Annotated in this window: 29 protein-coding genes, 5 tRNA genes and 1 riboswitch; of the genes, 19 read left to right on the top strand and 15 right to left on the bottom strand. The window is 74.1% G+C overall.

Features of this window, described 5'->3' with window-relative positions:
* Positions 1 to 104: 104 nt before the first annotated feature.
* Positions 105 to 1,688: an AAA family ATPase gene (locus AB0J21_RS33060; protein ID WP_363149860.1), complete on the top strand. Its 1,584-nt coding sequence runs from the start codon at positions 105 to 107 to the stop codon at positions 1,686 to 1,688.
* A 103-nt stretch (positions 1,689 to 1,791) separates the two neighbouring features.
* Here the strand turns inward: AB0J21_RS33060 and AB0J21_RS33055 are convergent.
* The 3 genes from AB0J21_RS33055 to AB0J21_RS33045 form a co-directional block, all read right to left on the bottom strand.
* Positions 1,792 to 1,865: transfer RNA gene (locus AB0J21_RS33055), tRNA-Phe, on the bottom strand.
* A gap of 27 nt (positions 1,866 to 1,892) precedes the next feature.
* Positions 1,893 to 1,967 (bottom strand) — tRNA-Asp (locus tag AB0J21_RS33050).
* Between the two features lie 38 nt (positions 1,968 to 2,005).
* Positions 2,006 to 2,078, bottom strand: a tRNA-Glu gene (locus tag AB0J21_RS33045).
* A gap of 433 nt (positions 2,079 to 2,511) precedes the next feature.
* Here AB0J21_RS33045 and AB0J21_RS33040 point away from each other — a divergent pair.
* Positions 2,512 to 3,978 carry a metallophosphoesterase gene (locus AB0J21_RS33040; protein WP_363149859.1) on the top strand — a complete coding sequence of 489 codons (1,467 nt, stop codon included), beginning with the start codon at positions 2,512 to 2,514 and terminating at the stop codon, positions 3,976 to 3,978.
* A gap of 6 nt (positions 3,979 to 3,984) precedes the next feature.
* Here the strand turns inward: AB0J21_RS33040 and AB0J21_RS33035 are convergent, their stop codons facing one another.
* Positions 3,985 to 4,335 carry a metallopeptidase family protein gene (locus AB0J21_RS33035; protein WP_363149858.1) on the bottom strand — a complete coding sequence of 117 codons (351 nt, stop codon included), beginning with the start codon at positions 4,333 to 4,335 and terminating at the stop codon, positions 3,985 to 3,987.
* A gap of 114 nt (positions 4,336 to 4,449) precedes the next feature.
* Between AB0J21_RS33035 and AB0J21_RS33030 the strand changes: the two genes are divergently transcribed.
* From AB0J21_RS33030 to AB0J21_RS33015, 4 genes are all read left to right on the top strand, one after another.
* On the top strand, positions 4,450 to 5,115 hold the full coding sequence (locus tag AB0J21_RS33030; RefSeq protein ID WP_363149857.1) for a hypothetical protein: 666 nt from the start codon (positions 4,450 to 4,452) through the stop codon (positions 5,113 to 5,115).
* A 380-nt stretch (positions 5,116 to 5,495) separates the two neighbouring features.
* A complete protein-coding gene (locus AB0J21_RS33025) occupies positions 5,496 to 7,802 on the top strand; it encodes a DEAD/DEAH box helicase (RefSeq protein ID WP_363149856.1) in 2,307 nt (768 codons plus the stop codon).
* Positions 7,803 to 7,940: 138 nt separating this feature from the next.
* Positions 7,941 to 9,494, top strand: a complete 1,554-nt coding sequence (locus AB0J21_RS33020) for an amino acid permease (RefSeq protein WP_363149855.1) — start codon at positions 7,941 to 7,943, stop codon at positions 9,492 to 9,494.
* 150 nt (positions 9,495 to 9,644) lie between these two features.
* Positions 9,645 to 9,717, top strand: a tRNA-Lys gene (locus AB0J21_RS33015).
* A 184-nt stretch (positions 9,718 to 9,901) separates the two neighbouring features.
* Here AB0J21_RS33015 and AB0J21_RS33010 read toward each other — a convergent pair.
* The 4 genes from AB0J21_RS33010 to AB0J21_RS32995 all read right to left on the bottom strand — a co-directional run bounded on the left by AB0J21_RS33010 (position 9,902) and on the right by AB0J21_RS32995 (position 12,351).
* Positions 9,902 to 10,567, bottom strand: coding sequence for a class I SAM-dependent methyltransferase (locus AB0J21_RS33010; protein ID WP_363149854.1), 666 nt, complete (start codon positions 10,565 to 10,567; stop codon positions 9,902 to 9,904).
* A gap of 109 nt (positions 10,568 to 10,676) precedes the next feature.
* Positions 10,677 to 10,889, bottom strand: a complete 213-nt coding sequence (locus tag AB0J21_RS33005) for a hypothetical protein (protein WP_363149853.1) — start codon at positions 10,887 to 10,889, stop codon at positions 10,677 to 10,679.
* Positions 10,890 to 11,293: 404 nt separating this feature from the next.
* Positions 11,294 to 11,476, bottom strand: a complete 183-nt coding sequence (locus tag AB0J21_RS33000) for a hypothetical protein (RefSeq protein WP_363149852.1) — start codon at positions 11,474 to 11,476, stop codon at positions 11,294 to 11,296.
* Positions 11,477 to 11,619: 143 nt separating this feature from the next.
* Complete coding sequence (locus tag AB0J21_RS32995) at positions 11,620 to 12,351, bottom strand: GntR family transcriptional regulator (protein ID WP_363149851.1); 732 nt, start codon at positions 12,349 to 12,351, stop codon at positions 11,620 to 11,622.
* A 114-nt stretch (positions 12,352 to 12,465) separates the two neighbouring features.
* Between AB0J21_RS32995 and AB0J21_RS32990 the strand changes: the two genes are divergently transcribed.
* From AB0J21_RS32990 to AB0J21_RS32955, 8 genes are all read left to right on the top strand, one after another.
* Positions 12,466 to 12,684 carry a hypothetical protein gene (locus AB0J21_RS32990; RefSeq protein ID WP_363149850.1) on the top strand — a complete coding sequence of 73 codons (219 nt, stop codon included), beginning with the start codon at positions 12,466 to 12,468 and terminating at the stop codon, positions 12,682 to 12,684.
* A 225-nt stretch (positions 12,685 to 12,909) separates the two neighbouring features.
* Positions 12,910 to 13,308, top strand: a complete 399-nt coding sequence (locus AB0J21_RS32985; protein ID WP_363149849.1) for a helix-turn-helix transcriptional regulator — start codon at positions 12,910 to 12,912, stop codon at positions 13,306 to 13,308.
* Positions 13,309 to 13,413: 105 nt separating this feature from the next.
* Positions 13,414 to 14,262: a molybdate ABC transporter substrate-binding protein gene (gene modA / locus AB0J21_RS32980; protein WP_363149848.1), complete on the top strand. Its 849-nt coding sequence runs from the start codon at positions 13,414 to 13,416 to the stop codon at positions 14,260 to 14,262.
* Between the two features lie 149 nt (positions 14,263 to 14,411).
* Positions 14,412 to 16,361 (top strand): ABC transporter permease, encoded by a 1,950-nt coding sequence (locus tag AB0J21_RS32975; RefSeq protein WP_363149847.1) that lies wholly within the window; start codon positions 14,412 to 14,414, stop codon positions 16,359 to 16,361.
* A 95-nt stretch (positions 16,362 to 16,456) separates the two neighbouring features.
* A tRNA-Met gene (locus AB0J21_RS32970) sits at positions 16,457 to 16,530 on the top strand.
* A 420-nt stretch (positions 16,531 to 16,950) separates the two neighbouring features.
* Positions 16,951 to 18,153 carry a PP2C family protein-serine/threonine phosphatase gene (locus AB0J21_RS32965; RefSeq protein WP_363149865.1) on the top strand — a complete coding sequence of 401 codons (1,203 nt, stop codon included), beginning with the start codon at positions 16,951 to 16,953 and terminating at the stop codon, positions 18,151 to 18,153.
* Between the two features lie 214 nt (positions 18,154 to 18,367).
* Positions 18,368 to 18,507: riboswitch (cyclic di-AMP (ydaO/yuaA leader) on the top strand.
* A 12-nt stretch (positions 18,508 to 18,519) separates the two neighbouring features.
* Positions 18,520 to 19,662: a M23 family metallopeptidase gene (locus tag AB0J21_RS32960; protein ID WP_363149846.1), complete on the top strand. Its 1,143-nt coding sequence runs from the start codon at positions 18,520 to 18,522 to the stop codon at positions 19,660 to 19,662.
* Positions 19,663 to 19,841: 179 nt separating this feature from the next.
* A complete protein-coding gene (locus AB0J21_RS32955) occupies positions 19,842 to 20,786 on the top strand; it encodes an aldo/keto reductase (protein ID WP_363149845.1) in 945 nt (314 codons plus the stop codon).
* 40 nt (positions 20,787 to 20,826) lie between these two features.
* Here the strand turns inward: AB0J21_RS32955 and AB0J21_RS32950 are convergent, their stop codons facing one another.
* From AB0J21_RS32950 to AB0J21_RS32935, 4 genes are all read right to left on the bottom strand, one after another.
* Positions 20,827 to 22,146, bottom strand: coding sequence for a PrsW family intramembrane metalloprotease (locus AB0J21_RS32950; RefSeq protein WP_363149864.1), 1,320 nt, complete (start codon positions 22,144 to 22,146; stop codon positions 20,827 to 20,829).
* Between the two features lie 189 nt (positions 22,147 to 22,335).
* Positions 22,336 to 23,121: a tRNA (guanosine(46)-N7)-methyltransferase TrmB gene (trmB, locus tag AB0J21_RS32945; RefSeq protein ID WP_363149863.1), complete on the bottom strand. Its 786-nt coding sequence runs from the start codon at positions 23,119 to 23,121 to the stop codon at positions 22,336 to 22,338.
* A gap of 252 nt (positions 23,122 to 23,373) precedes the next feature.
* Positions 23,374 to 24,639, bottom strand: a complete 1,266-nt coding sequence (gene lhgO, locus AB0J21_RS32940) for an L-2-hydroxyglutarate oxidase (RefSeq protein ID WP_363149844.1) — start codon at positions 24,637 to 24,639, stop codon at positions 23,374 to 23,376.
* A 131-nt stretch (positions 24,640 to 24,770) separates the two neighbouring features.
* On the bottom strand, positions 24,771 to 26,201 hold the full coding sequence (locus tag AB0J21_RS32935) for a sporulation protein (protein ID WP_363149843.1): 1,431 nt from the start codon (positions 26,199 to 26,201) through the stop codon (positions 24,771 to 24,773).
* Positions 26,202 to 28,178: 1,977 nt separating this feature from the next.
* Between AB0J21_RS32935 and AB0J21_RS32930 the strand changes: the two genes are divergently transcribed.
* Together AB0J21_RS32930 and AB0J21_RS32925 are read left to right on the top strand one after the other, a co-directional pair.
* Complete coding sequence (locus AB0J21_RS32930) at positions 28,179 to 30,314, top strand: asparagine synthase-related protein (RefSeq protein ID WP_363149842.1); 2,136 nt, start codon at positions 28,179 to 28,181, stop codon at positions 30,312 to 30,314.
* A gap of 594 nt (positions 30,315 to 30,908) precedes the next feature.
* A complete protein-coding gene (locus AB0J21_RS32925) occupies positions 30,909 to 34,700 on the top strand; it encodes a BTAD domain-containing putative transcriptional regulator (protein ID WP_363149841.1) in 3,792 nt (1,263 codons plus the stop codon).
* Between the two features lie 128 nt (positions 34,701 to 34,828).
* Here AB0J21_RS32925 and AB0J21_RS32920 read toward each other — a convergent pair whose 3' ends face one another.
* Together AB0J21_RS32920 and AB0J21_RS32915 are read right to left on the bottom strand one after the other, a co-directional pair.
* Positions 34,829 to 36,625 carry a sigma-70 family RNA polymerase sigma factor gene (locus tag AB0J21_RS32920; protein WP_363149862.1) on the bottom strand — a complete coding sequence of 599 codons (1,797 nt, stop codon included), beginning with the start codon at positions 36,623 to 36,625 and terminating at the stop codon, positions 34,829 to 34,831.
* Between the two features lie 730 nt (positions 36,626 to 37,355).
* A complete protein-coding gene (locus AB0J21_RS32915) occupies positions 37,356 to 38,423 on the bottom strand; it encodes a helix-turn-helix domain-containing protein (RefSeq protein WP_363149840.1) in 1,068 nt (355 codons plus the stop codon).
* 350 nt (positions 38,424 to 38,773) lie between these two features.
* Here AB0J21_RS32915 and AB0J21_RS32910 point away from each other — a divergent pair, with 350 nt between their 5' ends.
* Complete coding sequence (locus AB0J21_RS32910; RefSeq protein WP_363149839.1) at positions 38,774 to 40,129, top strand: NAD(P)/FAD-dependent oxidoreductase; 1,356 nt, start codon at positions 38,774 to 38,776, stop codon at positions 40,127 to 40,129.
* A gap of 496 nt (positions 40,130 to 40,625) precedes the next feature.
* Positions 40,626 to 42,335, top strand: a complete 1,710-nt coding sequence (locus tag AB0J21_RS32905; RefSeq protein WP_363149838.1) for a SpoIIE family protein phosphatase — start codon at positions 40,626 to 40,628, stop codon at positions 42,333 to 42,335.
* A 73-nt stretch (positions 42,336 to 42,408) separates the two neighbouring features.
* Here AB0J21_RS32905 and AB0J21_RS32900 read toward each other — a convergent pair whose 3' ends face one another.
* A complete protein-coding gene (locus AB0J21_RS32900; RefSeq protein WP_363149861.1) occupies positions 42,409 to 43,737 on the bottom strand; it encodes an MFS transporter in 1,329 nt (442 codons plus the stop codon).
* 115 nt (positions 43,738 to 43,852) lie between these two features.
* Between AB0J21_RS32900 and AB0J21_RS32895 the strand changes: the two genes are divergently transcribed.
* The gene (locus AB0J21_RS32895) at positions 43,853 to 44,401 is read left to right on the top strand and encodes a MarR family transcriptional regulator (RefSeq protein WP_363149837.1); all 549 of its coding nucleotides are present in this window, start codon (positions 43,853 to 43,855) and stop codon (positions 44,399 to 44,401) included.
* The last annotated feature ends 109 nt before the right edge of the window (positions 44,402 to 44,510 follow it).

Genomic DNA, 44,510 nt, shown 5'->3' with positions numbered 1-44,510 from the left:
AGTACGTCCAGTACTAGGGCTTCCGGCCGGCGCACCGAGAGCACGCACCGGACGCCGCTCCTTCACGGGCAAACATTGCCTGCCACGGCACTAGCGTGCGCGGTATGCGCTACTTCAACACGGCCGGGCCGTGCACCCCCGATCGGCACTACATGCTGCCGGCGCAGGGGCGGTTGCCGCAGGCCCGGGAGTTCGTGGAGGAGGGCCAGTACTTCGTGGTGCACGCGCCGCGGCAGACCGGGAAGACGACGGCGCTGGCGGCGATGGCCCGGGAGCTGACGGCCTCGGGTGAGTATGCGGCGCTGCGCTTCTCGTGCGAGAGCGCGGAGGTGGCCGCGGAGGATTACGGCCAGGCCGAGCTGCTGGTCCTGGAAGCGATCCGGCGTTCCGCGGAGTCCGCCGGGCTTCCTGCGGAGCTCGCGCCCCCCGCCTCCTGGCCCGATGCGGTGCCCGGGGCCCGGCTCACGCGGGGGCTGACGCAGTGGGCGCGGAGCTGTCCGCGGCCGCTGGTGCTGTTCTTCGACGAGATCGACGCGCTGCAGGGGCAGAGCCTGCGCAGCGTGCTGCGCCAGCTGCGGGACGGCTTCACCGATGAGCGCGACCAGTTCCCGCACGCGGTGGTGCTGTGCGGGCTGCGGGATGTGCGGGATTGCAAGGCGGCCTCGGGCGGGAATCCGGGACGCCTGGGCACGTCGAGCCCGTTCAACATCAAAGTCGCGTCGCTGCGCCTTGATGACTTCACCGAGGCGGAGGTGGCCGAGCTGTACGGGCAGCACACCGCCGAGACAGGCCAGGAGTTCAAGGCTCAGGCCCTGACCCGGGCCTTCTCCTCCACGCAGGGGCAGCCATGGTTGGTCAACGCGCTGGCGTACGAGATCACCAGGCGGATGCGAGTCCCTGCGGACACGCCGATCACGGCCGAGCATGTGGAAGACGCGAGGGAGCGGCTGATCCTGGCGCGTGCGACGCATTTGGATTCGCTCGCCGCGCGGCTGGGTGAGGACCGGGTGCGGCGGGTGATCCAGCCGCTGATCGCGGGCGAGCTGCTCCTGCCGGCGGACACCTACGACGACGATCTGGCCTATGTCCGCGACCTGGGTCTTGTCGCTCCGGATTCGCCGGTGCGGGTGGCCAACCCGATCTACAAAGAGGTCATCGTCCGGGTCCTGGGGAACAGCACCGAGAGCCAGGTCGTCGCCACCCCGAGCAGTTTCCGGCTGCCGGACGGCCGGATCGACACGGACAGGCTGCTGCGTTGCTTCGCCGAGTTCTGGCGGGAGAACGGCGAGATCCTGGCCTCCGGTTCGACCTATCCAGAAGCGGCGGCCCAGTTGGTGATGATGGCGTATCTGCACCGGATCGTGAACGGGGCGGGTTTTATCGACCGCGAGTACGGGGTCGGTCGCCGCCGGGTGGATCTGCTGATCCGCCAGCCGTACACCGCCGCTGACGGCTCGCGGGCGGTGCAGCGTGAGGCGCTGGAGCTGAAGGTGTGGCGCCAGGGCCGCCGCGATCCGCTGGTCGAGGGGCTGGCGCAGTTGGACGACTATCTGGACCGCATGGAGCTGTCCACGGGCACCCTCGTCGTCTTCGACACCCGCTCCCAGGCCACTCCGGTCCACGAGCGCACAGGCTTCTCCCAGCAGAGGACACCCTCCGGGCGCACTGTCACGCTGCTGCGGGCCTGACGGCAGGCAGTAAGCCCGGAGCCGCATTTCTCCAGGCCGGGAGGGACATCTCGGGCACAGCAAAAGCGCCCCGGACGGCGCGTCCGGGGCGCTTTCAGCGCGGTGGCTGGGGCCGGGATCGAACCGGCGACCTATCGCTTTTCAGGCGATCGCTCGTACCAACTGAGCTACCCAGCCACGCAGTTCACCGAAATGAACTGCAAGCGGTCCTGACGGGATTTGAACCCGCGGCCTCCACCTTGACAGGGTGGCGAGCACTCCAAACTGCTCCACAGGACCAAGCGCTGTACAGAAGCAACCTTGCGCAGGGTGAAACGTGCCCCCAACGGGATTCGAACCCGTGCTACCGCCTTGAAAGGGCGGCGTCCTGGGCCACTAGACGATGAGGGCTAATTGGCCCGCCTGGGCGCTTTGCAGCGCGTCGGGGACGTGAGAAGCATATGGGATGGGGCGGGGATCGCCAAAACGGTTTCCCTCCCGGGGTGGGGCGAGGCGGGGTGGGGCCTGCGGCCGCCACCTTTGTCCTCAAGCGCCGGACGGGCTGGGTTTGGTTGCGGTCCGGAGAGGTGGGGGTGGGGCCTGCGGCCCGCACCTTGTCCTCAAGCGCCGGACGGGCTGGGATTTGGTTGCGGTGCGGAGTGGGCGGGGTGGGGTCTGTGGCCCGCACCTTGTCCTCAAGCGTCGGACGGGCTGGGAATTGGTAGCGGTCTGGGGTGGAGGGGGCGCGGTCCGGTAGGAGTGCCGGGGAGAGTGGCTGCCGTTCCGGGGGGATTCGGGGGCGGGCTCGGGTCTGGGGGCGGGGTGGGGTGGGCAGGGTCTTTCGGTGGCTGGAGTTCCGATAGGGCCGCCCGGTGGGGTGGCGCGGCGGTGGGGGAGGGCGGCCGGGCTGGTGGCCGTCGTGTTGTGCGGGGCCTGGCTCGGGCTGCTCGTCGTGGGGGGTGTGCGGGCGCCGGTCGGGCCGATGGACACGCGGATGACGTTGCGGCCCTCGCTCACCGGGGGCACGAAGGTCGACGTCTCGCCGCTCGGCGCGCTGGAGCTGCGCAGTCACACCGCGCCGGTCCGGCTCGACGTCGACGTGGACCGCCTCGACCCGGTCCGCGCCCGGGCCCTCGTCGAACACCCCGAACGGCTCTCCGGGCTCCAGGGCGAGGTCGCCGAGGACGTGACGCGCGCCGCGCTGGACCTCGCGCTGCGCTCGGGGGCCGCCGTCGTCCTCGGGGCGTGCGTGCTGGGCCTGGCCGTGTACCGGCGGCCCCGGCCCGCGCTCGCCGCCGGCGGGCTCGCGCTGAGCCTGCTGCTCGCGGCGGGCGGCACCGCGTGGGCGACCTGGAACCCGAAGTCCGTGCTGGAGCCGAAGTTCTCCGGGCTGCTCAGCAGCGCCCCCTCGGTCGTCGGCAACGCCCGCAGCATCGTGAGCGAGTTCGACGTCTACCAGAAGGAACTGGCCCGGCTCGTGGCCAACGTCACCAAGCTGTACGACGCGACCTCGACCCTGCCCGCGTACCAGCCCGACCCCTCCACGATGCGGGTCCTGCACGTCTCGGACATCCATCTGAACCCGGCCTCGTGGCACATCGTCGCCTCGCTCGTGGAGCAGTACGACATCGACGTCATCATCGACTCGGGCGACACGATGGACCACGGCAGCGCCGCGGAGAACGGTTTCCTCGACCCCGTCGAGGACCTCGGGGCCCCGTACGTGTGGGTGCGCGGCAACCACGACTCGGCGACGACGCAGCGCTACCTCGCGAAGCTCGGGAACACGCACGTCCTGGACGACGGACGCGCCGTGACGGTCGCCGGACTGCGGATCGCGGGCATCGGCGACCCGCAGTTCACGCCCGACCGGTCCGCCCCGGCCGGCGGCAAGGAGGCCGAGCAGGCCGCCGGGGACCGCCTCGCCTCCGCGCTGCGGCACCAGCGCGCGGCCGGCACGCCGGTGGACGTGGCCGTCGCGCACGACCCGAACGCGGCGCGCCGGACCGACGGGGCGGTGCCGCTCGTGCTCGCCGGGCACCTGCACCACCGCGAGAGCGAGGTCATGGAGCAGGGCACCCGGCTGCGGATCGAGGGCTCGACCGGCGGCAGCGGGCTGCGCGCCGTCGAGGACGGCGAACCCGACCCCGTACAGGCCTCGGTGCTCTACCTGGACCGCGACACCCGCCACCTCCAGGCCTGGGACGAGATCACCCTCGGCGGCCTCGGACTGTCCACCGCCGAGGTCACCCGCCACCTGCCGCAGGAGAACCAGCCGGGCGCCGGACCGAGCCCCAGCGGGACGCCGTAGGGCTCCTCAGGCCCAGCCCAGTTCGTGCAGTCGCGCGTCGTCGATGCCGAAGTGGTGGGCGATCTCGTGGACGACGGTGACCGCGACCTCGTGGACGACGTCCTGGGGGGTCTCGCAGTACCGCAGCGTCGGGCCCATGTAGATCGAGATGCGGTCCGGCAGCACGCCCGCGTACCACTCGCCGCGCTCGGTGAGCGGGGTGCCCTCGTACAGCCCCAGCAGTTCGGGGTCGGCGGGGTCGGGTTCCTCCTCCACGAACACCGCCACGTTGTCCATGACCCGCGTCAGTTCGGGCGGAACGGAGTCGAGGGCCTGACTCACCAGTTCTTCGAAGGCGTCGCGCGTCATCTCCAGCACACCGCCATTGTCCGGGAAACCCGCCGTCCCGGCTCCGTGTGGGGCGTGTCCTGTGCGCGGTGCGGGGAGTTGGGCACGGAAGACCCCCGCCCAGCGCCCCCGGAGGTGCGTCTCGTGCGCCACGTGTCCGTCCCCGCCCGTCTGGCCGCCGTCGCGGCGGCCCTGGCCGCGACCGCGGGCTGTATGAGTGTCGGCACCGACGAGGTCGTACCGGCCTCCGCGGACTCCTCCTCGCCCGGCCACTCCGACCCGGCGGGCGGGGAGGGCACCACCGCCGACGGCGCGGGCCGCGCCGGGACCGGGCTCGACGCTGTACCCCAGGGCGGGGAGGCCGCGGCCGGTGGCGGGGCGGGCGAGGGGCGCCGGCACGGGCGGTCGGACGGGTCCCCCTCCGGGCCCACCACGTCGATGTCCGGGACGACGCCCTCGCCGGGCCCCGCGCAGCCCACCCGGCCCCCGGGCGACGGCTCCGGCGCGCCGCCGAGCACGCGCCCCGCGCCGCCCTCGACGCCCACGCCCTCGCGGCCCTCGCCGACCCCCACGCCGCCGCCCGGGACCCCGCCGACCCGCCCGCCGGGCAGCCCGGACCCCTCCGGTCCCGAGCCCGGGACGCCGGAGCCCAGCGCCACCCCGCAGGACCCGGACGGCGAGGGCGAGGGCGGCCAGGAACCGATGGGGGAGCAGCGCGAGAGGTTCGACGGGGAACCCCAGAAGCTCGGGCGGGAACAGGACCGGGCGGTGCGGCGTTACCAGGAACAGCCATCCGCATCTCCCTCGTGAGTTCCCGCTCTCCCGGGACTTCCTCGCGGGGGCCGCCCGGTCTCCGTCACGGAACCCGCCGAACCCCCGGCCGTGGTTCTCCTCGTGGCGTGAAACACCCCGGGCGGAACCGCAGACGCGCGCACGAAGAGGTGCGCGAACCCCTCTGTGGAGGCGGCTTTCGGGCCTGTCTCCAGGGCCTGACCGGCCGGTTTGCCAGTTCAGGGAAGCGGTGCGTATGGTGGTAGATCGTTTGATCCCATTTGCCCGGCGCCATGACCGAAGAGCGCCGCGTGTGGCGCGTACTCTCCCTTGCCGTGGCCGGACCGCATTGAGGCGGTCGATTGCGAATACACGGAGTTTGGGCGCGTGCCGAGACTCCGGAAGGTTTCGCAATTCGCATGTCCGTTTCCCATTCTGACCACGCCGTCGTGCCCGAGAACGACTCTCCCGCCGACAGTGTGTCCACCGCCCCGCAGGGCGAGTCCTCCGCACCGACCGCGGACATCCACGTCGTCGAGCAGCCCACCGGCTCGCCCGTCGAGACCGACGCCGTCGAGACCGCTGCGGTCGCCGAGCCCGTCGAGGCCGTCGCGGACGTCGAGGCCGACGCCGACACGGACGCCGCCGACGCCGCCGTGGACGCCGAGCCCGAGGTGACCTTCGGCTCCCTCGGTCTGCCCGAGGGCATCGTGCGCAAGCTCGCGCAGAACGGGGTGACCGCGCCGTTCCCGATCCAGGCCGCGACCATCCCGGACGCCCTGGCCGGCAAGGACATCCTCGGCCGCGGCCGTACCGGCTCCGGCAAGACGCTGTCCTTCGGCCTGCCGCTGCTCGCGACGCTGGCCGGTGGCCGCACCGAGAAGAAGAAGCCGCGCGGCGTCATCCTCACCCCGACCCGCGAGCTGGCCATGCAGGTGGCCGACGCCCTCCAGCCCTACGGCGACGTCCTCGGCCTCAAGATGAAGGTCGTCTGCGGCGGTACGTCGATGGGCAACCAGATCTACGCGCTGGAGCGTGGCGTCGACATCCTCGTCGCCACCCCCGGCCGGCTGCGCGACATCATCACCCGCGGCGCCTGCTCGCTGGAGAACATCGAGATCGCGATCCTCGACGAGGCCGACCAGATGGCCGACCTGGGCTTCATGCCCGAGGTCACCGAGCTGCTCGACCAGATCCCGGCCGGCGGCCAGCGCATGCTGTTCTCCGCGACGCTGGAGAACGAGATCGACGCGCTCGTGAAGCGCTACCTGGTCGACCCCGTGCACCACGAGGTGGACGCCGCCCAGGGCGCCGTCACGACCATGACGCACCACATCCTCGTCGTGAAGCCCCGCGACAAGGCGCCGGTCACCGCGGCGATCGCCTCCCGCAAGGGCCGCACGATCATCTTCGTCCGCACCCAGCTCGGCGCCGACCGCGTCGCCGAGCAGCTGCGCGACGCCGGCATCAAGTCGGACGCGCTGCACGGCGGTATGACGCAGGGCGCCCGCACCCGGACGCTCGCCGACTTCAAGGACGGCTACGTCAACGTCCTGGTCGCCACCGACGTCGCCGCGCGCGGCATCCACGTCGACGGCATCGACCTGGTCCTGAACGTGGACCCGGCCGGGGACCACAAGGACTACCTGCACCGCTCGGGCCGCACCGCGCGCGCCGGCCGCTCCGGCGTCGTCGTCTCGCTGGCCCTCCCGCACCAGCGGCGCCAGATCTTCCGCCTCATGGAGGACGCGGGCGTCGACGCCACGCGTCACCAGGTCGGCAGCGCCGTCTTCGACCCGGAGGTCGCCGAGATCACCGGCGCCCGGTCCATGACCGAGGTGCAGGCCGACTCCGCCGGACAGGCCGCCAAGCAGGCCGAGCGCGAGGTCGCCGACCTCACCCGCGAGCTGGAGCGCGCGCAGCGCCGCGCCTCCGAGTACCGCGCCGAGGCCGAGCGGCTGACCGCTCGGGCCGCGCGCGAGCGGGGCGAGGAGCCGCCGGCCCCGGCGGAGACCGTGACCATGTACCCGGAGAGCACCGAGCCCGTCGCGGCGCCGGTGTCCGCCGAGCACGCCGTCGCCCCGGCCGCCGCCGAGCAGCCGGTGCGCGAGCGCCCGGCGTACCAGGAGCGCGCCGAGCGTCCCGAGCGCACGGAGCGTCCCGAGCGTTCGTCGTACCAGCCGCGCGAGCGTCGCGACGACCGTCCCTCGTACAACCGGGACCGCGACAACAACCGTGGCGGCGACCGTCCTTCGTACAACAACCGGGATCGTGACGACCGTCGTGGCGGTGACCGTCCCTCGTTCAACCGGGACAACCGTCGCGATGACCGTGGCGGCGACCGTGGCGGCCGTTCCTTCGAGCGTCGTGACGACCGTCCTTCGTACAACAACCGGGATCGTGACGACCGTCGTGGCGGTGACCGTCCCTCGTTCAACCGGGACAACCGTCGTGACGACCGTGGCGGCGACCGCGGTGGCCGTCCCTTCGAGCGCCGCGACGACCGCGGTGGCGACCGTGGCGGGCGTTCCTTCGAGCGCCGCGACGACCGTCCCGCGTTCAACCGCGACAGCGGCAGCCGCCCGCACCGCGGTGCGGGCGACCGCCCCTTCAACCGCGACCACCGGGGCACGGGCGACCGCCCGTTCAACCGGCGGGACGACCGGGGCGCCGGTTCCTCCTTCGGCCGCCGCGACGAGAAGCCCCGCTGGAAGCGGAACGGCTGACCGTCCGGCTCACAGCGGCTGAGCAGTGACTGACGAAGGGCCCGTACGGCGAGCACGCCGTGCGGGCCCTTCGCCGTGCCGTGTACGGGTGCGGACGACGGTGGTTGCGGGTGGCCGCGAATGGGCATCGCAGCGCACATGACAACTACATCGGAGGCCGGGGACGGCCTCGACGGCGGTACGGGTGAGGGCCCCGGTACGGATACGGGCCCGGGTCCGGGTACGGGTACGGACGAGGAGCGGCTCGCGCAGCTCGGGTACACGCAGGTGCTGGCCCGCAGGATGTCCGCGTTCTCGAACTACGCGGTGTCGTTCACGATCATCTCGGTGCTCTCGGGCTGTCTGACCCTCTACCTGTTCGGCATGAACACGGGCGGGCCCGCGCTCATCACGTGGGGCTGGGTCGGCGTCGGTCTCATGACGCTGTTCGTGGGCCTGGCGATGGCCGAGATCTGCTCGGCGTACCCGACCTCGGCCGGACTGTACTTCTGGGCGCACCGGCTGGCCCCGGAGCGCTCGGCGGCGGCCTGGGCGTGGTTCACGGGCTGGTTCAACGTGCTGGGGCAGGTCGCGGTGACCGCCGGTATCGACTTCGGCGCGGCCTCGTTCCTCGGGGCCTACCTCAACCTCCAGTTCGACTTCGAGGTGACGCCTGGCCGCACGATCCTGCTGTTCGCGGCGATCCTCGTGCTGCACGGGCTGCTGAACACCTTCGGCGTGCGCATCGTCGGTCTGCTCAACAGCATCAGCGTGTGGTGGCACGTCGCCGGGGTCGTGGTGATCGTCGGCGCGCTCGCCCTCGTCCCGGACCACCACCGCTCCACGACCTACGTGTTCACCGAGTTCGTCAACAACACGGGCTGGGGCAGCGGCCTGTACGTCGTGCTGATCGGCCTGCTGATGGCGCAGTACACCTTCACCGGCTACGACGCCTCCGCGCACATGACGGAGGAGACCCACGACGCGGCGACGGCCGGCCCCAAGGGCATCGTCCGCTCGATCTGGACCTCGTGGATCGCCGGTTTCGTGCTCCTGCTCGGCTTCACGTACGCGATCCAGTCCTACCAGGGCGCGCTGGACTCGCCGACCGGGGCGCCGCCCGCCCAGATCCTGCTGGACGCGGTGGGCGCGACCGGTGGCAAACTGCTGCTGCTCGTGGTGATCGGCGCGCAGCTCTTCTGCGGAATGGCCTCGGTGACCGCCAACAGCCGCATGATCTACGCCTTCTCGCGGGACGGGGCGCTGCCCTTCTCCCGCGTGTGGTCCACGGTGAGCCCCCGTACGCGGACCCCGGTCGCGGCCGTGTGGCTGGCCGCGCTGGGCGCCCTCGTCCTCGGACTGCCGTACCTGATCAACGAGACGGCCTACGCGGCGGTGACCTCGATCGCGGTGATCGGCCTGTACATCGCGTACGTCGTGCCGACCCTGCTGCGGCTGCGCCGGGGCGAGGACTTCGCGCGCGGTCCCTGGCACCTGGGCCGCTGGTCCCGCCCGATCGGCGTGATCGCGGTGGTCTGGGTCCTGGCGATCACCGTCCTGTTCATGCTCCCGCAGGTCTCCCCGGTGACGGTCGACACCTTCAACTACGCCCCGATCGCCGTCCTGGTCGTCCTCGGCTTCGCGGCCACCTGGTGGTTCGCCTCGGCCCGCCACTGGTTCCTGAAGCGGGGGGAGCCGACCCCGGAGGAGTGACCCCGGGCGCACCATTTACCACCCTTCGCCACGTATGTGGCGCCCGCCGCCGGACGGCCGGGCCCACCGCACCCCGACCCGACAGCCCCGAACCCCCCTGCCGGATCGGCTCTCCGGGGCTGTCGGGCTATGCTCGGGGGTGCACCACATGGACCGTTAGCTCAATTGGCAGAGCAGTGGACTTTTAATCCATTGGTTGTGGGTTCGAGTCCCACACGGTCTACTCGATTCGGCCCAGGTCACGGCTTAGTGATCTGGGCCGATTGTCGTTTCGTCGGAGCGACTGGTCGCTTGCCGGCCCGTGCTGACCCGTGCCGGCCCGAGAGGCCGGCGGTCCTCGACGCAGGAAGGCCCCAGCCGGACCGGCACCCGGCTGGGGTTCGCCGCGTGTGGGGGGCGTGAGCTGGTCAGGCGCGCGCGGTCACGATGAGCGTGCCGACTTTGCGGCGGCCCGGCGGGGCCGGGAGGACCCGGGCGGTCGCGTCCGAGTAGCCGGCCGCATGGAGCATCTCCTGCCAGGTCTCCGGTTCGTAGTCCCAGCGCTTCACGACAAGCGGGTCCTCGTCGTCGCCTCGCGGGATGTACGACGCCTGGCATCCGTAACAGTCGGGGGTGGGCGGGCGTTGCGAGAAGGCGAGAACGCCCCCGGGGTGGAGCCGCTCGCGCACCAGAGGCAGGGTGACGGCGGGATCGGTGAACCACATCACGCCGAACACGGAGTAGACGGCGTTCCACCGTTCCTCGGTCCCGCGCAGGAAGGTGTGCGCCTCCGCCTGGGTGAGGGTGAGTCCAGGGGTGTCGTTCCACCGGGTCCCGGCGGCGTCGAGCTGGGCCGGTGAGATGTCGATGCCGGTCGACTGTGTGCCGAGGGTCGCGAGGTGCGCGATGTTGCCGCCCTTGCCGCACCCGAGGTCGAGGACCGTGTCGCCCTTCGTGAGGTTCAGGAGTTCGACGCCGGGACCATGGTCGGGGTACTGGGTCCAGTTGAACCATGTCGACTGGCCGGCGGCATTCACCGCGCGCCGTTGTGGGCGGGTGCGTGAGTAGGTGTTCCAGGCGAGAGTGTCGGTCACATTGCTCCGTTCCTGAGCCCGGCCGCGCGGTGAGGGCCGGGCGGCCGGAGTCTTGCCTATCAGGTGCTCCGGTGTCAGCCGACCGGATCGTTCAGCCGGGCGAGCGTGTCTACTTCTTGGGCCCGTTGGGGCTGTCGGTGCACCCCGCGTGGCACTGCGAGCAGTCGGCGGCACCGAGCCACAGTTCGGTGTCGACGGTGTAACCGGCGGTCTCGATCGCGGCCATCGTCCGCGTGATCGTCCCGGCGGCCTCGGCCTTCGTCTCGTTCTCGTCCTGGGTGGGGACGTGGTGGATGAAGGGCATCCCCGGCAGGTGGCTCACCTGTCATCGGGGTCGGCTCGTCCCCCTGGTGCCGGTCGGTGGGGTCGGTCTGGCCCATAATCTGCCAGCGGGACTCGCCGGACGGGAGGGTGAGTGACAGCGCGAAGGGGTATTTGGTCTCACCCAGCTCCTCCAGCGTCCGCACCTGGACAACGCCGGGACCGTTCTTGGCGAGGTCGAGCAAGGTGGCGAAGAACCGTTCGGGGCGCATATCTGATCATTTCCTCTCGTCGCGGAGCTTCGCCAGCCTAAGGCCCGCAGCCGCGGCAGCCCGCTCGTGGCAGGCGCAGGCGCAGTGCAGGCGTATGACGGGTACTGCGTAGCCACCGGCGAAGACGCCCCGGTTGCCGTGGCAGTGCTGGTGCCCGAGAGCTACCCGGCAGGCGGGCGCCGTGTACGGCGCTTCACTCACCAGTGCGGCCGATCTCTTCAGCGCTGATCGGCTGAACCCGGTCAGGAGTGAGGGCCCACTCGGGGCCGCCGTGCAGCGGGCGGAGGTAGATCTGCCCGTTCTGTTTCCCCATGATCTCGCCGACGGTGTCGGTGCGGGTGTCGACCGCGAGCGGCCTGCTTGATTCCTTGGGCATGACGGCCCCCTTGGCTACGGTGGGCGCATCCGTAACTGCACCCCGTGCATGAATAGTCGACCGGTGGACTAGTCAAGCCCAGAGGGGGGGGTAATGGAAAACCCCCGCCAATGGCGGGGGTGGAAAACGAAGTTGACGCTTTGTCAGTGGCTCATCGGATACTCGTGGCTTCGTGACCAGCGGCCGGCCGGGCTGACGCCGACCTCGTAGGCCAGTGGCGCGCCCTCGGTGTCGTACACGTTGTGACGAACCTCCGTCACCGCCGCCGGTCCCTCCAGCTGAAGCAGCTCCAGTTCCTCATCGGTCGCGAGCCGCGAGGACCACCAGTCGCGACCGGTGTGCGGGCGGCGGCCCGTCTCCTGCTCGACGTACCGGGTCGTGCCCTCGCGGACGCGCTCGCGGAGCAGCAGGCGCGGTGCGGCCTCGGCGACGGCGGCGGTGAAGTAGCTCGTGGACGTGGCGACAGGTGTCTCGCCCTCGAAGGTGACGCGCTGGCGGCGCGCGATCCGGTCGCCGGTCTCGATGCCGAGCCCGGTGGCCACGTGGTCCGGTGCCGGTGCGAGGTCGGCGGCGATGATCTGGGCGTGTTCCCCGGCGGTGTAGACGTGGCCGGTCGCCAGGGCGGTCTCGTAGCGCTCGCCCGCGGTGCGTGCGAGCGGGATGCGCGCGCGGACGGTGGAGCCCACGCCGTGCCGGGTCTCGATCAGCTGCTCCTGACGGAGGACGCTGAGGGCCTTCACGACCGTGGCGCGTGCGACGGACCACCGTTCGATCAGCTCCCGCTCGGACGGCAGCGGCTCGCCGGCCTCCAGCTCTCCGCGCACGATCCGGCCTCGGAGGTCGGTCGCGATCTGCTCGTACTTGGGCAGTGCCATGACTCTCATTCCTGACTGGTGGACTGATCCAGTAGTCATGCTGACGGCACGACGCCTGAAAGGTCAACCCGGGCCCAGGAAAGGGGAAATGGCGCCCTGCGCCCGGAGTTGCGGGTGAAGCGAGTGGTCAAGCCGTGGGTGGCCGTCGTCTACGTGGTCGTCGAGGTGATCGTGCTGGCTCTGGCGACCACGGTGGACCGCGAGGCCGACGTGCCGGTCATCGGTCTCGCGCTCATGCTGCTGATGATCACGGCCGCGACTCACACGGCGCTGCTGGACAGCGAGGTCGTCACGATCGGCAGGCAGGGAGTCGTCGACTTCCGGAAGCGGTAGGGGCGTCACGGGACTTCGCGACTGACCTCTGTCTGCCGGGAGGGAGGGGGCGGGGCTGCGCGGCGGTACGGGCCCGGCGGCCGCGTTCCCGCGCCCCTCTGCCTCTCCGGGCGGATCAGTCGCGCCCTCGTGGTGGCGGCCGACGGGCAACGCATGTCCGCAACTGCCATGCGGAATCCTGCGAGATCTTGCAGATGCGAGGGGTTCGGGCCTAGTTTTCCGCACATGCAGTCCTACACAATTGGTCAGGCCGCGCGTCTGCTCGGGGTCAGTCCCGACACCGCGCGCCGCTGGGCGGACGCCGGGCGGGTCGCCACCCACCGGGACGAGGCGGGGCGCCGGTTCATCGAGGGGCGTGATCTCGCGGCCTTCTCCATCGAGGTGGGACAGGGCGGGGGCGGCGGTGACGACGAGATCTCGTACACCTCGGCGCGCAACGCCTTCCCCGGGATCGTCACCGCCGTGAAGCTCGGCGACGTCGCCGCCCAGGTCGAGATCCAGGCGGGACCGCACCGGCTCGTGTCCCTGCTGACCCGGGAGGCCGTCGAGGAACTCGGCCTGGAGGTCGGCATGCAGGCCGTGGGCCGCGTCAAGTCCACCAACGTGCACATCGATCTGGTCTGACGCGGGGGCCGGACGCCCGCCGCCCGCTCTCCCCCGCCGTACCCCGTTCCCGTCCCGCCTGCCGGTTCGCCTTCCCGGCCTCCCTGCTCCGAGGAGTACCTTCCGATGCCCCTGTCCCCTCTCCCGTCGTTCTCGTCCCCGGCGCGCCGTCGCGTCACCGCCGCCGTCGTCACCGCCGTCCTCGCCGGTTCGCTCGCCGCGTGCGGGAACGATCACGACGAGGCCAAGGAGGAACGTGACCCGGGCGCCACGAGCAGCTCCTCGGCCAAGGACGTCAAGGAGCCCGCGAAGGCGAAGCTCACCGTGCTCGCCGCGTCCTCGCTGACCGACGTGTTCGCGTCCGTGAAGTCCGCGTACGAGAAGGAGAACCCGGGCGTCACGCTCACCTTTTCCTTCGCCGGCTCCCAGGAACTCGCCGCGCAGGTCCGGCAGGGCGCTCCCGCCGACGCGCTCGTCACCGCCGACACCAAGACGATGGACGGGCTGGAGGGGGAGACCGGCACGCCCACCGTCATAGCGAGGAACCGGCTGGTCATCGCCACCGGTGAGGGCAACCCGGAGAAGATCGGCGCGCTCAAGGACCTCGCCGACAGCAAACTCAAGGTCGTGCTCGCCGCCCCCGAGGTGCCCGTCGGCAACTACTCGAAGCAGGTCCTCGACAAGCAGCACCTCAAGGTGAAGGCGGTCTCCCAGGAGCCCAACGTACGCGCCGTGCTGAGCAAGGTCGAGCTCGGTGAGGCCGACGCCGGCATCGTCTACAAGACCGACGCGGCGACCGCCCCCGACAAGGTCGACGCCGTCGACATCCCCGACGCGCAGAACGCCGTCGCCTCCTACCCGGCCGCCGCCCTCAACGGCTCGAAGCACACCGAGGCCACCGCCGACTTCGTGCAGTGGCTCAGCGGCCCCGAGGCCCAGAAGATCCTTCGGGGCGCCGGGTTCCAGAAGCCGTGACGGACGAAGGACACCGGACCGGAGCCCCCGGCGACCGCCCCGCGGGCGGCCCCCGGGGGCTCCTCCTGCGCGCGAGGCGCCCGTCCGCGCACCGCCCCCGTGCGCCCAGGCTCCGTACGGGCCGGCGGCGGGCTCCGCTCGCGCTGGCGGTGCCGGCGCTGCTCGGGGTGGCGTTCCTGTTCGTGCCGCTGCTCGGCGTGCTCGCGCGCACCGACTGGTCGCGGCTCGGGGGCCACCTGACCCGGCACGAGACCACCGAGGCGCTGCGCCTCTCGCTCGTCGTCTCCTGCTGGGCGCTCGGGCTCTCGCTCCTGCTCGGGGTGCCCCTCGCCTGGCTGCTCGCCCGGGCCGACTTCCCCGGCAAGGTCCTCGTACGGTCCCTCGTGCTGCTCCCGATGGTGCTGCCGCCGACCGTGGGCGGGGTCGCGCTGCTGCTCGGCTTCGGGCGGCGCGGACTGCTCGGGCCCTGGCTGGAGAACAGCTTCGGGATCGTGCTGCCCTTCCACACCTCGGGCGCCGTCGTCGCCGCGACCTTCGTGTCGATGCCCTTCCTCGTCATCAGCCTGGAAGGCAGCCTCGCCGGTCTGCGGCCCGGGTACGAGGAGACCGCCGCCTCCCTCGGCGCCTCCCCGCTGCGCGTCTTCGCCACCGTCACCCTGCCGATGGTCGCCCCGGGGCTGGCCGCGGGCGCCGCGCTGACCTGGGCGCGGGCCCTCGGCGAGTTCGGCGCCACGATCACCTTCGCGGGCAACCTGCCGGGGACGACGCAGACCCTGCCGCTCCAGGTGTACCTCCTGCTCCAGGACTCCCCGGAGGCCGCGACCTCGGTGTCCCTGCTGCTGCTCGCCATCGCCATGGCCGTCCTGGTGGGGCTGCGCGGCCGGTGGATGGCGGGCGGCGGCGGCAGTCGACGGGACGGGCCCCCTGCCGACGTCCCCGAGGAACCGGCTGCCGCGGTCACGGGACCGGGCGGCGACCTCGACGGCACCGGGCAGGAGCCTCCGGCCGCCCCCGACGAGACCGCGAGGCCGTACGCCCTGCACGCCGAGGTCACCGGGTACACCGAGCTGTCGCTCGACGCCGCGCCCGGTACGACCGTCGCCGTCGTCGGACGCAACGGCGCGGGCAAGACGACGCTGCTGCGCGCCCTGCTCGGCCTCACCCCGCGCGCCCACGCGCGGCTGCGCCTGGGCGACCACGACGTGACGGGCCTGCCCCCGCACCGCAGGGGCGTGGCCTGGGTCCCGCAGGACGGCGCCCTGTTCCCGCACCTGAGCGCCCTCGGCAACACCGCGTACGGGTTGCGCGCCCACGGCGTACGGCGGGCCGAGGCGCGTCGCGGGGCCCGGCTGTGGCTCGACCGGCTCGGCGTCGGGCACCTCGCGCACCGGCGGCCCGCCCAGCTCTCCGGCGGCCAGGCCCAGCGCGTCGCCCTCGCCCGCGCCCTCGCCGCCCGGCCCCGGCTGCTCCTGCTCGACGAACCGCTCGCCGCGCTCGACCAGACGACGCGGGCCCAGGTGCGGCACACCCTGCGCCGGCACCTCGACGGGTTCGGCGGGGTCTGCCTCGTCGTCACGCACGATCCGGTGGAGGCCGTGTCGCTCGCCGACCGGGTGCTCGTCCTCGACGAGGGGCGCGCGCTCCAGGACGCGCCGCCCGCCGAGGTGGCCCGGCGGCCGCGTTCCGCGTGGGTCGCGCGGATGCTCGGGCGCAACGCGTGGCCGGGCACGCTCACCGGGGACGGCGCGCTGGCGCTGGACGGCGGCGGGGTCCTCGTCGCCGCGGGGGCCGCCGGGCCGGGGGAGCCGGAGCCCGGAGCGGGGCCGGGCGGGCGCCTGCTGGCCGTCGTCGCGCCCGAGGCCGTCGCGGTCCACCGCGAACGGCCGGCCGGCAGCCCGCGCAACGTCTGGCCCGGCACGGTCCGCGAGATCACCGCTCTCGGCAGCCGGCTGCGCGTCCTGGTCGCGGGCCGGGCCGGTACCGCCCCGGAACTGCTCGCCGAGATCACCCCGGCCGCCGCCGCCGAACTCGGACTGCGCGAGGGCACCGAGGTGTGGACCAGCGTGAAGGCCACGGAAGTCACCCTCGTACGGCTGTGAGGCGCCCCGGACGGCGCGGTGCCGGGGGCCCGGGGCGGGTGGGGCCGCACGTGGTCGGAGGCGCCCCCGACATGGCGTATAGTTGTGTTTACCGACGCGGGGTGGAGCAGCTCGGTAGCTCGCTGGGCTCATAACCCAGAGGTCGCAGGTTCAAATCCTGTCCCCGCTACTGAAACCGGAAGCCCGGTGCATTCGTGCACCGGGCTTCCGGCGTTTTCGTATCCGGCGGTCCCGGGGTCCGGGGTACTCGTAGTCCCGCCGGCTCTCCGGGAAGCGGTACCCGCTCGGCCGCCCCCAAGTAGCAGGAGCCGCGCCCCCGGGGAAACGTGGGGAGAGCACGGAAACGGCAGGAGCGGGGCGCAGAGCGGGCGGGAGGCGAGCCGTGGGGACGCGAAAGCCCGACGAGCACGGCACTCCCGACGAGCACAGCACTCCCGGCAAGCACGGTGCGCGCGGAGCGCACGGCGCTCCCGACGGCTTCTCCGGCGACTCGTCCGGCGGCTCGTCCGGGGGTGGTCCCCCCTCCGGTCAGGCCGGCGGCGAGCCTCGTACCGACTACAAACCGGGGCCGCCGCCGCCCCCGCTCGTCCTGGGCGGGCACGGCAGGCGGGACCGGTGGGCGCGGGCCGTCGTGCGCGCGCTGCCGCCCGTGCTGCTCGCCGCCGGGTTCGTCTTCGGGCTGACGGCCCCGCCCGCCTACTTCGCCGCCCCCTTCTTCACGGCCGCCCCGCTGATCGCCGCCCCTTTCGCGGGGCTCGCGGTCACGGTGGGGACCGGCGTGGCGGGGCTCGTCCTCGCGATGATCCTGCACGTCTCCCAGCACAACCTGTCGACCTCCTCCTTCGTGATGGAACTGATCACGGTGGCCGTCGTGTGTCTCCTGGCCGCGCTGATCAACCTGGTGATCCGGCGCGGCGGCCGTCAGCTCGCCTCCGTGCAGCACGTCGCCGAGGCCGCGCAGCGCGCCGTGCTCCCGGTGCCGCCCGGCCGGATCGGCGGCTTCGACATCGCCGCGCAGTACGAGGCCGCCGAGGCCGACGCGTTCATCGGCGGCGATCTCTACGCCGTGCAGGACTCCCCGCACGGCGTGCGCATGGTGCTCGGCGACGTGCGCGGCAAGGGGCTCGGCGCGGTCGAGGCCGTGTCCGTCGTGATCGGCGCGTTCCGGGAGGCCGCCGAGCAGGAGTCCACCATCGAGGGGGTCGCCGCCCGGCTGGAGCGGGCGCTCGCCCGGGAGGGGGCGCGGCGCCGCGCGCTCGACGCCTTCGAGGGGTTCACGACCGCCGTCCTCGTCGAGATCCCGCACGGCGGCGGCGTCCTGCGCGTCGTCAACCGCGGGCACACCGAACCGCTCCTGCTGCACCACGACGGACAGGTCCTGGTCCTCTCGCCCGGCGAGCACGCCCTGCCGCTCGGCATGGGGGAACTGGGCACCTGGCCCGACCGCGCCGAGGAGACGGAGTACCCGCCGGGCGCGATGCTGCTGCTCTACACCGACGGGCTGTCGGAGGCGCGCGACCCCCGGGGCCGTTTCTACGATCCCGTCGAGCGGCTGCGCGGACGCGTCTTCGAGCATCCCGCCTCGCTGCTGTCGACCCTCGCGCAGGAGGTGCGCGACCACACCGGCGGCGCCACGACCGACGACATGGCGCTGCTCGCCGTCCGCCGTCCGCACTCCGGGGCCGGCGCACTCGCTCCGGAGAGCCTTCAGGAAGGCCTGGCCGACGCCGAGCAGGACCTGGCGCGCGGGGGCGGCCCCGAGGCGGCCTCCGGCGACGGTCACCGAGGGTGAGAGGGCGGGTGCGTTCTCATAACAACTGACGCACCGTCAGAATCGCGGGCCCTTCGGACGGGCGGTCAACTCGTCCGGATCGCGTGCCCCATGTCCGTTTAAGCCCAGGCCGCAGCCCTTAACGATCAACGGGAACGGCTTGGAATCCACGCCCGGTGTCTATTAACGTTCGATAACGCAGCGCGGTCGTCCCAGCCGTCAACAGCGACGGCTCCGCGCGCACGCGCCGAATCCCGCAAGGGAACCGGGGAACCAACTTACTGGGGTGAATCGGACATCGCGTCCTGGTGTCCGTAGGAGACCTTCCTGCTCCGAACCCGTCAGCTAACCCGGTAGGCGAGAAGGAAGGAAAGGAGTGCCGCCTTCGTGGCGTCCAACCCGCCTGCCCCCGCTCCCACCGGGTCCGCCCCCACCTCGTTCTACGGCTCGGACGGGGCCCACGGCCCCGGCCCTGACGGGGGCTCTGGTCCCCGCCCGGCGCCCGAGCCCGGTCTCGGGGAGTGGAACCCGACCGAGGAGACCGTCGTTCCGGTGCGCGGCCGGCACCGCGTCGCCAAGCAGCGCGGTGGCCTCGCCCGCAGCTCCACGGTCCTCGGAGTCGGCGTCCTCGCGGCCGTCGGCGCCGGCGGTATCGCCACCGCGCAGGAGAAGCCGAAGGTCCAGCTGTCGCTGCCCGAGTCCTTCCCGAAGCTCCAGGACGTCAAGGACGCCCTGCCGGAGGCCAAGTCGCTGCCCGGTGTCGGCGCGCTGATCGACGACGTCTCCGGCGAGGACGGCGACGACCCGGCCCAGCTCGCGGCCAACCCCGCCGCCTCCCCGCTCACCAGCGCCGGAGTCACCCAGGCCGATCTCGACCAGGGCACCACCGACGCCGGTGAGGCCCTGCGCGCCCGCATCCTCACCCAGGCCGAGACGCAGGCCGACAGCGCCGACCACAGCGCCCAGCAGGCTGCGGAACAGGCCGCGGCGCAGGCCGCGGCCGAGCACGCGGCGGCCGAGCGGAAGAAGGCCGAGACCGCGCAGAAGAAGGCGGAGGCGGAGGCCAAGGCGAAGGCGGAGGCCGAAGCGAAGGCCAAGGCCGAGGCGGAACGGCTCGCGCAACTCGCCAAGAGCTACACGCTGCCCGTCGTCTCGTACACCCTCACCTCGCACTTCGGCGACGGCGGCTCCATGTGGTCCTCGGGCCACCACACCGGCCTCGACTTCGCCGCCCCGACGGGGACCCCGATCAAGGCGATCCACTCGGCGACCGTCAAGGAGGCCGGCTGGTCCGGCGCCTACGGCTACCGCACCGTCCTCGAACTCGACGACGGCACCGAGCTCTGGTACTGCCACCAGTCCTCGATCTCGGTGAGCGTCGGGCAGCAGGTCACCACCGGCGACGTCGTCGGCCGCGTCGGCGCGACCGGGAACGTCACCGGGCCGCACCTGCACCTGGAGGTCCACCCGGGCGGCGGCGCCGCGATCGACCCGATGGGCTGGCTGCAGAGCCGGGGGCAGAACCCCTGACGGGGGGTGGTCGCGGGGCGGTGGCGCGCACGCGTGACCTGTTCGGCGCGTGACGTGACGTCCTTCCGCGTGCGTGCCAGCGCGCACATGCCGAAGGACGTCACGCGCGCTGTCACGCGTGCGGAACCGCCGTCACGCATGCGGAATAGGCGGCACCGCTTCCGGTGTTGTCTTCGCACATGACTTCCACGCGCACACTCGGCTCCTCCGGTATCGACGTCTTCCCGCTGTCCCTCGGCGGCAACGTGTTCGGCTGGTCCGCGGACCGGGAGCAGTCCTTCGCGGTGCTGGACGCCTACGCGGCGGCCGGCGGCAACTTCGTCGACACCGCCGACGCCTACACCCACTGGGTGCCGGGCAACAAGGGCGGCGAGTCCGAGACGATCATCGGGGAGTGGACGCGGGCCCGCGGCAACCGCTCCGACGTCGTCATCGCGACCAAGGTCGGCTCCCTCCCCGAGTTCAAGGGACTCTCCCCCGCCACCATCAAGGCGGGCGCCGAGGCCTCCCTGCGGCGGCTGGACACCGACTACATCGACCTCTACTACACGCACTTCGACGACACCTCCGTCGAGGTCGGGGAGATCATCACCGCCCTCGACGAGCTGGTGAAGGCCGGCAAGGTCCGGGCGATCGCCGCGTCCAACATCTCCCCGGAGCGGCTCCAGGAGTCCCTGGACTTCTCCGACCGCGAGGGCCTCGCCAAGTACGTCGCGCTCCAGCCGCACTACAACCTCGTCTCGCGCGACACCTACGAGGGCGCCCTCCAGGACGTCGCCTCGCGCGCGGGCCTCGCGACCGTCCCGTACTTCGCGCTCGCCTCCGGCTTCCTCACCGGCAAGTACCGTCCGGGCACCAGCGTGGAGAGCGTGCGTGCCGACAAGGCCGCGAAGCACCTGGAGACCGAGCGCGGGCAGAAGGTCCTGACCGCTCTGGACGAGGTCGCCCAGGCGCACGGCGCCGAGGTGGCGACCGTGGCCCTGGCCTGGCTCGCCGCGCAGCCCACCGTGGCCGCGCCGATCGCCAGCGCCCGCACCCCCGAGCAGCTCAAGGCCCTCGTCGCCGTCGCAGGACTCGAACTGACCGAGGACGAGCTGAGCCGCCTCACCGCCGCCTCCGCCTGAGCCGACGCGGTCCCCGTCACGGCCCGCCCCCGCCTGCGTCCTACGTCTGGTCGGTGGCGGGCCGCGGCATGTCCGGGGGCGCGGGCGGGTCCGCGGCGTAGGGGTTGCCGGTCCCGTACGGCCCGTACGGCGCTGGGCCGCCCCCGTAGCCGTACCCGTAGGCGGGTGCCGGGGTGTTCCAGGCCGGGGGGACCGGCAGGTGGCGGTGCGAGCGGGGCGGGGCGATGCGCCACGTGTACGCGAGCGCCGGCCGGGCCAGCTCCCGGCCCTCGGCCAGCGCGTCGAGCAGCTCCCGCTCCCGTCGCGTGAACTCCGCTCCGGCGAGGGCGCCCGCCGCCGCGTCCACGGCGGCCTGCCGGCGCAGCAGGGCGAGCGTCGTCGCGGTCGCGGCGTAGCGGCGCACGATCCGTACGTCGTGGCGGTCGCCGTGGTACGCGGCCCACTCGGCGGCGATCCGGCGCGAGCGCGCCGAGGCGAGCGCGGGCGGCTCCAGCGGGACGAACCAGCCGCCCGCGACGTAGGGGGCGAGTTCCTCGCGGACCGTGCGCAGGTCGCGGTGGCGGTGCCACAGCACGAGCCACGCGAGCAGGGCGAGCGCCGGGACCATGACCGTGCCGTAGACCAGCGGGAAGCCGTCCGGGCCGAAGGACGGCGAGAGGTTCCACGTCGCGTGCAGCGCCATCGCGAGCAGCAGTCCCGTGAGCGGCAGCAGGACCCGGCGGGTGCGCTGCCGTTCGGGGCGCAGCACCGCGAGGCCGAAGCCGGCCCCGGTCAGACACGTGAACAGGGGGTGCGCGAAGGGCGACATGACGGCGCGTACGAAGAAGGTCGCGAGCGTCACCGAGCCGAGGCCGTGCAGGCCCTCGACCCGGTCGGTGCCGAAGGCGTTGCCGAGGTACAGGATGTTCTCGGTGAACGCGAAACCGGCGGCGGTGACCCCCGCGTACACGACCGCGTCCACGACGCCCATGATCTGCCGTCGGCGGAAGAGGACCACGAGCAGGACGGCGGCGGCCTTCGCGCTCTCCTCCACGATCGGGGCGACGACGGTCGCGCCCAGCGTGTTCGCGTGCGCGCGGTCCGCCGTGGCCGTCTCGATCCAGCGGGTCGCGAAACTGTTCGCGACGATCGCGATGAGCGCCGCCGCGCAGGCGCCCCACGCGAACGCGAAGACCTGACCGCGCCAGCGCCCCGGGCGCACCCGGCCCAGCAGCCGGAAGACGACGATGAGCGCTGGCACGGGCAGCATCGCGAGGCCGAGGCCCACGAGGAAGCCCCGGGTGCCCGTCTGCTGCCGGACCAGCGCGAGGATCACGAGCCCCGACACGGCGAGCAGCAGCACGAGCGCCCCCGCCTTCACCGGGCGCCGCTGCCACCAGCGCGGACGCCACGGCGCGGGGGCGGGCGCTCCGGGATAGGGGACTCCGGGGTGCGGCGCCGCCGGGTACCCGGCTCCGGGAGGCGGCGCCCCGGGGCCCTGCTGCCCCGGACACCGGGGCTCGCGGTCCCGCGGCCCCGGACGCGGAGAACTGGTGGTCACACGGTGACCCTAACCAGCCTCCGTACGGTCCGGGTCCGGCACCAGGGCGTCGTTGCGGCGGAACAGCAGGTCGTGCACGACGTGGCCCTTGGCGAGGCCCTGGCCCTCGAAGCGGGTACGGGGGCGGAACGCGGGACGGGGCGCCCAGCCGCCGTCCGGGGCGGTGTTGTCGAAGGCGGGGTGCGCGGACAGCACCTCCAGCATGTGCTCGGCGTACGGCTCCCAGTCGGTCGCGCAGTGCAGGACGGCGCCCGGGGCCATGCGGTGGGCCGCCAGGTCGAGGAACGCGGGCTGGATCAGCCGCCGCTTGTGGTGCCGCGCCTTCGGCCACGGGTCGGGGAAGTACACCCGCACGCCGGCCAGGGCGCCGGGCGCGAGCATGTCGCGCAGCAGGATCACGGCGTCGCCGTTGGCCACCCGCAGGTTCTCCACCCCGGCCCGCTCGGCGAGGCCCAGCAGGTGCCCTTGGCCCGGGGTGTGCACGTCGACCGCGAGGATGCCGGTGCCGGGGGCGGCGGCCGCCATCCGGGCCGTCGTCTCGCCCATGCCGAAGCCGATCTCCAGGACGACGGGGAGGCCGCCGAACAGCGCGTCCAGGTCCAGGACGCCCGAGCCGTCGACCTCCAGGCCCCAGCGGGACCACAGGCGGCGCAGGGCGTCCTCCTGCGAGGCGGTGACCCGGCTGCGGCGGGGCTGGAAACTCCGGATCCGCCGCTCGCTGTGCGAACGGGCCGGATCGGCGGCCGGGCCCGCGCCCTCCACGAACATCCGGCCCTGACCGCGCGAACGCCGCATCGCGGGCCCGGCCGGATCGGTGGGCTCGGTGGGCCGGGCCGGATCGGCGGGCTCGGTGGACCCGGGCAGCGGCGCCTCGGCCACGGCTGCCGCAGGGGTGGGGACGGCCTCGGGCACGGCTGCGGGGCCGCGCGGGCTGCTGGGGCTGGTGCTGGCGTACTCGGACACAATGCCGTCGATTCTACGGAACCGGACGGGGGGCACCGGAAACCCGCGGCCCCGCCCCTTCGCCCCGCTCCCGGACCGAGGGGCTCAGCGCCCCACCGGTATCCGCTCGGGTGCGGTGCCCAGCAGGTTCAGGGCGCGGCGGGCGATCTCGCGGCCGATGGGCAGCGCGGCCGTCGCCGCCGGGGAGGGGGCGTTCAGCACGTGCACGGTGCGGGGGGCCTCGCGGATCAGGAAGTCGTCGGCCAGGGTGCCGTCCCGCAGGACGGCCTGGGCGCGGACCCCGGCCGGGGCGGGCCGCAGGTCCGCCTCCGTGACGGCCGGGAGCAGCCGCCGCACCGAGGCGGTGAAGGCCCGCTTCGACAGCGAGCGGTGGATCTCGCCCACGCCGTACCGCCAGTGCCGCCGGGCCAGCTGCCTGCTGCCCGGCCACAGCAGGGTGCCCGCCAGCTCGCCGGGCACGATCCGGCCCCGCTCGTAGCCCTCGCGGGCCAGCGCGGGCACCGCGTTCGGCCCGACGTGCACACTCCCGTCGACGCCCCGGGTCAGGTGGGTACCGAGGAAGGGGAAGGCCGGGTCGGGCACCGGGTAGACCAGGCCCCGCACCAGCTCCGGCCGGGTCAGCTCGTAGTACTCGCCGCGGAAGGGCACGATCCGCACCCCCGGTTCGTCCCCGGCCAGCCGGGCGAGGCGGTCGCTGTGCAGTCCCCCGCAGTTCACCAGGACCCGCGCGCGCAGCACCTCGCGCCGCCCGGGCCCGCCCCCGACGCCCGCCGTGTCGACCTGGACCGCGACGCCCCGCGAGGCGCGCCGCGAGATCCGGGTGACCTCCGCCCCGTACCGCAGCTCGGCCCCCGAGGCGCGGGCCAGCTCGCGGGCCACCGCCGGGTAGTCGCACACGCCCGTGGCCTCGACGCGCAGCGCGGCCAGGCCCCGTACCTCCGGCTCCCGCTCCCTGATCTGCGCCGGGCCCAGCTCGGACACCGCGAGGCCGCCCGCCCGGCCGCGCTGGGCCAGGGCGTGCAGCCGGGGCAGCTCGGCGCGCTCGGTGGCGACGACGAGTTTCCCCGTCACCGCGTACGGGATGCCGGCCTCGGCGCAGAAGGCCGTCATCTCGGCGGCGCCCCGCGTCGCGTACCGCGCCTTGAGGGAACCGGGCGGGTAGTACAGACCGCTGTGGATCACCCCACTGTTGTGCCCGCTCTGGTGCCGGGCCGGGCCGGGCTCCTTCTCCAGCACCACGACGCGCGCGCCGGGAGCGGACCGCGCCAGCGCGTACGCCGTGGAGAGACCGACGAGGCCGGCGCCGATCACCAGCACCTCGCAGTCGAAGCCCCCTCCTGTCACCAGCACGCGCCGCCACCTCCCGAAGCCACCACCGGGCACCCGCCCGTCACCGCCGGCCGCGCCGTGCGCGCACCCTGCGTCCGATAGTGCACTGCCCCACTGACAACGGGTTCGAACCTGTGCGCGCCCCACTCCGCTCAGGCGGGGGCCACCAGGAGTGGACGGGCCCGTTCGCGCAGCTCCACGACGCGCGGTTCGTCCCCGTACGGCTCCAGCTTCCGCAGCAGGTCCTTGACGTACTCCGTGGTGCGCGCCGAGGAGATCCGGCCCGCGACCTCGACCGCCCGCACGCCCTGTTCGCAGGCCGCGTCGAGATTGCCGGACTCCAGTTCCGCGACGGCCGACACGACGAGCCGCAGCCCGTGCGAGCGCACGTACTCCTCCGTCGGCCGGGACAGCGCCTGCTCGGTGAAGCGCCGCACCTGACGCGGGTGCTTCAGGTCGCGGTAGCACTCGGCGGCGTCCGCCGCGAAGCGGTCCTCGCCGTAGAAGCCGAGCCACGCCGGGTCCTCGTCGCCCGGCCGGGCCCGCTCCAGCCAGCTCTCCGAGGCGCGCAGCGCCGCCGAGGCGGCCGGGGCGTCGCTGGCCCGTGCGTGGGCCCGGGCCTCGACGAGGCGGAAGAAGCTCATGGTGCGGGCCGTGGCCAGCCCCCGGTTGCGTTCAACGGCGGCCTGGGCGAGGTCCACACCCTCGTCGCCGAAGCCCCGGTACGTCGCCTGGAGCGACATCGTCGCCAGGACGTAGCCGCCCAGCGGCACGTCGGCGGCGGCCCGGGACAGGCGCAGCGCCTGGATGTAGTAGCGCTGCGCGGCCTCCTGCTGACCGGTGTCGAAGGCCATCCAGCCGGCGAGCCGCGTGAGTTCGGCGCTCGCCCCGAACAGGGCCCGGCCCACGTCGTCGGAGTAGGCGCCCAGCAGCAGCGGGGCCGCCTCGACCCGCAGGCACTCCGGGACCATCGAGGAACGCCAGTCCCCGCCGCCGTACTTGGAGTCCCAGCGGCGCGCGTCCTCGGCCGCCTCGCGCAGTTTCTGCACGTCGCTGTGGCCGACCCGCATCGGCGTACCGCCGCCGTCCCCGGGGGAGGCGGCGGCGAGTTCCCTGGCGACCGAGCTGTCCGCCGGGGATATGAGCCAGCGCGAGGCCGGCGTCGCGTACGCGCTCACCGAGAAGGAACCGGCGAGGGACTGCCAGATGCCGCCGCCCGAACGGCGACCGGCCAGGTCCAGCCGGTACAGCTCGGTCGCGGACTTGACCGCCTTCCCCACGTCGCGCGGGAAGGTGAGGCCCACTTCGGGCGTCGGATCGGCGTCGGCGAGGCCGATCTCGTGCAGCGGGACCGGCCGGCCCAGTTTCTGCCCGATGGCCGCCGCGATGAGATGCGGCGCCGCTCCCTGCGGCACCATCCCCTTGGAGACCCAGCGGGCCACCGAGGTCTTGTCGTACCGGAGCGTCAGACCTCGCTGTCCGCCCAGGTCGTTGACTCGCCGCGCAAGCCCCGCGTTACTGATCCCCGCGAGGGCGAGAACGGCGCCGAGTTTCTCGTTCGGCCCGCGTTGCTCCCTGGACATGCGCCACCCCTCGACACAGACGGCTGCCGCAGCGGCATAAGCGTGCGGCATTCGTAAACCCAGCGTAGTTCCCCGCATCCCAAGCGTTAAGGGCCGTGGTTCCGGATGGCGAGATTGTTGCCCGTGCGGAGGTACGCCGGAGCGTGCGGTGCGTGCGTGCGGCACCTCGTCCGACGGTACGCGGGTGCCGTGCGCCCCGGCCCGTGCGGAGGGCGCCTTCTGGGCAGCGCCGGCCGCGGCCGGACGGCTCGCCGCGCGGCCGGCGCCGCAGCCCCGCGACCGTTACTCACGGTTCCCGTCCCCGGCCCGGACGGGCCCGCGCGGCAGCCCGGTCCGCCCCTCGGGGAGCCCCGGCCGCCGTGCGTCGTCCCGCCGTGCCGGGCGCTGCGTGCCGGAGGTACCGGCGGCGGGTTGGCGGGTCCGGAGGCGAGTTGGTCGCCGTACGGTCCGCCCGGCCGGGCCGTGCCCGGCCAACTCCTCGGAAGCGGCGCCGAGAGCACACCCGTGGGGGCCTTCGCGGGAGAGGCGGCGCGTACGGCGGGGCCGGTGCGGGGGCGGCCGTTTCCGTGCGACGGCGCAGGTGCGGGCGGTGTCCGCCGGCCCGGCGGACCCGTGCTCCTGACATGGTGCCGTGCGCCCGGCCGTGCGCTCTCCTCCCGGCGCCGCGCGGCCGGTTTCATGGAGGGTGCGTGGGTCGGCCCGCTGCGTTGCGTCCAGTGGGCCGGGGGAGTCCGCCGCCCTCGTCCCCGCGGGTGGCGGGACCGGTCCGGGAGGCGAGCAGCGCCTCCCGGACCGCGCACGTCCCGCGTCGCGATCACCCCGCCCGTGACCCGGCGGCGGGGCGGGAGCCGAGAAGGGAAGGGCCTCACGACCAACTTCCTGCCAACTCGGCCGTACTTACTGCCACCTTTTCGCCAACTCCCGTCCTCCGTCGCGCCGGATGCCGCCAGCGCACGCCACGGCACCCGCCCCTGACCTCCACGGGTTCTCCACAGGCGGACGGAATCCGTTCCCCCGCTTCGTGGCCGCAACGACCGGGCCGCCGCCCGCACGGCGATCCGGCGGCCGTCCTCGCCCTCGCGGGCACCGTGCCGGGACCCGTGCGGAAGCCGGAGAGCGGGCGGGCGCCCGTCGGCGCACGGCTGGCGCGTTCGGGGGCGCTTGGTGACGGGCGGTTCCGGCGCGCGGATCGGCGCCCGCCCTCGTGCGGCCCGCGTTCACTCCCCGTCCGCGCCCCTCGTGAACGCGTACGAAGCCGCACGAAGAGGAAGCATCGCCCGGCGCACGGCCCCGGGAACCGCCCCGCACCGACCGGCCCCCGGCTGCGGTACGGCAGGCGGCGGGGGCGCGGGGCGGCCCGACGGCGCGCGCCACGCCCGGGCGGGAATTGGCCGAATACCGCCCTTCGGGACGGGAAGACCGGTTCCGGAGCGGCCGAACAGGAGTGACACGAGGGGCATATGAGGCGGATGTGGCGCCTGAGGTCACTCCGGGGCGTTCCCTCCGGACCTGCCCGGGTGGGCCGCGCCGTCCCGGTGTCCTACCGGCGTCGCTTCCGCAACGAGTCGTGCGGGCGGGCGGCCCCCGCCGGAGGGGTACGGCGATGACCGGCCGTTGGCCAAAACCCGGCCCACGGGACCCGCGCCACGGCGCAGCCGTCCAACGCCGCACCCCGACTGGCCTGTGCCGGGGGCGCGTTCACCCGGCGCATTCGGCTGTCCCATGCGTGGAGCAGGGCGTAAACCCCGTACCGCGACGCCCGCCGCGTACCGGCCTGCCGGTGCCCTCTTCGTGGCAGCATGGTCCCGGGGATGCCCACAAAGTCCTGCACAGCACCCGCGGCGCGCACGGCGCGCCGACGCGGGGAGCGCCCGGCCGAGGCCGGGGGAGCGCCGGACGCCACGGGCACCGCCCAGGGCCTCGCGGACACCCCCGCGAGGTGAACACCCGGGTTGTCCACAGGCTGTGGGGGCGGAGATGCGCTGGTTGGTGGGATGGAGCAGCACCTCCGCCAGACGCCGTCCCGGCGAACTCGGCGGCTCCGTGTCGGCGGACGGCCACCCCGGCTCCCTGCCCGGCGACGGCGACACCGTGCAGCCCGTGGGCGCGCAGCTCCTGTGGGGCGACCCCGACCCGCTGTGGGCCGTGGGCGACTGGCGGCCCGACGAGATCCGCGTCGTCAAGGCCGACGCCGAGACCAGGATCGCGGTCCTCGGCATCTGCGCGGCCACCGACGCCCAGCTCAAGGTCGCCCTGTTCTCCGCGAAGGGCGGGGCGCTGCGCCACCTCACGGCCTGGCCCGGCAGCTACACGGCGGTCGTACAGGTCGGCAGACGCACCATGGTCGCCGGGGACCTCGCCGGCGCCCGCCCCGTCTTCCACACCCCGTGGGCCCAGGGCACCGCGTACGCGACCGCCGCCCTCCCGCTCGCCGACCTCATCGAGGCCAACCTCGACATCGGGCACGTCGCGGCCCTGCTCGCCGCCCCCGACGTCCCCGAGGCGCTCCAGGACTCCACGCCCTACGCGGGGGTGCGCCGCGTACCGCCAGGACACGCCCTCATCATGCGGGCCGGGGCCCCCGAGATCGCCGGCTACGAGCAGATGACCTCGCTCGCCGTCTCGGCGGCGCCCGTCGACCCGGACAGCGCCGTCGCCGGGGTGCGCGACGCGCTCGTCGAGGCGGTACGCGTCCGGCTGACCGCCCCGCGCCACATCCCCGGCACCGGGATCGACCCCGGACCCGTCCCCGGCATGGGCCCCGCCGAACGGCGCGCCGCGCGCGGACCGCTGCCCGGCATCGGCGCCGACCTCTCCGGCGGCAGCGCCTCCGCGACCCTCGCCCTGCTCGCCGCCGGACTGCCCGGGATGCCCGGCACCCTCCTCGGCCACGGCACCGGGGCCGGTGAACGCCTGCTCGCCGTCACCTTCAACGACCTCGCCACCACGGGCCGCGAGGCCGAGGTCGAACGGGCCGGACGGCTCGCCGCCGACCCCAGGCTGCACCACGTCGTCGTCGCCGGCGGCGAGGAGGCCCTGCCCTTCGCCGACCTGCGGGTCCCGCTCACCGACGAACCCGGACCCGCCCTCGTCAGCGCCGCCCGGCACCGCGCCCGGCTGCTCGCGGGCAGCGCCGACCACTTCACCGGGCACGGCGCCCGCCAGGTCCTCGACGCCCACCCCGCGCGCCTCGCCGACCTCCTCATGGACCGGCGCAGACGCCACCTCGTCCGCCCCGTCGCCGCGCTCACCAAGGCCGAGGGCTCCGTCATGGTCCCCGGCAAGGTGTACGGCGCGGCGCGGCGCCTGGCGCGCACGCCGTACCGGGCGGGCCTGGAGGACGCCGCCGAACTGCTCCAGGCCCGCCGCTTCCCGCAGGCCGACGGGGCGATGGGCGCCTCGATCGCCGCGCTGTCCTGGGCCAGACCGGGCCCCGCCGCGCGCTGGCTCACCGGTGAGGCGCTGGCCGAAGTATCGGTTCGCCTGCACGAGGCGGCGGCCCGCCCCGGCCCCGGCTCAGGACGCCGCCCCGGCGACTTCCGGGCCCGCGCCGCCCTCGCCCGGCACGCCGCCGACCTGCGCGTCCTGGAACAGGCCGCCGAGGTCCGCTTCCAGCGACTGCACGCCCCCTTCCTCGACAACCAGGTCGTCCGCGCCGCCCGCGCCCTGCCCGAGGCCCTGCGCGTACGCCCCGGCGCGCGCGCCTCGATCCTGCGCTCGGTGCTGGAGGGCGCCGGAGTCCGCGAACTGCCGGAGGGCTGGGGCACCCCCGCCGCCGTCGAACCGGAGGCCGTCCTGCGGATCGGGCTGCGCGCACACGTCGACCAGCTCCTCGGCCTGTTCGACACGCCGCTGCTCGCCGAGGCGGGCATCGTCGAGGCACGCGTCGTCCGCAAGGCCCTGCGCGCCGCCGCCGAGGGGGCCCCGCTGCCCGTGGACGGCCTCACCGAACTCGTCTCGACGGAACTGTGGCTGCGCCGCCTGCTGGAACGGCGCGGCACCTGCTGGACCGGCACCCCGACCCGCCAGCGCGCCATCCCGACCGGCACCGTCGTCGCCCAGCGCGGCGCACCGGGAGCACGCGGGGCGCTGGGCGCGGGACAGCGGGGCTGACCGCGCGGCGCAGGCAGGGGACGGGGTGCCGGGCGGCCGGTCCTTCCCGCTCGGGGTCCGGCCCTTCGAGCGTTTCCTGCCGCCCTCGGACGGCGGGAAACGCAGCCCGAAGGCGTCCTCCGCGAGAGCCACTGCGCACCGGGGCGGCCTCCCCGGGAACGTTGTGTATCGGGGCCGGCGCTCCGCGAACGCTGTGCACGGGGGCCGGCTCCCCGCGAACGAGGCCGAGCGGGCGCAGGAACGCGTCGGGCCGCCCCGGGGCCGAACCGCTCGGCTCGGTCAGTCGGGGCGTACCGAACTGGGCCACGGTGCCGCCGACGGCCGCGTACGTGAAGCGGTACATCGCAGGCCGGCACGGAAACAGCCCGGACCACGCGTCGCACCGGTACGCGTCATGCCGTGATCCCGGCACGCCCCACTGACAGCCGGGTGTCCGGCGACTGAGACCAGGACAGGCCGTCCGGCGACCGACCGACCGACCGAGGGCAGTCCGGACGGTCGACGGATGACGGCGAACCGGTGCCCGGCGGGCGTCGGCCGACAGGTGTCCTTTCCCGTTCGTCCGTACGGCCGCTGTGCGGGGACAATGGCGGGGTGCGGTATCGAATCCTGGGCGCCACCGAGGCGTACGACGACTCCGGCGCCCCCGTACGTCTGGGCGGCGCCCGGCTCCGCACGCTGCTGACGGCGCTCGCCCTGCGCGCGGGCCGCACGGCCGGCGTCGACACCCTCATCGACGAGGTGTGGGAGGAGGACCCGCCGTCCGACGCGCCCGCCGCGCTCCAGGCCCTGGTCGGCCGGCTGCGCCGGGTCCTCGGCCGCTCCGCGATCGCCTCCGCGCCCGGCGGCTACCGCCTCGACGTCCCACCCGACGACGTGGACGTGCACCGTTTCACGCGGCTCGCGACGGAGGGCGCCGCCGCGCTGGACGCGGGCGAGCACGAACGGGCCGCCCGGCTGCTGCACGAGGCGCTGGACCTGTGGCGCGGACCGGCCCTCGCCGACCTGCCCGGGCAACCGGGCGCGGCCCGCCGCCCCGAGGACCTGCGCCGCACCGCGCTGCGCCACCGCGCCGAGGCCGACCTCGCCCTCGGCCGCCCACCCGCCGCCCTCGTCGCCGAACTGCGCGAACTGACCGAGGCGGCCCCGTACGACGAACCCCTCCACGCCCTCCTGCTGCGCGCCCTGCGCGCGGACGGCAGACCCGCCGACGCCCTCGCCGCGTACGAACGGGTCCGGCACACCCTCGCCGAACGCCTCGGCACCTCGCCGGGGCCGGAACTGCGCCGCGTACACGAGGAGTTGCTCCACGAGGACGCCCGGACCGCGACCGCGTCGCCCCCCTTCGGCCGGGACGCCTCCCCGTCCGAGCCCGCCCGGCCGCCGCAGTCGCCCGCCGCCGCACCCCGGGGCAACCTGCGGCCCCGGCTGACCTCCTTCGTCGGCCGGGAGCCGGAACTCGCGGCGATCCGGGCCGAGCTGAGGACGTCCCGCCTGGTCACGCTGACCGGTCCCGGCGGCTCCGGCAAGACCCGTCTCGCCGAGGAGGCCGCCGCCACGCTCCCGCAGGCATGGCTGGCCGAACTCGCCCCGCTGGAGCGGCCCGAGGCCGTACCGGGCGCTGTCGTCAGCGCCCTCGGCCTGCGTGACACGCTGCTCGGTACGGGCGCGGGCGGGGGAGAGCGCGGACCGGCCGCCGCCCAGGAGCCGCTCGACCTGCTGATCGACCACTGCGCCTCGCGCGAGCTGCTGCTGATCCTCGACAACTGCGAACACGTCGTCGAGGCCGCCGCCGAACTCGCCGAGACGCTGCTGACGCGCTGCCCCCGGCTCACCGTCCTCGCCACGAGCCGCGAACCCCTCGGGGTGCCCGGCGAGTCGGTGCGCCCCGTGGACCCGCTGCCCGAGGCGCCCGCCGCGCGGCTGTTCGCCGAGCGCGGCGCCGCCGTCCGGCAGGACTTCCGGCCCGAGGACGACGCCGAGGCCGTCGAGGAGATCTGCCGCCGCCTCGACGGGCTCCCGCTGGCCATCGAACTCGCCGCCGCCCGCCTGCGGATGCTGACCCCGCGCCAGATCGCGGACCGCCTCGACGACCGCTTCCGCCTCCTGACGGGCGGCAGCCGCACCGTCCTGCCCCGCCAGCAGACCCTGCGCGCCGTCGTCGACTGGTCCTGGGACCTGCTGGACGAGGCCGAGCGCACCGTGCTGTGCGAGGCGTCCGTGTTCGCGGGCGGCTGGGACCTCGCGGCGGCCGAGGCCGTGTGCTCCGGCCCCGTCGCCGCGCTGACCGGCTCGCTCGTCGACAAGTCCCTGCTCGTGGCCGCACCCGCTCCGGCGGGCGACGGCATGCGCTACCGCATGCTGGAGACCATCCACGAGTACGCCGCCGAGCGCGCCGCCGGGCGAACGGACCTGCTCGACGCGGCGGGCCGGCGCCACGGCCAGTACTTCCTCGCCTTCGTCACCCGGGCCGACCCGCTCATGCGGTCCGCCGGCCAACTCCCCTGGATACGCAGGACGGAGACCGAACTCGACAACATCCGGGCCGCCCTGAGCCGCGCGGTCCGGCTGCGCGACGAGGACCTCGCGACCGGACTCGTCCTGCGCACCGGCTGGTTCTGGTGGCTGCGCAACTACCGTGTGGAGGGCGCCGCCTGGGCCGGCCACACACTGAGCCTGCACGACGAGGCCACGGCCACCCTCATGGAGGCGTTCAACCCCCGGGCCCCGGGCGGCCGGAACAGGGACGCGCGGCAGGAGCCGGTGCGGAGACAACGGGGGGAACCGGACCGGGCGCGGGAACAGTGCCGGAACGGGGGCCCCGGACGTGCACAGGAACGTGCACAGGAACGGTCCGAGGAGCAGGCACAGGAACCGTCCGGCGGCACGGCGCGGGACGACCTCGGCGGGGACGACCTTCGTGGTGACGACCGGGGCCATGACGGACCCGGCCGCGACGCTCCCGCCGAACCGCCCGCCGACCTCACCGGCGACGCGACGAGGCACGTCTCCGGTCCCGGTGTTTCCGGTCCCGGCGTTTCCGGACGTGGCGGCTCCACCCCCGACGCCTCCGCACGCGGCGGCTCCGGCCTCGATGTCTCCGGTCTCCACGCCGCTGACGAGACGGCCGGCCCGTCCGCTGCCGAGTCCGGCAGGCCGTCCGGTGGCGACTCCTGGAGCCCGTCCGGTGGCGACGCCCCCGCGGATTCCGGCGCCCCCTCCGCCGGCCGGTTCGGCGACCCGGCCGACCCCCGCTACTGGCCCCGGATCAACCTCCGGCTGCTGCATCTCTTCCTCCTCTCGGAGACCCGCGCCGAGCAGCCGCCCGGCCGGGGCGCGGTCGCCGACTACGTCGCGTCGCTGCGCGCGGCGTACCGCGGTGGCGGGCCCGAGTCCGCGTCCTTCCCCGGGCTCCTGTGGGCGTTCACCTCGTTCTTCCTCGGCACGCCCGAGGACGCGCGGCCCCTGCTCGACGAGACGGTCGACACGTGCCGTCGCCACGGCGGGGACTGGGAACTGGGCGTGGCGCTGATGTTCCGCACGCACGTCGCGGTGGACACGCCCGGCCGGTTCTCCGACGTCGAGGGCGACCTCGCCGAGGTCCAGGAGGTCGCGGCCCGGACCGGGGACCGCTGGATGCTCGCCCAGGTGCACAGCGCCCGCGCCGAGGCCGCGATGGCGGCCGGCCGGCACGAGGAGGCGCGCCCGCAGTTCGAGGAGGCGCTGCGCCTCGCCCACGAGGTCGGGGCACACGCCGAGGCCCCCTTCCTGCTGGCCCGCCTCGGCGAACTCGCCTACCGCGCCGGGAACAAGGCCCTCATGACGGCCTACCTGGACGAGGCGTCCTCGGCGGCGGAGTCCTACGGAACGGTCGACGCGGCCGCCTTCATCACGGTGCTGCGGGGCCAGAAGGCCCTGGAGGACGGGGACACCGCCCAGGGCCGCGCGTTCTACGAGGCCGCCCGCGCCGAGGCCGAACGCGGCAGCCCGCCACCGCAGTTCACCGTGATGCTGGACATGCTCGGGGCGCAGGTGACGGAAGCCGTGGACGGACCGGCGAAGTCCCTGCCGCTCGTACGGGACGCCCTGCGCGGCGCGCTCGACGCCTACTGCTCCGACGCGATCGTCGCCGCCCTCGTGGAACTCGGTGCCTCGACCCTGGCCGCGCTGCACCAGGACCAGGAAGCGGTACGGGCCCTCACCTGCGGCGGCCGGCTCCGCGCGGGCCGCCCACGCCCCGAACCGGAGCACTCCCGGGCCGAGGAGACCGCGGCCCGCGCCGGGTCCCGCCTCGGCCCCGAGCGTTACGCGCGTGCCGTGGAGCAGGCCGCCACGTACGGACCGGAGGACCTGTACGAGGCGATGACCACGCTCATCGCCACGTGAGGACCGCTCGGGTCCTCGGGTCCTCGGTTTCCCGGGCCTCGGTTCCCCGGGCCCTCAGTTGCTCGGTTCGCCGGGGCCGCGTGCGGGCGGGACGGACCGCCGTACGACCCGGGGCCCCGCCCGTCGCCTCAGCCGCAGGTGAAGCGCGAACGGGCCCAGTCGGCGACGGCCGCCGCCCGGTCCAGCGGCGCCCCCGTGTCGCGCACCGGCTCTACGACCAGCTGGACCGTCCGCCTCCCGGCCAGCCCGACGTGCACCGGTACGGCGGGGTCCCCACCGCGGACGATCCCCGAACTCCACAGCGGGACGCCGTCCCCGTGGACCGAGAAACGGACCGCGCCCAGGCCAAGCGTCATGTCGTCCACCCCCGCGAAGGCGTCGTACGCCGTGCACGGCCGGTTGAGTTCGACGGTGACCCGGGAGGGGCCGTGCACCGTCACCCCGTCCGCGTACCGCACCCCGCCCACCGACATGCCGCCCGGCCGCTGCCACACCCCGCCGCCCCCGAGGTCGAGCCGCATCTCGGGACGGGTCCCGTCACCGGTCAGCGTGTACCGCAGCGCGCTCCACTCGTAGACGGCGGGCGCGGGCGGCGGGGACGGCGCCGCAGGCGTGGGCGGTGGAGAGGGGGCCGGAGGCGTCGGAGTCGGCGTGGGCTTCGGAGCCGGGCTCGGCCTCGACGGCTCGGGACTCGGCTTGGGCTTGGGCTTCGGGGACGGCGTCGGCGTCGGCGTGGGCCGTGCCGGGGAGGGGGACGGAGAGGGCCGTTCCGCGACCGGGCGCGGTGCGGGCGGGGGCTCCGGCGCGGGCGCCTCGGGCGAGGGCGGCGGCGTGGACGGCGCCGGTACGACGGGCTGCACCGCCGGTGGCCGGGCGTCCGCCTCCGGCTCCTTCGCCGGATGGTCCCCGGCCAGGATCATGGCGACCGCCACCCCGGCGGCGGCCACCGCGCCCGCGACCAGCCCGATCTTGACGGGCGCCCCGACCCCTTCGGACGCGGCCCCGCCGGCCGCTCCGGAACCGGCCGCTCCGGAACCCGAGGCCGCGGCGGCCGCTCCCGCCGCCCCGGCGCCCGCGCCACCGCCGATGAGCGCGACGACCTTCGCGTACCCGGCGGCACCGAACCAGCCGATGACGGCGACCGGCACGACACCGGGAATCCCGCCCGCGACCTCCTTGATCTGCCCGGCCGCGAGCCGGCACCGCGCGCACTCCTCCAGGTGCTTGCGCAGCCCGCGTTCGGCCCGGCTGCGCAGACCGCCGCGCGCGTACGCCCCGAGCCGGTCGGCGTACGCCGCACAGCCCTCGTCCGCGGTGAGCGCGCTGCTCACATGGGCCTGGAGATACGCCTGCTTGAGGCCCTCGCGGGCCCGGCTCGCGAGCACCCGGGTGCCGTTCGCGTCGAGACCGAAGAGCGTCGCGACCTCGCTCGGCGACTCGTCCTCGACCTCGGTGTGCCACAGCACCGCCTGCCAGCGCTCCGGCAGACTCCGGAAGGCACGCATCGCCATCGACTGCTCGGCCTCGTGCATCGCGAGCACGTCGGCGCCCAGATCGAGCGTGTCGTCCTCGGGGCCGGCCGAGGTACGTGCCGCCTGCGCCGCGAACACCGCGAAATCATCGACCAGTTGCTCACGTCGCGCGGTACGCCCCCAGTCGGCGGCGACCCGCCGCACCGTCGTGAGCAGATACGCCCGCACCGCGTACTCCGGCCCCGCCCCGTGCCGTACGGCGGCCAGCATCCGGGCGAAGACCTCGGCGGTCAGGTCCTCCGCGGTGTGCGCGTCCCGACAGCAGGTGCGGGCGTACCGCCGCACCCCGTCCGCGTGCCGACGGAACAGCTCGGCGGAGGCCGAGTCGTCCCCGTCCCGCATCCGGGTCAGCAACTCCCCGTCCCCGCCCACCGGCCCGCCCTGCCGCGGCACCTGATGAGGGGAGGAAGCCGGAGGGCCTACGTCCGCAGAGAGTCCGGCCGGGGGCTGTTCGACGGGGACGGCCTGTGACCCGGCGTCGGCCTGTTGCGCGGCGTCGGTGTGTTCCCCGGCGGCGGCCTGCCTTCCGACCTGGGCCTGGTGTCCGACCTGGGCCTGGTGTCCGACCTGGGCCTGGTGTCCGTCTCCGGCGGGCGGGGCCTTCGCCTCGGCCGCCTCGGTGCGGTCGCGCCCGTCCTCCGGTCCGCCGCGCCCGTCCTCCGGCTGCCCCGTACCGGCCCGGGGACCGTGATGTTCACCCGTACTCACCGCGGAGAGCCCCCGTACCGACGCGTAGAACCAGACATCGGCACAGGTTGGCACACGAGGCAACGTGACTGAATACGTACGAGGGTCGATCACTCTTTCGGGTAGTCCTGCCGAAACAGCTCCTCAACAGGCAGGCTGCCGATGCCCCTTGTTCCGCCCGGACTGGGGCGAGCGCCACGGCAGTCCCCGAACGAGTGAAAACGAAACGACTCGCCCGCGCACGAACCACCCTGGCTGGAAACGACGAGCTCCCCGACAGGAACGACCGCACCACCGCACCACCGCGAACGGGCACAACCCACGGTCCAGTCCGCAAGGCCGGGCCGGGCCGAACCGCCCCCGAGACAGTCCGCAGCACCCGCTCGCCGCGCCCCGCCCCGCCCCGCCCCGCCCCGCCCCGGCGAACCCCAGGCCCTCACCCCAGCGGGCGGCTGCGCAGTCCCTCCAGGAGGATGTCCAGGAGCCGGGCCGAGGCCGCCTCCTGCTGAGCGGCGTCGGGCAGGGAGGGCGCGGCCGTGGCGATGACCAGCAGGACATCGGCGACCGTCACGTCCTCGCGCAGTTCGCCCGCCTCGCGCGCACGGTCCACGAGCCGGCCGACCACGTCGAGCAGCGCCACCGTCCCCGCTTCCTCTACCCGGACCGTGGCCTGCGCCCCGGGGGACGGCGATCCGAGCGGTACGGCGGCGGTGCGCTGCGGCGGGACCCGCGTCTCCTCCCGGCCGAGGCCGGCGGCACCCGCCCCGAACCCGCGCGACGCGCCACCCGCGCCACCGGATACGGCACCAGGAGCCGCCCCGCCGAACGGTCCCGGATCCGTCGTTCCCGCGCCCGTCGTTCCCGTACCTGTCGCTCGCGCGCCCGTCGTCCCCACCGCCGGACCGACCCCGGCGTCACGTCCGGCTCCGGCTCCGCCTCCGGTCCCGAGCCCGGTGTCGGCGAGGGCATCGGCTCCGGCTCCGCCGCCCGGCCCGGCCCCGGTGCTCACCCGCAGCACCTGCGGCGGCAGCAGCCGCCCCGCCCCCGAGGCCACCGAGGTCCGCAGGAACCGGGAGAGCGCCGACCACGGCTCCTCCTCCTGCCCGAGCGCCGTACGGGCCTGGTCGGTGAGGCGGGCCGTCTCCTCCTCGGCTATTCGGCGCACGAGCACGTCCTTGCTCGGGAAGCGCCGGTACACCGTGCCGACACCGACTCTCGCCCGGCGCGCCACGTCCTCCATCGGCGCCCCGTACCCGAGCTCGCCGAACACCTCACGCGCCGCCCGCAGCACGTGCTCCAGATTGCGCTGCGCGTCGACCCGCAAGGGAGCCGACCGGGACGCCTGCCCGCGCGCCGCGCGGCCCGCCCCCATCGCACCCGCCCCCATCGCACCCGCCCCCGTCACGCCCGCCCGCGGCCCGCCGCCGGAACCGCCCGACGCGGCCGCGGCCGAGGCCGACGCGAGTAGCGAGGCGGAAGGCCATTGCGGCTCCTGCATATGCATGTTTTCCCCCGGTCATGACGTCTCCCCCCGGAGACTCTCCGCGTCATCGACTGCCGGAGTGCGAGGAACGGTCCCTTCCTCGGGAGCGCGCCCACACCACCCCGACGACTCACGAACATAGTTGAGTGGCAGTCAATTCAGAAGGGCCCCGTTCCGGACAGACCGCCCCTCATTCGGAGTACCCACCGATTCCGCCCCGAGCCACCCCTGTCCCACCCCACCCTCCACCCCTCCTGACCTGCGCGGACACCCGCCAGGCGAGCAGCCCGCAGCGGCCCGGTGCTCGTCGGCGGCCAGTCATACGAATCGCCGGGGCTGTGGACAAACGGAGGGGTCCGTTGCGTCATGGGGTGGTGAAGGAACCCGCGCGCATTCTCGTGGTCGGCGGTGGTTACGTCGGGATGTACACCGCACTGCGCCTCCAGCGGAAGCTGAAGGACGGTGAGGCCGAGGTCGTCCTCGTCACGCCCGATCCCTATCTGACCTACCAGCCGTTCCTGCCCGAGGCCGCCGCGGGCTCCCTCTCCCCGCGCCACGTCGTCGTACCGCTGCGCCGGGTCCTCACCGGCTGCCGCCTGCTGCTCGGCGAGGTCGTGTCCGTCGACCACGCCACCCGCACCGCCTACGTCAGGACGCCCGCCACCGAGGACGAGGGCGGCGGCGCGAGCGAACTGCGCTACGACGAGATCGTCCTCGCGCCCGGTTCGGTCTCCCACACCCTGCCCGTCCCCGGCCTGGCCGAGCACGGCATCGGGTTCACGACGGTCGAGGAGGCCATCGGGCTGCGCAACCACGTCCTGGAACAGCTCGACATCGCCTCCTCGACCCGCGACCCGGCCCTGCGTGACGCCGCACTCACCTTCGTCTTCGTCGGCGCGGGATACGCCGGGGTCGAAGCCCTCGCCGAACTGGAGGACATGGCCGGCGACGCGAGCAGGCACTACCACAACCTCGAACGCGACGACATGACATGGGTGCTCGTCGAGGCCGGGAGCCGCATCCTGCCCGAGGTCGCCCCCGAACTGGGCACCTACGCCCTGCGCGCGCTGCGCCGACGCGGCGTCGACATCCGCCTCGGCACCCGCCTCAGCTCGTGCGAGCAGCGCGTCGCCGTACTCGACGACGGCACGCGCCTGCCCACCCGGACCCTCGTGTGGACCACCGGGGTACGGCCGCACCCCCTCCTCGCCGCCTGCGACCTGCCCACCGACGACCACGGCCGCCTCGTATGCACCCCCCGGCTCGACGTGGCCGGCACCCCGCACGCGTGGGGGGCGGGCAACGCGGCCGCCGTCCCCGACCTGACCGCGCCCGAGGAGGGCCGCATCTGCGCGCCCAACGCCTCGCACGCCCTGCACCAGGCCCGCGTCCTCGCCGACAACCTCCTCGCGAGCCTGCGCGGCGGCCCGGCCCGCGACTACCGTCACCGCCCCTCCGGCTCCGTCGCGACACTGGGACTGCACAAGGGAGTCGCCCAGATCCGCGGCAGAAAACTGACCGGCTACCCCGCCTGGTTCCTGCACCGCCTCCACCACCTCGGCCGCGTCCCCACCGCCAACCGCAAGGCCCGGGTACTCGCGGAATGGACGGTGTCCGCCTTCTTCACCAGGGAGATCGTCTCCCTCGGCTCCCTGGAGCACCCCCGCGCCGAGTTCGAACGCGCGGCGGGCGGCGAGCCCCCGCCCCACCCGAAGGGGTCGTTCTGAGCCCCACCAGGAAGCCCGCCGCCCCGCTCCCCGGCGGACTGTCGGTCCCGTCCGCCAGACTGTTCCCCCACCGGACACCAGCGCCACCGGACCGGTCCCGCACGCCCCGCCCCGCACCCGCACGCCCACCACCCGGGCAGGCACGACACCCGCAGGCCAGGACCACCCACCCACCGGACCCGCCCCAGGTCAGCGCGGGGCCCGGACCCGCGGACCAGGCCCCACCCCCGGCCAGGACGCCGGACCCGCCGTGCCGCAGCCCTGCGCCCGAACCCGCGAGGACTCGGATACCTTCACTGGCTTCGATACCGTCACTGCCCCAGGCGTCACACCGGCACCAGGACCAACCGTCCGCCGGCTCCCGCAGCCAGGGGCGGCCCGCACCACCGGCCCGACCACGACACCCGGCACGCGACACGCAGTACCCGCACGCGACAGGCGGCCCCGTCCCCGACGCGGCCCACGAACCCCGCACCACAACACGAGGCGAGACTCGGTGAACTTCACGCGCTGGAGCGCCCGGCTTCCCGGCACGCAACGCCGCGCCGCCGCACGGACCGACCGGGGCGGCGACGTCCCCGCGGCCCGCGCGGAACACGGCGCGGGCCCCACCGCCCCCGCGCCGCCCTCCGTCGACCGGCTGCCCGCCCGCGAGATCCTCGACCAGGCACCCGCCCTGATCGCCCTCGTGCACGGCCCCGACCACCGCCTCCTGTACGTCAACGAGGCCTACCGCGCGGCCTTCGGCGACCGCACTCCCGGAGCCCCCGCCCACGAGGCGCTCCCGGAACTCGCCGAACTCGGCCTGCCGCCCCTCCTCGACCAGGTGCTGCGCAACTCCAGACCCCGCACCGTCAAATCCCGCAGAGCCCCCGACGGCCGCTCGTACACCTTCGCGTGCACCCCCGTCACCATCCCGCCCGCGCCCCCGGAGCCCGATCCCGCACAAGCCGGTCCGCCTCCTCAGCGACGCCACGAGTCCGCGCCCGACGCCGGAATCCTCGTCTTCGCGACCGACGTCACCGAGCACGCCGAAGCCGCGGAACGCCTGCGGACGAGCGAACGCCTCCAGCGCGAGACCGCCGTCACCCTCCAGCGCTCCCTGCTCCCGCAGGAACTCGAACAACCCGACGACCTGCGCATCGCCGCGACCTACCAGCCCGGCGGCACCGACGCCGCCGTCGGCGGCGACTGGTACGACGTCATCACCCTCGGCGGCGGCCGCACCGCACTCGTCATCGGCGACGTCATGGGCCGGGGCGTACGCGCCGCCGCCGTCATGGGCCAGCTGCGCACCGCCGTCCGCGCCTACGCCCGCCTCGACCTGCCCCCGCACGAAGTCCTGCAACTCCTCGACGGACTCGCCGCCGAGATCGACGCCACCCAGATCGCCACCTGCGTCTACGCCGTCCACGACCCCAACGAGGGCCGGCTCGTCTACGCCTCAGCCGGCCACCTCCCGATCCTCGTCCGCGACGAGCACGGGGAGATCCACCGCGCCGAGGAACCCACCGGGCCCCCGCTCGGCACCGGCGGCTGGCTGCACACCTCCGGCTCCGTGCCGCTCACCCCCGGATCGACCGCCGTCCTCTACACCGACGGCCTCGTCGAACGCCGCGACCAGGACATCGACCAGGGCCTCACCGCCCTCGCCGACGCGCTCGCCGGCGCCACCGGCAGCCCCCAGGTGGTGTGCGACCGCCTGTTGCGCGCCCTCGGCGTGACCGCCGCGCACGACGACGACGTCGCCGTCCTCGTCGTCGAGCACCCCGCGCGGACCGGCGGCGACGCCGACCTGTTCCGCAACGCGACCCTCGAACTCCTCGGCGGCATCGAGGCCACCCCACGCGCCCGCGCCTTCGCCTCCGGCGTCCTCACCAGCTGGCGCTTCCCCACCGAACTGCACGACCTCGGCCTGCTCGCCGCGAGCGAACTCGTCGCCAACTCCCTCCAGCACGGCACCCCGCCCATGCGCCTGAGACTGCGCCGCACCGACCGCCGCCTGATCGTCGAGGTCACCGACGGGGACGACCACCTCCCGCGCCGCCGCACCGCGGAACCCGCCGACGAGACCGGCCGGGGCATCGCGATCGTCGCGACCATCTCCTCCGGCTGGGGCTGCCGCCGCACCCCCGGCGGCGGCAAGGCCGTGTGGTGCGAATTCGCCCTCCCCGGACGCACCCGCACCCCCGGCCTCCCCCGCTGAGGGGAGCCCGGGGGCACGGCAGACGCCCAGGGGACGGCGGTACTTACGGGGAAGAGCTGACGCGGTACGCGGCTCAGACGCCGGCCGCGGGCAGCGGGTTCTCCCGCGTCGTACCGCCGTCCCCGGGAGAACCCGCCACCGGCTCCGGCCCGGCGACACCCGCCGCCACGACCCGGGAACCGTAGGGCCGGTCCTGCGCCGGGGTCAGCCTCGGCCCGATCCGCAGGGCCAGCACCGTGATCCCGAGCGAGAACACCAGGAAGGTCAGGATGTACGGACCGTGCAGCGCGGCCGCCATCGGACCGCCCACAGCGGGACCCACCGCGAGCGCGAGCTGCTTCACCAGCGCGAAAGCCGAGTTGTACTGGCCGACCATGCCCTCCGGGGCGAGGTCCACGACCAGCGGCGCGACCGTCGGCGAGAGCATCGACTCACCGAGCCCGAACAGCGCGTACGTCGAGATGAACGCCGCCGTCGCCATCGCCTGGCTGCCGTGGCCCAGCCCCGCGAACCCGGCGACCGCCCAGGCCAGGGCCCACAGCAGACCGACCAGCGCGACGACCCGGCTGCGCCGACGCCGCTCGACCAGCTTGAGCACGGCGAACTGCGCCACCACGATCATCGCGGTGTTCGCGGCCAGCGCGATCCCGAGCGTCGAGGCCGATATCCCGGCGGCCTCGACGCCGTACGCGGCGAGCCCCGAGTCGAACTGCCCGTAACAGGCGAAGAAGATCACGAAGGCGAGTACGCACAGCTGCACCATCGCGCGGTTCTGCGCCAGGGCCCGCATACCCCGCTTGGCACCGGCCGCCGGATCGGCGGGCACGGCCTCCTGGAGCGAGGCGGAGCGGGGCAGCCGCACCGTGGCCGCGATCACCGCGAGCACCAGGAACATCGCGGCCTCGATCGAGAACAGCAGCAGGAAGCTGGACGGCCGGCTCTCGTCGACCAGCTGTCCCCCCACGAGGCCGCCGATACCGAGGCCCAGGTTCTGGAGGAAGAACTGCATGGCGAACGCCCGGGTCCTGCTCGTCGGCGCCGAGCACCACACGACCATCGTCGCGAGCGCCGGCTGCATCACCGCCGTACCCGCACCGAGGACGGCGGCCGACAGGATCGCCGTGACCTCCGTCGTCGCCAGGCCGAGGGCCAGCGCCCCCACGGCGGACAGGAGGGACGCCCCGACCAGCACCGGGAGCGGCCCGCGCCGGTCGATGACCCGCCCCACGACCGGAAGCACGACCAACGCGGCCACAGCGAACGCGGCGAGCACGATGCCCGCCGCACTGGCGCCCAGATCCCGTACCTGCGCCACGTAGACGTAGAGAAACGGGACCGTGAAACCGACACCGAACGCGCTCAGCGCGCTGCCCACCTGGATCCTGCGCATGGCCATGCCCATTGCCCTGGTCACCTCCACCTGCCTTACCTCTGTAGACTTCGAACCTAAAGTTAGATACTAAACTCTACACGGCGAAGGACTTCAACGCCAAGCGATGCCGTGCCATACTCGGGCCATGGGCGATACCCCCGGCCCCGCGGAGCCGTCACTCGAAGAGCAGATCGCCGCGTACCAGCGCGAATTCGCCGATCTCGACCCCCAGGTCGAGCAGATCGTCTCCGCCCTGGGCCGGCTGAACCGCCGTATGAACGTGGCCTACGGGCGGCAGACCTCGACGCTCGACATGAGTAACGCCGAGTGGGAGGTCCTGAAGGCCCTGGTGCTGTCGGGCCCGCCGTACCAGCTGGGCCCGGGGGACATCGCGAAGCGCCTCGGGCTCACTCCGGCGGCCATGACGCACCGCATCGACCGGATGGTCACGGAGGGCCTGGTCACCCGGGAGCGCGACGAGCACAACCGCGTCCGGGTCATCGTGAAGCTGACCGACGAAGGCCGCCAGAAGTGGCTGCGCGCGATGAGCCTGGCCTCGTCCTTCGAGGAGGGCCTGCTCCAGGACCTGTCCGGAGCGGAGCGCGGGGTCCTGGGCGAGCTGCTGATCCGCCTGCTGCGCAGGGTGGAGGAGGCCCAGCCGGACGCCGGCGGCCGCCTCTCGGACCTCGACTGACGAGCGACCCCATCCGGGGTTTGACACGCGTGGGGCGGGTACGTAAGGTTCTTCGAGTTGCCACGGAGCCGCCAGGTTCCGGGACGACATCTCTCACCGCGCAAGCGGT

Source organism: Streptomyces sp. NPDC049954, from assembly GCF_040656295.1.
In the GTDB taxonomy this organism is placed as follows: domain Bacteria; phylum Actinomycetota; class Actinomycetes; order Streptomycetales; family Streptomycetaceae; genus Streptomyces.
This window is presented reverse-complemented; position numbering and strand designations above follow the sequence as displayed.

Excerpts from the sequence above, each read along its gene's own strand:
- AB0J21_RS33060 (WP_363149860.1), top strand. The coding sequence starts at position 105 with ATGCGCTACTTCAACACGGCCGGGCCGTGCACCCCCGATCGGCACTAC.
- AB0J21_RS33025 (WP_363149856.1), top strand. The coding sequence starts at position 5,496 with ATGTCCGTTTCCCATTCTGACCACGCCGTCGTGCCCGAGAACGACTCT.
- AB0J21_RS33020 (WP_363149855.1), top strand. The coding sequence starts at position 7,941 with ATGACAACTACATCGGAGGCCGGGGACGGCCTCGACGGCGGTACGGGT.
- AB0J21_RS33000 (WP_363149852.1), bottom strand. The coding sequence starts at position 11,476 with ATGCCCAAGGAATCAAGCAGGCCGCTCGCGGTCGACACCCGCACCGAC.
- AB0J21_RS32995 (WP_363149851.1), bottom strand. The coding sequence starts at position 12,351 with ATGGCACTGCCCAAGTACGAGCAGATCGCGACCGACCTCCGAGGCCGG.
- AB0J21_RS32985 (WP_363149849.1), top strand. The coding sequence starts at position 12,910 with ATGCAGTCCTACACAATTGGTCAGGCCGCGCGTCTGCTCGGGGTCAGT.
- modA (WP_363149848.1), top strand. The coding sequence starts at position 13,414 with ATGCCCCTGTCCCCTCTCCCGTCGTTCTCGTCCCCGGCGCGCCGTCGC.
- AB0J21_RS32955 (WP_363149845.1), top strand. The coding sequence starts at position 19,842 with ATGACTTCCACGCGCACACTCGGCTCCTCCGGTATCGACGTCTTCCCG.
- trmB (WP_363149863.1), bottom strand. The coding sequence starts at position 23,121 with ATGCGGCGTTCGCGCGGTCAGGGCCGGATGTTCGTGGAGGGCGCGGGC.
- AB0J21_RS32935 (WP_363149843.1), bottom strand. The coding sequence starts at position 26,201 with ATGTCCAGGGAGCAACGCGGGCCGAACGAGAAACTCGGCGCCGTTCTC.
- AB0J21_RS32930 (WP_363149842.1), top strand. The coding sequence starts at position 28,179 with ATGCGCTGGTTGGTGGGATGGAGCAGCACCTCCGCCAGACGCCGTCCC.
- AB0J21_RS32915 (WP_363149840.1), bottom strand. The coding sequence starts at position 38,423 with ATGCATATGCAGGAGCCGCAATGGCCTTCCGCCTCGCTACTCGCGTCG.
- AB0J21_RS32900 (WP_363149861.1), bottom strand. The coding sequence starts at position 43,737 with ATGGGCATGGCCATGCGCAGGATCCAGGTGGGCAGCGCGCTGAGCGCG.
- AB0J21_RS32895 (WP_363149837.1), top strand. The coding sequence starts at position 43,853 with ATGGGCGATACCCCCGGCCCCGCGGAGCCGTCACTCGAAGAGCAGATC.